At 43.8% G+C, this 57,671-nt stretch carries 53 protein-coding genes and 1 pseudogene (1 of these 54 running past the window's edge); 31 read left to right on the top strand and 23 right to left on the bottom strand.

Going from position 1 to position 57,671, the window contains the following annotated elements; all coding sequences use genetic code 11:
* From ACWI_RS13670 to ACWI_RS13645, 6 genes are all read left to right on the top strand, one after another.
* Window positions 1–168, top strand: the 3' portion of a protein-coding gene (locus ACWI_RS13670; protein ID WP_070371998.1) for a heavy metal translocating P-type ATPase. 2,292 nt of this gene lie to the left of the window's left edge; 168 of the gene's 2,460 nt are visible here — the last part of the coding sequence; its start codon lies beyond the left edge, outside the window; it ends in the stop codon at window positions 166–168.
* A gap of 26 nt (window positions 169–194) precedes the next feature.
* Window positions 195–869, top strand: a complete 675-nt coding sequence (locus tag ACWI_RS13665) for a hypothetical protein (protein ID WP_070371997.1) — start codon at window positions 195–197, stop codon at window positions 867–869.
* Window positions 870–893: 24 nt separating this feature from the next.
* Window positions 894–1,109, top strand: a complete 216-nt coding sequence (locus ACWI_RS13660; protein WP_070371996.1) for a cation transporter — start codon at window positions 894–896, stop codon at window positions 1,107–1,109.
* 35 nt (window positions 1,110–1,144) lie between these two features.
* Window positions 1,145–2,545 (top strand): sensor histidine kinase, encoded by a 1,401-nt coding sequence (locus ACWI_RS13655; protein WP_070371995.1) that lies wholly within the window; start codon window positions 1,145–1,147, stop codon window positions 2,543–2,545.
* 11 nt (window positions 2,546–2,556) lie between these two features.
* Window positions 2,557–2,868, top strand: a complete 312-nt coding sequence (locus tag ACWI_RS13650) for a CC/Se motif family (seleno)protein (RefSeq protein WP_070371994.1) — start codon at window positions 2,557–2,559, stop codon at window positions 2,866–2,868.
* 122 nt (window positions 2,869–2,990) lie between these two features.
* A complete protein-coding gene (locus ACWI_RS13645; protein WP_070371993.1) occupies window positions 2,991–3,704 on the top strand; it encodes a response regulator transcription factor in 714 nt (237 codons plus the stop codon).
* 4 nt (window positions 3,705–3,708) lie between these two features.
* On the opposite strand, the gene ACWI_RS13640 is transcribed toward ACWI_RS13645, so the two are convergent.
* The 3 genes and pseudogenes from ACWI_RS13640 to ACWI_RS13630 form a co-directional block, all read right to left on the bottom strand.
* Window positions 3,709–4,494: a tRNA threonylcarbamoyladenosine dehydratase gene (locus ACWI_RS13640; protein WP_070371992.1), complete on the bottom strand. Its 786-nt coding sequence runs from the start codon at window positions 4,492–4,494 to the stop codon at window positions 3,709–3,711.
* Between the two features lie 57 nt (window positions 4,495–4,551).
* A pseudogene (locus ACWI_RS13635) lies at window positions 4,552–5,370 on the bottom strand (tRNA 2-thiocytidine biosynthesis TtcA family protein); the annotation flags it as partial.
* Between the two features lie 20 nt (window positions 5,371–5,390).
* Window positions 5,391–6,515: a cysteine desulfurase family protein gene (locus ACWI_RS13630; RefSeq protein WP_070371990.1), complete on the bottom strand. Its 1,125-nt coding sequence runs from the start codon at window positions 6,513–6,515 to the stop codon at window positions 5,391–5,393.
* Window positions 6,516–6,790: 275 nt separating this feature from the next.
* Between ACWI_RS13630 and cysK the strand changes: the two genes are divergently transcribed.
* The 13 genes from cysK (at window position 6,791) to ACWI_RS13565 (ending at window position 20,850) form a co-directional block, all read left to right on the top strand.
* Entirely contained in the window at window positions 6,791–7,720 is a 930-nt protein-coding gene (gene cysK / locus ACWI_RS13625) for a cysteine synthase A (protein WP_070371989.1), read from the top strand.
* The gene (locus ACWI_RS13620) at window positions 7,720–8,154 is read left to right on the top strand and encodes an RrF2 family transcriptional regulator (protein ID WP_070371988.1); all 435 of its coding nucleotides are present in this window, start codon (window positions 7,720–7,722) and stop codon (window positions 8,152–8,154) included. The genes cysK and ACWI_RS13620 overlap by 1 nt, the downstream gene beginning before the upstream one ends.
* A gap of 244 nt (window positions 8,155–8,398) precedes the next feature.
* On the top strand, window positions 8,399–9,064 hold the full coding sequence (locus ACWI_RS13615; protein WP_070371987.1) for a corrinoid protein: 666 nt from the start codon (window positions 8,399–8,401) through the stop codon (window positions 9,062–9,064).
* Window positions 9,065–9,112: 48 nt separating this feature from the next.
* The gene (locus tag ACWI_RS13610; RefSeq protein ID WP_070371986.1) at window positions 9,113–10,192 is read left to right on the top strand and encodes a uroporphyrinogen decarboxylase family protein; all 1,080 of its coding nucleotides are present in this window, start codon (window positions 9,113–9,115) and stop codon (window positions 10,190–10,192) included.
* Between the two features lie 154 nt (window positions 10,193–10,346).
* On the top strand, window positions 10,347–11,297 hold the full coding sequence (locus ACWI_RS13605) for a CobW family GTP-binding protein (protein ID WP_070371985.1): 951 nt from the start codon (window positions 10,347–10,349) through the stop codon (window positions 11,295–11,297).
* A gap of 1 nt (window position 11,298) precedes the next feature.
* A complete protein-coding gene (locus ACWI_RS13600) occupies window positions 11,299–11,970 on the top strand; it encodes a DUF1638 domain-containing protein (RefSeq protein WP_070371984.1) in 672 nt (223 codons plus the stop codon).
* A 51-nt stretch (window positions 11,971–12,021) separates the two neighbouring features.
* Window positions 12,022–13,044, top strand: a complete 1,023-nt coding sequence (locus tag ACWI_RS13595; protein WP_070371983.1) for a uroporphyrinogen decarboxylase family protein — start codon at window positions 12,022–12,024, stop codon at window positions 13,042–13,044.
* A 5-nt stretch (window positions 13,045–13,049) separates the two neighbouring features.
* Window positions 13,050–14,735 (top strand): ASKHA domain-containing protein, encoded by a 1,686-nt coding sequence (locus ACWI_RS13590; RefSeq protein WP_070371982.1) that lies wholly within the window; start codon window positions 13,050–13,052, stop codon window positions 14,733–14,735.
* 633 nt (window positions 14,736–15,368) lie between these two features.
* Entirely contained in the window at window positions 15,369–16,676 is a 1,308-nt protein-coding gene (locus ACWI_RS13585; RefSeq protein ID WP_070372009.1) for an O-acetylhomoserine aminocarboxypropyltransferase/cysteine synthase family protein, read from the top strand.
* Between the two features lie 125 nt (window positions 16,677–16,801).
* Window positions 16,802–17,722 carry a homoserine O-succinyltransferase gene (locus ACWI_RS13580; protein ID WP_070371981.1) on the top strand — a complete coding sequence of 307 codons (921 nt, stop codon included), beginning with the start codon at window positions 16,802–16,804 and terminating at the stop codon, window positions 17,720–17,722.
* On the top strand, window positions 17,719–18,756 hold the full coding sequence (locus ACWI_RS13575; protein WP_070371980.1) for a uroporphyrinogen decarboxylase family protein: 1,038 nt from the start codon (window positions 17,719–17,721) through the stop codon (window positions 18,754–18,756). The genes ACWI_RS13580 and ACWI_RS13575 overlap by 4 nt, the downstream gene beginning before the upstream one ends.
* A gap of 20 nt (window positions 18,757–18,776) precedes the next feature.
* On the top strand, window positions 18,777–19,937 hold the full coding sequence (locus ACWI_RS13570) for a trans-sulfuration enzyme family protein (protein ID WP_070371979.1): 1,161 nt from the start codon (window positions 18,777–18,779) through the stop codon (window positions 19,935–19,937).
* 1 nt (window position 19,938) lies between these two features.
* Entirely contained in the window at window positions 19,939–20,850 is a 912-nt protein-coding gene (locus ACWI_RS13565; RefSeq protein ID WP_070371978.1) for a PLP-dependent cysteine synthase family protein, read from the top strand.
* Between the two features lie 93 nt (window positions 20,851–20,943).
* Here the strand turns inward: ACWI_RS13565 and ACWI_RS13560 are convergent, their stop codons facing one another.
* Together ACWI_RS13560 and ACWI_RS13555 are read right to left on the bottom strand one after the other, a co-directional pair.
* Window positions 20,944–21,282, bottom strand: coding sequence for a DUF2325 domain-containing protein (locus ACWI_RS13560; RefSeq protein WP_070371977.1), 339 nt, complete (start codon window positions 21,280–21,282; stop codon window positions 20,944–20,946).
* A gap of 166 nt (window positions 21,283–21,448) precedes the next feature.
* On the bottom strand, window positions 21,449–23,347 hold the full coding sequence (locus tag ACWI_RS13555; protein ID WP_070371976.1) for a ThiF family adenylyltransferase: 1,899 nt from the start codon (window positions 23,345–23,347) through the stop codon (window positions 21,449–21,451).
* Window positions 23,348–23,549: 202 nt separating this feature from the next.
* On the opposite strand from ACWI_RS13555, the gene ACWI_RS13550 reads away from it, so the two are divergent.
* Window positions 23,550–24,695 carry a trans-sulfuration enzyme family protein gene (locus tag ACWI_RS13550; RefSeq protein WP_070371975.1) on the top strand — a complete coding sequence of 382 codons (1,146 nt, stop codon included), beginning with the start codon at window positions 23,550–23,552 and terminating at the stop codon, window positions 24,693–24,695.
* Window positions 24,692–25,870 carry a MalY/PatB family protein gene (locus ACWI_RS13545; RefSeq protein WP_070371974.1) on the top strand — a complete coding sequence of 393 codons (1,179 nt, stop codon included), beginning with the start codon at window positions 24,692–24,694 and terminating at the stop codon, window positions 25,868–25,870. Before ACWI_RS13550 ends, ACWI_RS13545 begins: the two co-directional genes overlap by 4 nt.
* A gap of 36 nt (window positions 25,871–25,906) precedes the next feature.
* Here ACWI_RS13545 and ACWI_RS13540 read toward each other — a convergent pair whose 3' ends face one another.
* From ACWI_RS13540 to ACWI_RS13500, 9 genes are all read right to left on the bottom strand, one after another.
* Window positions 25,907–27,079, bottom strand: coding sequence for a pyridoxal phosphate-dependent aminotransferase (locus tag ACWI_RS13540; RefSeq protein WP_070371973.1), 1,173 nt, complete (start codon window positions 27,077–27,079; stop codon window positions 25,907–25,909).
* A 12-nt stretch (window positions 27,080–27,091) separates the two neighbouring features.
* On the bottom strand, window positions 27,092–28,420 hold the full coding sequence (locus ACWI_RS13535; protein WP_070371972.1) for a phenylacetate--CoA ligase family protein: 1,329 nt from the start codon (window positions 28,418–28,420) through the stop codon (window positions 27,092–27,094).
* Window positions 28,417–29,328 carry a thiamine pyrophosphate-dependent enzyme gene (locus ACWI_RS13530; RefSeq protein WP_070371971.1) on the bottom strand — a complete coding sequence of 304 codons (912 nt, stop codon included), beginning with the start codon at window positions 29,326–29,328 and terminating at the stop codon, window positions 28,417–28,419. Before ACWI_RS13530 ends, ACWI_RS13535 begins: the two co-directional genes overlap by 4 nt.
* Window positions 29,321–30,490 (bottom strand): transketolase C-terminal domain-containing protein, encoded by a 1,170-nt coding sequence (locus ACWI_RS13525; protein WP_070371970.1) that lies wholly within the window; start codon window positions 30,488–30,490, stop codon window positions 29,321–29,323. Before ACWI_RS13525 ends, ACWI_RS13530 begins: the two co-directional genes overlap by 8 nt.
* The gene (locus ACWI_RS13520) at window positions 30,483–30,785 is read right to left on the bottom strand and encodes a 4Fe-4S binding protein (RefSeq protein ID WP_070371969.1); all 303 of its coding nucleotides are present in this window, start codon (window positions 30,783–30,785) and stop codon (window positions 30,483–30,485) included. The genes ACWI_RS13525 and ACWI_RS13520 overlap by 8 nt, the downstream gene beginning before the upstream one ends.
* Window positions 30,786–31,319, bottom strand: a complete 534-nt coding sequence (locus tag ACWI_RS13515) for a 2-oxoacid:acceptor oxidoreductase family protein (RefSeq protein WP_070371968.1) — start codon at window positions 31,317–31,319, stop codon at window positions 30,786–30,788.
* 28 nt (window positions 31,320–31,347) lie between these two features.
* Window positions 31,348–32,007, bottom strand: a complete 660-nt coding sequence (locus tag ACWI_RS13510; RefSeq protein ID WP_070371967.1) for a methionine ABC transporter permease — start codon at window positions 32,005–32,007, stop codon at window positions 31,348–31,350.
* The gene (locus tag ACWI_RS13505; RefSeq protein ID WP_070371966.1) at window positions 31,997–33,010 is read right to left on the bottom strand and encodes a methionine ABC transporter ATP-binding protein; all 1,014 of its coding nucleotides are present in this window, start codon (window positions 33,008–33,010) and stop codon (window positions 31,997–31,999) included. Before ACWI_RS13505 ends, ACWI_RS13510 begins: the two co-directional genes overlap by 11 nt.
* Window positions 33,011–33,083: 73 nt before the next feature.
* A complete protein-coding gene (locus tag ACWI_RS13500; protein WP_070371965.1) occupies window positions 33,084–33,917 on the bottom strand; it encodes a MetQ/NlpA family ABC transporter substrate-binding protein in 834 nt (277 codons plus the stop codon).
* A gap of 322 nt (window positions 33,918–34,239) precedes the next feature.
* Here ACWI_RS13500 and ACWI_RS13495 point away from each other — a divergent pair, with 322 nt between their 5' ends.
* Complete coding sequence (locus tag ACWI_RS13495) at window positions 34,240–34,929, top strand: glutamine amidotransferase (protein ID WP_070371964.1); 690 nt, start codon at window positions 34,240–34,242, stop codon at window positions 34,927–34,929.
* Window positions 34,930–35,003: 74 nt separating this feature from the next.
* Here the strand turns inward: ACWI_RS13495 and larE are convergent, their stop codons facing one another.
* Complete coding sequence (gene larE / locus ACWI_RS13490; protein ID WP_070371963.1) at window positions 35,004–35,810, bottom strand: ATP-dependent sacrificial sulfur transferase LarE; 807 nt, start codon at window positions 35,808–35,810, stop codon at window positions 35,004–35,006.
* Between the two features lie 274 nt (window positions 35,811–36,084).
* Between larE and ACWI_RS13485 the strand changes: the two genes are divergently transcribed.
* The 4 genes from ACWI_RS13485 to ACWI_RS13470 all read left to right on the top strand — a co-directional run bounded on the left by ACWI_RS13485 (window position 36,085) and on the right by ACWI_RS13470 (window position 39,850).
* A complete protein-coding gene (locus ACWI_RS13485; RefSeq protein WP_070371962.1) occupies window positions 36,085–36,417 on the top strand; it encodes an ArsR/SmtB family transcription factor in 333 nt (110 codons plus the stop codon).
* A 37-nt stretch (window positions 36,418–36,454) separates the two neighbouring features.
* Window positions 36,455–37,222: an EFR1 family ferrodoxin gene (locus tag ACWI_RS13480; protein ID WP_070371961.1), complete on the top strand. Its 768-nt coding sequence runs from the start codon at window positions 36,455–36,457 to the stop codon at window positions 37,220–37,222.
* 158 nt (window positions 37,223–37,380) lie between these two features.
* Window positions 37,381–38,103, top strand: coding sequence for a DUF2786 domain-containing protein (locus tag ACWI_RS13475; RefSeq protein WP_070371960.1), 723 nt, complete (start codon window positions 37,381–37,383; stop codon window positions 38,101–38,103).
* A 226-nt stretch (window positions 38,104–38,329) separates the two neighbouring features.
* Window positions 38,330–39,850, top strand: coding sequence for a methyl-accepting chemotaxis protein (locus tag ACWI_RS13470; RefSeq protein WP_070371959.1), 1,521 nt, complete (start codon window positions 38,330–38,332; stop codon window positions 39,848–39,850).
* Between the two features lie 96 nt (window positions 39,851–39,946).
* Here ACWI_RS13470 and larC read toward each other — a convergent pair whose 3' ends face one another.
* From larC to ACWI_RS13430, 8 genes are all read right to left on the bottom strand, one after another.
* On the bottom strand, window positions 39,947–41,098 hold the full coding sequence (larC, locus tag ACWI_RS13465; protein ID WP_070371958.1) for a nickel pincer cofactor biosynthesis protein LarC: 1,152 nt from the start codon (window positions 41,096–41,098) through the stop codon (window positions 39,947–39,949).
* Between the two features lie 49 nt (window positions 41,099–41,147).
* Window positions 41,148–41,897, bottom strand: coding sequence for a nickel pincer cofactor biosynthesis protein LarB (gene larB / locus ACWI_RS13460; protein ID WP_070371957.1), 750 nt, complete (start codon window positions 41,895–41,897; stop codon window positions 41,148–41,150).
* A gap of 48 nt (window positions 41,898–41,945) precedes the next feature.
* Complete coding sequence (locus ACWI_RS13455) at window positions 41,946–43,805, bottom strand: non-ribosomal peptide synthetase (RefSeq protein WP_070371956.1); 1,860 nt, start codon at window positions 43,803–43,805, stop codon at window positions 41,946–41,948.
* 33 nt (window positions 43,806–43,838) lie between these two features.
* Window positions 43,839–44,582, bottom strand: a complete 744-nt coding sequence (locus ACWI_RS13450; RefSeq protein ID WP_070371955.1) for an SDR family NAD(P)-dependent oxidoreductase — start codon at window positions 44,580–44,582, stop codon at window positions 43,839–43,841.
* Between the two features lie 4 nt (window positions 44,583–44,586).
* Complete coding sequence (locus ACWI_RS13445) at window positions 44,587–44,823, bottom strand: biotin/lipoyl-containing protein (protein ID WP_070371954.1); 237 nt, start codon at window positions 44,821–44,823, stop codon at window positions 44,587–44,589.
* Window positions 44,824–44,880: 57 nt separating this feature from the next.
* Window positions 44,881–45,582, bottom strand: a complete 702-nt coding sequence (gene lipB, locus ACWI_RS13440; protein ID WP_070371953.1) for a lipoyl(octanoyl) transferase LipB — start codon at window positions 45,580–45,582, stop codon at window positions 44,881–44,883.
* A 2-nt stretch (window positions 45,583–45,584) separates the two neighbouring features.
* The gene (locus ACWI_RS13435) at window positions 45,585–47,582 is read right to left on the bottom strand and encodes a sigma-54-dependent Fis family transcriptional regulator (protein ID WP_084633702.1); all 1,998 of its coding nucleotides are present in this window, start codon (window positions 47,580–47,582) and stop codon (window positions 45,585–45,587) included.
* 112 nt (window positions 47,583–47,694) lie between these two features.
* Window positions 47,695–48,996, bottom strand: a complete 1,302-nt coding sequence (locus ACWI_RS13430; protein ID WP_070371952.1) for a DUF362 domain-containing protein — start codon at window positions 48,994–48,996, stop codon at window positions 47,695–47,697.
* Between the two features lie 371 nt (window positions 48,997–49,367).
* On the opposite strand from ACWI_RS13430, the gene ACWI_RS13425 reads away from it, so the two are divergent.
* The 5 genes from ACWI_RS13425 to ACWI_RS13405 all read left to right on the top strand — a co-directional run bounded on the left by ACWI_RS13425 (window position 49,368) and on the right by ACWI_RS13405 (window position 57,505).
* Window positions 49,368–51,023: an NAD(P)H-dependent oxidoreductase gene (locus tag ACWI_RS13425; RefSeq protein WP_070371951.1), complete on the top strand. Its 1,656-nt coding sequence runs from the start codon at window positions 49,368–49,370 to the stop codon at window positions 51,021–51,023.
* Between the two features lie 209 nt (window positions 51,024–51,232).
* Entirely contained in the window at window positions 51,233–52,429 is a 1,197-nt protein-coding gene (ilvA, locus tag ACWI_RS13420) for a threonine ammonia-lyase (protein WP_070371950.1), read from the top strand.
* 220 nt (window positions 52,430–52,649) lie between these two features.
* Window positions 52,650–53,045, top strand: a complete 396-nt coding sequence (locus ACWI_RS13415; RefSeq protein WP_070371949.1) for a hypothetical protein — start codon at window positions 52,650–52,652, stop codon at window positions 53,043–53,045.
* Window positions 53,032–54,663, top strand: a complete 1,632-nt coding sequence (locus ACWI_RS13410) for an ABC1 kinase family protein (protein WP_084633701.1) — start codon at window positions 53,032–53,034, stop codon at window positions 54,661–54,663. The genes ACWI_RS13415 and ACWI_RS13410 overlap by 14 nt, the downstream gene beginning before the upstream one ends.
* A gap of 205 nt (window positions 54,664–54,868) precedes the next feature.
* Window positions 54,869–57,505: a methyl-accepting chemotaxis protein gene (locus ACWI_RS13405; RefSeq protein ID WP_070371948.1), complete on the top strand. Its 2,637-nt coding sequence runs from the start codon at window positions 54,869–54,871 to the stop codon at window positions 57,503–57,505.
* Window positions 57,506–57,671 lie beyond the last annotated feature (166 nt).

The following is a 57,671-nucleotide window of genomic DNA, read 5'->3' as shown; positions in this document are numbered from 1 at the left end:
TTGGTCTGGGCATTTGGCTATAACGTCGCCGGAATCCCCATCGCCGCCGGACTGCTCTATCTGTTTGGCGGACCATTGCTGAATCCCATTTTTGCAGCAGCTGCGATGTCACTGAGTTCGGTTTCGGTACTCACCAATGCACTCAGATTAAAAGGTTTCAAACCATAAAAAATATTTAATAAGGAGAAAAGATTATGAAGAAGAAAATTATTTTGGCCGGGGCAGCCCTATTATTGTTAGTTGTCCTATCCGGTTGTCAGCAAACTGATGTTGTCGGCAAGACCTCCATCACATCCTTTGATGCGGTGCTTCAGGTCATTCCCAACCAAATTGCCGAAGATGAGATAAATGGTGGCTGGGCACTATCGGCACCGGATGGAACCGCCCGTTTTATCTGGAGTAAGGATTACAGTAGCGGCACCCCTCACGATGTGATGCTGGAAGTTGATGCTAAACCATTCATCGCAGCTGGACTTGATGTCACCAAGCTTCCCGCCGGAATGCTCGTTGATGATAAGATTATGGTCGGGACAATGTTAGGGGATGAAAAATTAACCTACAGTGGCGAAGTGACCCCGCTGGCATCCTATGAACAGCTTGTCAATCTGAAACGTGATCATATTAAATATCACACCGCCCTTGACCATTATGGGGTTGACATTGGTGATGGGAATATGTTTGAATGGGCTAAAGACCTGAGTACCAATGATAAAGACATTGTCTTTGTTTTAAATCCACAGATTTTTATTGATGCCGGCGTTGATCCGGAAAAAGTTGAAGGCTGGGTTTTCGCCAAGGTCAGTGCCGAAGACGAAGATAAAAAACCAATTGAAGTGGATAAATTTTTAAAACCGTTCAATATTAAATAAACTAGAAAAAAAGAGGTGTACAAAATGGAAAGAATAATTTTAAATGTCGAAGGTATGTCGTGTGCTCACTGTGAAAGAGCTGTAAAAAATGCAGTTGGCGAACTCGACGGAGTTGAGCGTGTTATTGTCGATCTTACTGGAAAAACTGTGGCAATCGAATATGAACCGGGTAAATTAACCTTTGAGAGCTTCAAAACTGTCATTGAAGAAGAAGGATACCATGTGACAGGAAAAATATAACTAATTCATAATTAGTTATGAACGAGGAGATTGCTATGGAACATAGCTTAAGAACAAAACTATCGTTGACGATTGCCCTGATTATGTTACTTACTGTTGCCTCGATCAGCTTTTTATCAAACATTTTAATTGAAAAAGAATTCACTAATTATCTTACCATTCAACAAGAGAAACGAACTCAGGAAATAACAGATAGTTTGAGTCAGCAATATGATATGGACACCAAAACCTGGAACGCAGATTTTGTCCACACCATCGGGATGTATGCCCTTTATGACGGGTATATTGTCAAGGTTTATGATTTACAGAATCAGACGATCTGGGATGCGGAGACCTGTGACATGTCCTTATGTACAGCAGTGATGGATGATATTTCACATCGCATGAATACGAAATATCCGCAAATGAATGGTGAATTTATGTCAAAAACCATCTCAATCACTAAGAATGGTAAAGTCATTGGAACGGCAGATGTCAGCTATTTTGGACCATACTTCTTAAGCGCAGATGATTTTCAGTTTTTGAATGCACTCAATACAGTATTAATCGGAATTGGCGTTTTCTCACTTGTTTTTTCGGTTATTGTCGGGTCAATCCTAGCAAAACGATTAAGTCGCCCAATCTTACATACGGTCACTGTAACAAAACAAATCTCTGAAGGTGATTACGATGTACGAATCACAGAAGTTTCAAAAACCAGGGAATTAAATGACCTCATTGTTGCTGTCAATCATTTAGCTGACTCATTGGGAAAACAGGAGTCACTAAGAAAACAGTTGACCGCTGATGTAGCTCATGAACTGCGAACTCCTCTTACATCGATTGGAACCCATATTGAAGCCATGATTGAAGGGGTATGGGAACCTACAAACGAACGCTTGAAAAGTTGCCATGATGAAATATTGCGCATAGGTAAAATTATACAGGATTTAGAGAATTTGGCAAAAGTTGAAAGTGATAATTTAAAGCTTGATAAAACACAGATCAATCTGAATGCGTTATCAGAAAAAGCAGTGGCGAACTTTGCCGCAGAAATCGATAAAAAGAAGTTGAACGTATCGATTGAGGGGGAAAGTTCAGAAACATATGCTGATCAAAATAGAATCAGCCAGGTGATCATTAATCTAGTTTCAAATGCGGTAAAATATACACCGGAGCATGGTATCATTAAGATTTTTATTTCTGAAGATAAGCAGTTTGTTCGATTAAGTGTCAGTGATAATGGGATTGGGATACCTGAAGACGAACTCCCCTATGTTTTTGAGCGCTTTTATCGCGCTGATAAATCTAGAAATCGTATGACCGGTGGTTCAGGAATTGGACTGGCCATTGTTAAGTCAATCGTTACTGCCCACGGGGGAATGGTTGAGGCCGAAAGTCACTTAAACGAAGACAGTAGTTTTGTTATCAAGCTGCCGAAAAATAAAATGGAATAGGAGTAAAAAAGATGGACAGATCATTTGAGCTTAAAATAGACAATGCAGTTTTAGACTACATGCGAAAAAAAAGAAAGAGTAATTTAACACTTACCATCAGTTCTACAGGTGGCGGTTGCTGTCCAACTTTTGAGGTTTCTGAAGTTTCACTTGTAAAGCCAGATCAATTGGACGCATTTGATATATTTAAACAGAATGATGTTACCCTATATATCAGCAAAAATGCAAGGGTGATAAGGTCGACACTGCATTTTATACTTAAAAAAAATTTGATTGCGGCAACGATCCAAGTCGAAGGTTTAAGCCTAAAAAAGCGGGATTAATGCTACCCAAGCGAGTTACTGTAGTATAATGAGAAAAGTGTCACAAGAAGATTTCATACACGTGATGATAGAATACGTTGATGTTCAATTGAGCAACTGGGAAGTATAGAGGTTTGGCAATAATGAACAATCATTTAAAAAAAGTACTTATTGTTGATGATGAAACCAAAATAATTGAGGTGGTAAAGTCTTTTCTGGAAAGTAAAGGCTTTACCGTCTTTACGGCGGAAAATGGTAAACAAGCCCTCGATATCTTTGACCGGGAAAACATTGCGCTCATCGTATTAGACCTGATGCTTCCGGATATGACGGGCGAAGAAATTTGTATTCAGATCAGAAAAAAATCCCGGGTGCCGATTATTATGCTTACTGCAAAAATTGAAGAATCAGATATGCTAAAAGGCTTGAATATCGGCGCAGATGATTATATTACGAAACCATTTAGTTTAAAAGCCCTAAATGCCAGAATTGAAGCAGTTCTGCGCCGATCAAGTGATGATCTGGTGCCGCTTTATAATAAGGCTTCTTTCAATGGCGGTGATTTGGAGGTTGATTTTGAAAGTCATCTGATCAAAAAGAATCAGGTGGAAATTAATCTTACTCCAAATGAGTATAAACTACTGGCGGCGTTAATAAAATATCCCAGTAAGGTTTTTACCCGGGAGGATCTAATCAGAGTAGCGTTGGGTGATGAGTTTGAAGGATATGATCGGGCCGTGGATAGCCATATCAAGAACCTGCGTCAAAAAATAGAAAAGGATCCCAAAAATCCGGTCTATGTCCTGACTATTTATGGGATTGGTTATAAATTCGGGGGTGAAACCCCCGAAACATAGGCTATCAATAAAGTTTTTCCACGCCCTTGTGGTTAATTTGGAAAGCGAGATCCTTGATCACTTCACCAGCTAAGATCAGACCTGCTACCGACGGAACAAAAGAAATGCTGCCGGGAATGGATCGTCGATCGGTACATTTTCTTTCAGTTCCCGGTGGACAAATACAATTGGATTGACAACTGTTGGCTAGATTTTTTATTTGTTTAATCGGTTCTTCCGTTGAAAACACAACTTTTAAATGCTTGATCCTACGTTTTTTAAGTTCTTTACGCATGATTTTGGCGACCGGACACATGCTGGTTTTGTAGATATCGGCAACCTTAAAAAGCGTCGGGTCTAATTTGTTTCCGGCACCCATACAGCTGATGATGGGTGTTTTTGTGTTTTCTGTTTGGAGCACTAACTCAATTTTGGCCGAAATGGTATCGATGGCATCAACTACATATGAGTAGGAAGAGAAGTCAAATTTATCAGCGTTTTCAGGTAAAAAGAAGCATTGATGAACGTCGACCTGAGCATTGGGATTGATATCCAAAATCCGTTGTTTCATCACCTCAACCTTGTTTTGGCCTACGGTTTTTCGGGTGGCGATCATCTGGCGGTTGAGATTTGTCAAACAGACCTTATCGTCATCAATGAGATCAAATGAGCCAATGCCGCTGCGGGCAAGGGCTTCAGCAGTATAACTACCCACTCCGCCAATGCCAAAGATGGCAACGCGTGCCTGCGCCAGTTTTTCCATGGCATCCCCGCCAAGTAATAATTCAGTTCTTGAAAATTGGTTTAACATTAAAAATTCTCCGTTCAGATATTAATGGTTCATTTTTTTTTACTTTTATTTACAGAGTCAGCTATCATAATCATCTAAAAAATGATGTTTAACCCCTTCTTGCTTATATGAAATAATCGTATTGAGATTGACGTTCTCGACGCTTTTGAAAATATTGCTTTCGATATATGGGCTGGTTTGGCGGAATTTTTTCAGCAGCGTTTTCATTTCCTGACGCTTTGAGGCTCCGCCTTCGTTGTCTGAAATCATACAATTTTCGGTAAATCGGCAGGCACATTGAATAAATTGCAGGTCGTTATGTAATTTCCAGCTGATGATGGCCTCTTCCCGGATCAGATACATCGGTCGGATTAACTCCATATTCTCAAAATTGCTGCTTTTTAGTTTGGGCATCATGGTCTGAATCTGGCCGCCGTAAAGCATGCCCATCAGGATCGTCTCAATGACGTCGTCATAATGATGCCCCAGGGCGATTTTATTGCATCCCAATTCTTTGGCATGATGATACAGATGACCCCGACGCATCCGGGCACAGAGATAACAGGGTGATCTGTCAATATCGGCCACCGAATCAAAAATCTGCGATTCGAAAACAGTGGCTTCAATATTCAGCAGTTTCAGATTCTTTTTGATCATTTCCCGGTTGATCGGGTTATAGCCCGGATCCATCACCAGGAAAACCAGTTCAAATTCGAATTTATTATGTTTCTTCAGTTCCTGGAATAGCTTGGCCATCAGCATCGAGTCTTTTCCACCAGAGATGCACACCGCAATTTTATCGCCTTCCTTGACCAGCTGATATTCATTGATGCCACTGGTAAAGCGGCACCAGATACTGCTGCGATACTTCTTCTTTAAACTTTTTTCTATTTCTTGATAACGTTCCATGATAACTCCTACTTTTTAGTTAAGCTTGTATAACAATAATCAAAGATGTTCATAAACTCCTGCAATTCGCTGTCAGTGGTTAAATGACAGAGACTGATCCGCCAGGAAGATCTGGCCAGATCCCTGCTTCCGGTGACCGTCAGAACAGATCGTGAGGGAGTGTTGTCGGTGGAACAGGCTGATTTGGTCGAAACGCAGACTTCCTGATCACTCAGCGCAGCCTGAAAGACTTGGGCCTTGACACCTTTGATACTGAGATTAAGAATGTGGGGAATCGAATGCTCAGTGCTGTTGAAAGATACCAGCGGATAAGCTGATAACTGTTTTTTTAGCCAGTCGTTTTTTTCAGTTACCTGGGCCAGCCGTTCTTCCAGCTCAGCCAGGCACAGTTCAAGGGCCAGTGCTGTTGCCCCGGCACCAGCGGTAAAAGGCGTGCCACTGCGATAATAACTGGTGCTGGCACCCCCATGGATTTGTGTTTCAAGGATCAGGCTGTCGCTTTTTAGTAGCACGCCCATGCCATTCAGGCCGAAAAACTTGTGGGGTGAAAAGGTAACCAGATCAATTTGATCTAAATGAATTGGTATTTTTCCGACAGCCTGGGTGGCATCCACATGAAAAAAGCAATTGGGATAAGCGGCAACAATCGTTGCAATTGATGGGATCGGTTGACAGATTCCCAACTCGCTATCAACATAATTGATCGAGACCATGATTGTATCCTCTCGAATTAATTCATTTAAATGATCCAGGTCAACAGTACCATCTTTTCTGATCGACACCAGATCAATTTCATAACCAATCGATTGTAGCTGCTTGAGGCTGCCGCTGACTGAAGCATGTTCCAGACAGGTCGAGATGAGGTGTCGACCATTTTCACGATAATTTCTGGCCATACCCTTTAGTGCCAGGTTATTGGCTTCGGTGGCTCCAGAGGTGTAGATAACCTCCGAAGTTGAACAATTCAGCAGATTTTTTATTTTGATAGTTGCTTGTTTAATCAATTGCTTAGCATTTTTCCCGGACAGATGGGTGCCGTTTGCATTACCAAAAGCAACTTGATTGATTTGGCAAAATAAATCAAGCACTTGGACATCAACTGGGGTGTCGGCAGCGTAATCTAAATATATCAAGTCGTAACTCCCTTCTAAAAAACCAAAACGGTTAATAACTTCTAAAATGACTCAAAAAAATACCCAGATGATTAGTATGAAATCACCAGGGAATTATCCAATTATACTACAAGAGACGTACATTAACAATTGAATATTTTTGTTTTAAGATTTATCTTGGTAACATAAAACAAAATACTGGCTCTGAAAAAAAAGTATTGACAAGAAAATAAAAGGGAAATATAATAAAATCATATAGAAATAATATGATATAAATAATGAAAAGAGGTATCACGATGTCAAAAATTGCAAAAAATCTGACCGACCTGATTGGAAATACACCGCTGCTTGAACTATCAAATTATGAAAAGAATTTGGACTTAGAGGCAAAAATCGTAGCCAAACTGGAATACTTTAATCCCCTTTCTTCGGTTAAAGACCGAATTGGCTTTGCGATGATTGATGCAGCTGAAAAAGCAGGTTTGCTCAACAAGGATTCAGTCATTATTGAGCCTACCAGTGGCAATACCGGTGTTGGTCTGGCTTTTGTTGCTGCAGCTAAAGGCTATCGTTTAATTTTAACCATGCCTGAAACAATGAGTATTGAACGACGAAATCTGGTTTCTGCGCTCGGCGCTGAACTGGTTTTGACCCCTGGTTCACTGGGAATGAAGGGTGCTATTGCCAAGGCTCAGGAACTGGCGCAAAGCACCCCCAATGCCTTCGTGCCACAGCAATTCGAGAATCCAGCCAATCCTGAGATTCATCGAAAAACGACGGCGGTTGAGATTTGGGAAGACACCGATGGGGAAGTCGATATTTTTGTTGCCGGAATTGGAACCGGTGGAACCATTACCGGGGTTGGCGAAGTTTTAAAAGAAAAAAAACCAGGGGTGAAAATTGTCGCCGTTGAGCCGGAAGCTTCTCCCGTTTTATCAGGTGGAAATCCTGGGCCACATAAAATTCAGGGAATTGGTGCCGGGTTTGTTCCAGGGGTACTCAATACCGCGGTATATGATGAAGTCATTAAGGTCAGTAATGAAAATGCGTTCCAGACCTCCAAAGAAATTGGTCGACGGGAAGGATTGTTGGTCGGTATTTCTTCTGGGGCTGCCATCTATGCAGCCACCGAATTGGCAAAACGACCCGAAAATAAAGGCAAGACCATTGTGGTTTTATTACCGGACACCGGCGAACGTTATTTATCAACAGGCTTGTTTCAGTAATGAAAATTTCCACTAAGGGCAGGTATGCCTTGCGTTTAATGCTGGACCTGGCGATTAACAACACCGGGGAATACATTCCCATTAAGCGGATTGCTGAACGCCAGGAGATTTCAGAAAAATATTTGGAACAGATTATTACCCAGATATCACGAGCTGGCTTTGTTCGTAGTGTCCGGGGATCTCAGGGGGGGTATCAACTGGCCAACCCCCCGGAAGATTATACTGTTGGCATGATTGTCAGACTTTTGGAAGGTGAATTATCCCCAGTTATTCTGAGCGACGAGGCAGGGAATTATGAGGAAGCAGATCGTCATGTCACCGCTGATGTCTGGCAGGAAATTAAAGATGCCATTGATCAGGTAGTCGATAATATTACCCTGGCAGAACTGGTCAGACGTTACCATGAAAAAGGTAATTGTGAATATTTTATCTGATTTAGTCGACTATAGTTAAGTTTAAAAAAAGAAAAATCGAAGAGATCAGTCGGTTTCAAGCGATTCACCGATGAATTAAAAATGGCAGGATTTGAAGCATAGCACGCTTTCAATCCTGTCTTTTTTTAATACATAAAATCATATCAGAATAGTACAAAAACGTATTGACAAATACAAAAGCATCACATATAATAATCCTACCAAACATATAGGAGATATATGTTAACAGGGAGGAGATTAGTAAATGTCATTAAACAAACAGGAATTATTTGATAAACTGGCAGCTTCAATTGTGGATATGGATGAGGATCTAACCATTGAACTCAGTAACAAGGTGATTGCCGAGGGCGTGGATGCGTACGAAGCGATTGTTAATGGCTTGACCGTTGGCATGAACCAGGCTGGGAAGTTATTTGATGAAGAAGAGTATTTTGTACCGGAATTACTGATGTGCTCAGATGCCATGTATGCCGGGCTAAATTTATTAAAGCCTCATATCAAGGTCAATTCACACGAAACGAAAAGAAAAGCCGTCATAGGCGTGATCGAAGGAGATACCCATGACATTGGTAAAAACCTGGTAAAGATTATGCTGGAAACAGGTGGTTATGATGTGATTGATCTCGGACGTGACATTGCCCCGGATACTTTTGTGGAACGGGCTAAAGAAGAAAATGCCGAGTTTATATTTATCTCAACGCTGATGACAACAACCATGGAAGGAATGAGCGAAGTTGTTGAAATTCTTAAAGAGCAGAAAATAAGAGAAGATTATAAGGTATTAATTGGTGGTGGGCCGGTTTCCCAGTCTTATGCAGATAAAATTGGCGCCGACGGCTACGCAGAAAATGCGGCAGAGGCCGTGAAGTTGGCAAATAACATTGCCGCCGCTTATGGCAATGAGCTCTAAAGCGTACTCAAGTAAATTTGCAAGACAATTAAATGGAGGAAATCATCGATGTCATTAATACAAAGAAATGAAGAATTATCGTCTCTGGAACGGGTCGTGCTGACTCTGCAGCGTAAAGAAGTCGATCGAATCCCGGCGATTCCCCTGGTTTGCGGTGCCTCTTATCGGGTGACCGGTTCCCGCTATGATAAATGGTCTCAAGACGCTGAAATTGCCACCCAAAGTTTACTGGCAGCACAGGAACTGATTGGTCAGGATGCCTTTTTGTTACTGGTTGACCTCTCAGTGGAAGCGGCAGACTTTGGGCAGGAAATTATTTATCCAAAATTCAGCACAGCCTATCCTGATTTTAACAACCAATTTATTAAGACTCCAGGGGAATATGAAAAAATCGAAAAAATAAATCCCCGGGAAACGACTCGGATGAAGCAGGTCATTGATACGGTTAAGGGTCTATCAGCTGCTAAAGGCAATGAAGTCGCTATTTTCGGATTTGTTTATGGTCCACTGGGCGTTTTATCACAGATTAGAGGTCATAAAGAATTGTTTGTTGATTTGATCAAGCATCCTGAGGAGGTTTTGGCGGCAGTTGATGTGATTACAGATGTACTGATCGAATATGCCGAAGCTCAGATTGAAGCCGGGGCCCATTCCATTGTCATTGATCCGCTGTACTCTTCAGGAACAGTTTTAAGAAACACTACCTGGGAGAAATTTGAAGGCCCTTATCTAAAACGACTTGCTGATGCGATTCGGGCGGCCGGTTCGGCAGTGGCCATTCACAATTGCGGTGGTGGTGTTTATTTTGAAGAAGTTATCAAGTGGTCTGATCCGGTGGCGATCTCAGTTGCCTATCCGGCCCATGGTGCCAAAGATTGGGAAGAACATGCAAAAACCTGGGGTGACAAGATTATCACCATCGGATATTCCGATCCCGCCGAAACCGGTCTGGTATTTACTGCTGATGAGGTGCTCGAAGATGTTAAAAGACAACTGGATCTGTTCAAAAAACACAATGCTGGTTTTATCCTTTCTTCTGGCTGTGAGTTCCCGCCCAATGGTAATTTATTAAATGCTGCGGCAATGGTGGAAGCTTCCAGACGATACGGGCGCTGGTCGATAAAGTAATTTTCAAATAAATAAAGTACAGAAGCGGAACAATTCAATATAGCAATAAAAATGAATTAAGTCCAAGTAATCAATGACAACAATTTAATAAGGATTGTTGTCATTGTGTTTATTAATAGCAAGTTCAATGACTAACAGATAGGAAAGTGATCGTATGACAATACAAATTGATATTTTTTCTGGTTTTTTTGGTGCCGGCAAAACCACATTAATAAAGAAGCTGATCGATGAAAATGTGTATTCAAAAAAAATAACACTGATTGAAAATGAGTTTGGCGAAATTCCAATCGATGGGGCATTTCTAAAAAAATACAACATTGAAATAAAGGAAATCAAGGCCGGGTGTATCTGCTGTTCTACCGTAATTGATTTTACCAATACTTTGCGAGAAATCATTAAATCGAAAGAAACAGAAAGAATCATCATTGAACCGTCGGGAGTCGGTAAATTGTCCGAAATCGTCAAGATTGTCAAGAAACTGGAAGAGGATGATGACATTCATCTCAATCTGGTGATTGCCGCCGTCGATGTGACCATGTACGAGGAATTCACCGAGTTGTTCAGTGAGTTTTATGGGGACCAGATCAGTCACGCCAGTACCATTCTCTTAAGTCGAACCCAGAACGTGGATAATGCGGAGTTAGGCAAGGTTGTTTCAAAAATACGGGAAATCAATGAGACCGCATCGATTGTAACCACACCCTGGGATGACATAAGTGGCATTGACCTGCTCGGTCTTTCTGAGGCGGATGGGCAACAAATTTCCCGGGATGAGGATTTAAGTGCGTTTGATCTGGAATTTGATGATCATGATCACGACGATGACGATCATAATCATGATATTTTTACAAGCTGGGGTATCGAAACGCCAAAGATATTTCCGGAAACTCAATTAAGAAGTATCTTTGAAAGTTTGAAGGATGAGGCGGTTTTTGGAAAAGTGGTCCGGTCAAAGGGCAAGGTACAGATTGATACAGTTAATTGGGTGGAGTTTGACTTTGTTCCCAATGCCCTGGAAATCAGAGCGTCCGAACCCGATGAAATCGGGCGGATTACCGTAATTGGCCATGATCTGAATCAGGCTATTCTGGACACCGTTTTCTGATATGCGTATCAAAGTGATTGCCTGCGAGGTCATGCAGGCGGAAATAGAGAATCTGATGCCGATTCCGGATCGGGATTTTGAATTTGTCTCGATGGACTTTCATTTATACCCCCAGAAGCTAAAGGTCGAGCTCCAACGGCTTATTGATGCTTCCCAGAATTATCAAAAAATCATCCTGGCATTTGGTTTGTGTGGTGGGTCTGCTAATGGTTTAATTTCTAAAACAAGTGAACTGATTATTCCCAGAGTACATGACTGTATTTCGATCTTTATGTGCTCAGATACCTGTAGAGCCTTTGATTTTCAAAAAGAAATGGGAACTTTTTATCTCAGCAATGGCTGGATGATTACTGAAAAAAGTATTCTCTCGGATTATCAGCGTATTTATGACCGTTTCGGTGAAAAAAAAGCCAGACGGATGTTGGAAAATATGTATGATGGCTATAAAAAAGTGCTGTTTATTGAAACATCAGCAGAACCCAAGGATATGGTAATTGAGCAATCCCGAGAAATTGCAAAGCTGTTTGAGGCGGAATATCAGACGGTTAAAGGTGAAATCGGCTTTATTGAAAGAATTATAACCGGTCCCTGGGATGAAGATAACTTCATAACGCTGCTCCCCATGCAGGAAATTTCCGATGCGGATTTTTCAAAAAATGCGAGAAGCGCGTAATACTTCAAAACTTATCGAAGCCAGCAAATAATAAGAAATGAGGAATTTTAGATGAATGATTTAACCCCAAAAGAACGGATCCTCCGTTCCTTAAATAAAGAATCCGTTGATCGGGCACCGGTTATCTGTCCCGGTGGGATGATGAATTCAGCCATCGTTGATGTAATGAATAAAACTGGCCACACCTTACCGGATGGCCATCACAATAGTCAATTGATGGCAGAAATTGCCAATGACGTTCAGGAGAACACCGGTTTTGAAAACTTCGGTATTCCCTTTTGCATGACCGTGGAAGCAGAGGTACTGGGCAGTGAAATTAATTATGGCACCCTGGCCTGTGAACCAAAAATACAAAAAGAAGTGTTTCCTTCGGTTAAAGATGTCATTTATCAGGACTTGGGAGCGATGGCCAAAAATAAACGGGTTAATGCGATTATTCAGGCAACCTATCAGTTGTCAAAAGAATATTCAGACATACCGGTATTTGGCAGTATCACTGGGCCGCTCAGTACCGCCGCATCACTGGTTGACCCGATTCCGTTTTTAAAAGAACTCAGAAAGAATCCTACCGAAGCCCATCGGGTGGTTGATTATGCCACCAATCACATTATCGAATTGGCGAGGCTGATGGTGGAGAGCGGCGCCAGTGTGATTACCATTGCTGATCCCACTGCCACCGGAGAAATCTTGGGACCGGCGATGTTTGATGAATATGCGGTGCGTTATCTCAACAAAATTATCGATGCGATTCATGAAACCAATACACCGGTCATTGTCCATATTTGCGGAAAAATGAATGCGGTTAGAAAATTTGTGCCGGCAATTAAGTCCGATGCGATCAGCACCGATTCCTCCATCAGCTTGAAAAAGTTGAAAGAAGACTATCCTGAATTAACGACCATGGGGAACCTCAGTACCTATCTGCTGGAATTTGGTGAAGCCGAAAAGGTTGCCAGACAAACCGAAAAACTTAAATTGGATGGCATTGATATTATTGCGCCAGCTTGTGGACTCAGTACCTCCACACCGCTGATAAACATTACCGCAATGACGAATCGGGTAAAGGGGGCGTAACGATTATGGTAAAAGTAAATTTTATCGGCGAGAACAAAGCTATTCTGGTGGAAAAAGGCACGACGATTTTAGCAGCGGCCCAAGAACTGGGGATTGTAATTGAATCGCCCTGTAATTCCGAAGGGGTTTGCGGAAAATGTAAGGTTAGAATTTCTGAAGCAAGTCTGAAAAATGTCGAAGAATATGGAAAACATCAATTGTCAGAAGAGGAAAAAGAACAGGGATTTGTGCTTTCATGTCAAACTTCTGTGACCGGTCATGTTGATGTTAAGGCCGTTGCGAAAAATCGTAATAAAACCCTGCAAATATTAAACCACGGTCAGAGCTTTGATATCGACGTCAATAGTTTTATTAAAAAAGAATATACCAGCAATGGAAAGACGATTGTAACTGCCGGTGGCAAGGTTTTAGGTGAAGAAGACGGGGACACTACGACCCAGAATTATGGCGTCGTTGTTGACATCGGAACGACCACGCTGGTGGCAACACTGGTTAATATTAACACTGGTGAAGAACTGCACTCCGTCTCAGCCCTAAATCCCCAAAGCCAGCATGCTCAGGATGTTTTGTCGCGGATTAAATTTGCCTCTGATGAAAAAGGGCTGGATGCGATGTACTCAATGATTATAAAGGAATTGAACAAGCTGATTGAAAAAGCAGCCAGACACACTGGTGTTTTACAAAAGCATATTTATGAAGTGATTTTTAGTGGCAATACCTGTATGATACATTTGGCTGCCAACGTGAATCCTTATTCATTGGGTAAATACCCCTATACTCCAGCCATTACCGGGGGAAGCAGCTTAAGCTACAAAGAACATCTCCTGGATATTTCCAGGCTGGGATCAATTTATCTACCGCCGATTATATCTTCCTTTGTGGGGCCAGATATCACATCCGGTGTTTTGGCAACCCGGCTTCAGGATAAAGAACAGGTTACTTTATTTGTTGATATCGGAACCAATGGTGAAATGGTCTTGTCTGATCATGGCGCATTAACGGCGACCTCAACCGCCGCCGGACCGGCATTTGAGGGAATGAATATTTCTTATGGAATGCGGGCTGAAAAAGGCGCAATTGAGTATTTTGAAATTGACGATCATGGCGAGATTGACATCCGAACCATTGAAGATGGCGAAGCTATTGGTATTTGCGGCAGCGGTCTGTTGGACATTGTGGGGGAACTCGTGGTTCATAAGGTGATCGACAAACGGGGCAGACTGGCATCTCCAGAGAATACTGATTTGAAACAGAGCCTCAGAAACAGATTGGTCAAAATCGATGGAAAAATAGCCTTTGAGGTTGCCAGTGGGGTATACCTTACACAAAAAGATATCCGGCAGGTACAGCTGGCTAAGGGCGCAGTGCGAGCAGGTATTGAGTTTTTAATGGATGCAAAGCAACTGCGACCCGAAGATGTTGACGAGATTCAAATTGCTGGTTCGTTTGGCTTTCATCTGCGGGCTAAGAGCCTGATAAATATCGGACTGCTACCAAAAGAATTTGAAGGCAAAATTGACTTTGTCGGCAACACGTCAAAATCCGGAGGACTGGCTTTTTTACTCAATCAGAAATATCGCGATGAGATGGAAAGCCTGGTTACCGAGATTGATGTCATTGAATTGTCCAATGGCGAAAATTTTGATCGGATTTTTGTTGACTGCCTGTCTTTCGACAAGAAGAGTGCCTGAGCTCAAGTAAATTAATGAATACAGAAAAAACTGTTCCAAGGTTCAACTGACAAGTGGATTGTGCATGGAAACAGTTTTTTACTATTAAAACCACAAGGGATTTCAAGTTACTCCTCCGGACGATACGACTGATGGAAGAATTTGGATTATCCGGATATTAAAAAATGAGGTCTGCAGAAGTCGAAGCGCTTTGGTCAGCAGTTACGATCAAATGTTTATCGATTAATCAGATCGGAATTATTTGTTATAAATATAAAAAACCAGTTGACAAATAGCTGAAGATACGTTATATTTGTTTCATATTAAACACATAGGATATATATGCAATATATTTTTTTAAGGAGGCAAAGCAATATGTTGAAAAATGAATTATGCACTTTATCTGGGAGAAATTTTTCCATGTGTTGCAATAGCACCGACTATCGGAACGATTGCTAAGCATGATGAGATATTGCATTTGTCATTCCATTTAATGGCATTTGAATATTTCTTAAGAAAGGAGCTGCATCATTGAGTAAGTCAAAAAAGAGTTTTTTCAAAAGAATATTCAAAAACAATGAAAAAAATGACCAACAAAAGAATTTAACAGATCAAAATAAAGATAATTTAGAAAGAAATGAGAGGTTGACAAACGTGAGCGAAAGAAAATTAGGATTCGATACATTACAGGTCCATGCAGGACAGACCCCAGACCCAGTAACCGGAGCAAGAGCTGTTCCTATTTATCAGACAACTTCATATGTATTTAAAGACACGGCCCAGGCAGAAGGTCGCTTTGCATTAACGGATGCTGGTAATATCTACAGTCGTTTAACTAACCCGACTACTGATGCATTTGAACAACGGGTTGCCGCCTTAGAGGGTGGTTCAGCCGGACTGGCAACAGCTTCTGGGGCCGCGGCGATTACCTATGCCATTCAAAATATTGCCAGTGCTGGAGACGAAATTGTCTCAGCCAGTACTCTTTACGGCGGAACCTTTCATCTTTTTGCTGAAACACTGCCTAAATTTGGTATCAATACAATCTTTGTCGATCCTGATGATCCGGAAAATTTCAGAAAAGCCATCACTGATAAAACAAAAGCATTGTTTATTGAAACCCTTGGAAATCCCGGTATTAACGTTATCGATTTTGATGCAGTTGGCAAGATCGCAGCTGAAAATAAAATTCCTTTAATCGTTGATAATACCTTTGCTACCCCATATTTATTTAAACCACTGGAACACGGTGCCAACGTCGTCGTTCATTCAGCGACCAAATTTATTGGCGGTCATGGAACATCCATCGGTGGAATTATTGTTGATGGCGGCAACTTTGACTGGACCAGTGGAAAATTCCCGGATTTCACAACACCGGACAAAAGCTACAATGGCATCAAATTTGCAGATTTGGGCCCGATTGCCTATGCAGTTAAGATTCGCGCTCAATTGTTGAGAGATACCGGAGCCTCATTATCGCCATTTAATTCCTTCCTGTTTTTACAGGGTCTGGAGTCTTTATCCTTAAGAGTGCAAAAGCATGTTGATAATACCAAAAAAATAGTGGAGTTCCTGGAAAATCATCCCAAGGTCAAAAAAGTAAATTATCCTGGTCTCAAGTCCAATAAGTATTACGAGCTGGGTCAAAAATATCTGCCATTGGGAGCCGGTTCCATCTTTACATTTTCCATTGATGGTACGATTGATCAAGCCAAAAAGTTCATTGACAGTCTGGAAATCTTCTCGCTATTGGCCAATGTTGCCGATGCAAAATCCCTGGTTATTCATCCAGCTTCGACTACCCATCAACAGTTAAGTCCTGAAGAACAGGCAGCCGTTGGGTTTGCTCCGGATGTGATCCGTCTATCTATTGGTGTTGAGGATGTTGATGATTTGATTTACGATATTGAACAGGCTTTGGAAAAAGCACTGCAAAAAATAACTCCCCCTCAAAAAATTTGATTTTAAAACTGTAAGAATGGACATCTGCTGTTATTGCCAAGGCAGCAGATGTTTTCTTTTCGGGCTGATTAAGGTTTCAAATATTTACAAAGAATCCTTAACGATAAATGAATTGAGGTGTCACTATGCCAATTTGTGTAAAAGAAGGTTTACCGGCCATTGAGACCCTTGCCAGGGAAGATATTTTTATCATGACTGATAAACGGGCGACGCATCAGGATATTCGGGTGCTTAATCTATTGATTGTCAACCTCATGCCAACAGTGATTGCAACTGAAACGCAACTGCTTCGTTTGCTCAGCAACACCGCACTCCAGTTGAATGTCGAATTCTTAAAAATTTCTGACCAGCTGACTGGCGATAAAACTGTAGATCATTTTAAACAGTTTTATCACAGTTTTGAAGAAATAAAAAATAACCACTACGACGGTATCATAATTACAGGGGCACCGGTTGAAAAACAAGAGTTCGAAGCAGTTGCTTACTGGCAGGAGTTGTGTGACGTGTTGGAATGGGCTAAAACGCATGTTTTTTCTTCACTCTATATTTGCTGGGGGGCTCAGGCGGCACTCTATTATCATTATGGTATCAAAAAGTCTGTCCCGTCGGCTAAGATTTCCGGAGTTTGTGCGCATGATGTAAATAATCGTCGACATCCCATTGTCAGGGGATTTGATGATTTCTTTTATGCTCCGCATTCCCATTATACTGCGATCGCCCGGGAAGATGTACTGACTATACCACAGCTGGAAATACTGGCTGAATCGTCGGAAGCAGGTGTCTATTTGATTTCCGATATTACGAATCGGCAATTGTTTGTTACCGGTCACTGTGAGTATGATCGGGTAACTTTAAAAAATGAATACATACGGGATTATTTACAGGGTTTAAAACCAGATGTACCTAAAAATTATCAGCTGAAAGGCGAATTGGGGATATCGGATCAGACGACCTGGAGTAGCCATGCTACCCTATTGTTTGCCAATTGGCTGAATTATTACGTTTATCAGCAAACACCCTATCATTTAAAGGAGTTGAGTTTTTGACACATAAAGAGATAATACTTGCAGGGATAGCCCTTAAGAAGACCCCCCGGCTTCCTGTTATGATCCTTTCGAGCGGGGTATGGACAGATTATCGCAATGGTTTGACCCTTCAGGATGTGATGATCGGACAACCGCAAAAAATTGCCCAGACGATTATTGATGACAACAAAAAAGTCGGCTCGGATGTTGTTTGGGTTGCTGCTGATTGTAGCAATGTGATTGTCAAAGCCCTTGGGGGAAAATGCACCTTTAATCTGCTGGGAGAAGCATCTACTATCGATGAGCCCCTGATTACCCGACCCGAAGATGTTGATCAGTTAAGGGTAGAGGATCTGGAAAATTCCCGGGAGATTGCCAACCTGCTGGAAACAGCCAGAATTGTTGTTGGTGAGATTGGTGACGAGTACCTGGTGGCGGTCAGTCAATGGGGTGCATTTACCCTGGCTGGGCTGCTGCTGGGGATGGATAATATGATGAAGACAGTCTTAAAGGATAAACCGGGACTAAACCATATCATGGAATTTACGGAGAGACTCCTGTTAAAATACTGGAATTTGTTCATAGATGCCGGAGTCGAAATGGTCAATCAGGCTGAGCCGCTATCATCAGGCGATGTCATTTCAGCAAAGCTATTCAGAGAAGCATCTTTTCCCCGTATTAAGTCGGCCAATCAGGCTATCAAACGCATCAGCACTCGATCTTTACACATTTGTGGCAACACGACAAAAATTCTAGATTTAATTCCTGAGACCGGAGCCAATTTATTTTCGATGGACTACAAGGTCAATTTAAACGTAGCCAGCGAAAAACTGTCCGGGAAGCTGGCCTTTGGTGGCCAGCTGGATCCGATTCGGGTGCTGCTGGAGGGGACCCCGGAAGAAATTGAAGCAGAGTCACTAAGCTGCATCAGAGATGGCGGAGCAGCAGGATTTGTGTTGATTCCGGGTTGCGATATTGCACCGCAAACCAAACTTGAAAATGTTCAGACAATGATTCAGACGGCGCATCAGTTTGATGTGACAGAAATATATTAAAAAGTTTGAAGGAGACAAACATGAGTAAGTATAGTAATTTAAATTCACAGTTGATCCACGGCGGTATTGATGGAGATGAAAAAACCGGAGCCGTAAATGTGCCTATTTTTCAGACATCAACCTATAAGCAGGATGGACTGGGAAAAGATCGGGGTTACGAATATTCCCGATCGGGTAATCCCACCCGGGAGGCTCTGGAAGCTCTGATTGCCGAATTGGAGGGGGGAATCGCCGGCTTTGCCTTTGCCTCTGGCATGGCAGCCACCACGGCGGTACTCAGTCTTTTTAAAACTGGTGACAAAGTAATCATTTCGAGTAATGTCTATGGTGGTACCTTTCGGGTGCTCGACAAAGTTTTCAAAAACTTTGGACTAACCTATGATATTGTTGAAACAGCGGATCTTAAGCTGCTTGAAGACAGTTTGACCGAAGACGTCAAAGCAATTTTTATCGAAAGTCCGGCCAATCCACTCCTTACCATTACCGATATTGCGGCGGTAGCAGAAATTGCCAGAAAGCGTGGCGTGTTAAGTATTGTCGACAATACTTTTATGACCCCCTATCTTCAAAGACCGATTGCCTTGGGGGTTGATATTGTTGTTCATAGTGCTACAAAATATCTGGGTGGTCATAGTGACTTAATTGCCGGTCTGGCTGTTGTCAATGACAAAGCTCTGGCAGAGCGGCTCTGGTTTATTCAAAATGCCACTGGTGGTGTATTGCAGCCCTTTGATTCGTTTTTGTTGATACGGGGGATTAAAACTTTGGGTGTGCGAATGGATCGTCACATTGAGAATGCCACATTCATTGCCGAGGCTTTGCAAAAAACGCCTGGGGTTAAGGCCATTTACTATCCCGGATTACCGCATGGTCAGGGGTATGCGATCAATAAAAAACAGGCTGACGGACCAGGTGGGATGCTCTCCTTTGAGCTGGATGAAAAGTATAATATCTATAAATTTGTGGAGTCGCTGAAGTTAATAACCTTGGCCGAAAGTCTGGGCGGCGTCGAATCCCTGGTTTGCCATCCTTCCAGTATGACCCATGCATCGATTCCCTATGAAATCCGGCAAAAAGTTGGTATTGTTGAAAATTTGATCCGCATCTCGGTTGGAATTGAGGATAAACAAGATATTTTAGCGGATTTGGAACAGGCATTTGCTAAAAGTTTAGAGGCATAAGATGGCGTATTATAATGATATCAGAGAATTGATTGGCAATACGCCAATGGTGAAGCTTAACCAGTTTCAGGTCAAAAAAGGGGTGAATATTTTTGCCAAACTGGAACTCTGGAATCCTGGCGGCAGCGTCAAAGATCGGATTGGGGTAGCGATGATTGAAGATGCCGAAAAAAAAGGGTTACTTAAACCAGGTGGCACAATCATTGAAGGCACCGCCGGGAACACGGGTCTCGGCGTGGCCCTGGCCGCCATCAATCGCGGTTATCGGGTAATCTTTGTGGTGCCAACTAAATTTTCAGTGGAAAAACAGACACTGATGCGGGCCTATGGCGGAGAAATTGTGAACACACCCCGGGAACTGGGAATGCAAGGAGCTACGAGCAAGGCCCGGGAGTTGCTGAAGTCAATTCCCGATGCTATTTCGCTACAGCAGTTTGAAAATTCATCTAATCCAGGTATTCATTACGACACCACGGGGCCGGAAATTTTTAATGATCTCGACGGAAACATTGATTATCTGGTGGCTGGTGCTGGCAGTGGCGGCACCTATTCCGGGGTGGTGCGTTATTTGAAAGAAAAAAATCCCAACATCAAAGGGATTTTAGCAGATCCCTACGGTTCAATCATGGGCGGCGGGACAGCCGGTTGCTATGATATTGAAGGGATAGGCAACGACTTTATTGCCAACACAATGGATATGACCCTGGTTGACGAGGTTATCAAAGTGGATGATCGAACCGCCTTCGATTTGGTGCGATTACTGGCAAAAAAAGAGGGCATTATTGCCGGAACTTCATCTGGAGCAGCACTCTACGGGGCACTCAAACTGACAGAAAAAATTGAGCAAGGCAATATTGTTGTGATCTTTCCTGATCGTGGCGACCGTTATTTCAGTAAGAATTTGTATGAGTAGGGAATCAAGATAAAAAAAGTGATTTTAGCTTTAATTTATAAAGCTTCGGTTAGATGATTCGAACCGAAGCTTTTTGTACTCCTAAGTTGTTTGTTAATGATGCAACGGCTGTGATTGGGATAAATGGTTAAGGCATCCCTGACAGGTAGTTTTCTGGCAATGGTCGGCAAGAATTTTCTGTAGAGCGCAGGCACTACTGCTGTGGGAACGGACAATTGCAGCCCCGGTTTTTTCGCCGCTTTTGATAGCATTGTGAATCATCTTGTGCGATACCGTATTGGTAAAAAGTACGAGTAGGTCGGGGCTGCCAATGACATTTTTCATATCTGCTGGCATTTGGGTAAAAACCTTAACCTTATATTGATAGCTTTTGCATATTTCTTTATATTTGCATACCATTCGGTCATGCCCTCCAATAATAACAATCCCCATAATTCAAACCTCATCATATTATTCATATAAATATTATATGAATAATATGATATCATAAATCGGACAGCTGTTCAAGGATTTATCGATAATTGTTAAAAATTAGTTAACAACAATTATTAAAAAAACAGCGTCGCAATTTAGCACATCAAGTATTTAAATCAAGTGTTTAGTTGTCAAGGCGATCATCTTCACAGACAAATGAAAAGGAGCCAAGTTCATGGATACTGCGATCTTGACCACATAACGGACAGTTCGTATCTTTTTTAAAACTAAAAAGATCAAATGAGGTTGCCAGGGTGTCAATCATTAAAAGACGTCCGGTTAAATTGGGAGTGAGATCTAGCAATTGTTTTATCGCTTCAACGGCCTCGAGTACCCCAATCACCCCGGGCACCGGGCCTAACACACCGGTTTCAGAGCAACTGCCAGCAGTCTGACCATCAGCTTGAGGAAACAGACAGCGAAAACAAGGGCCGTCATCAGGAATCAAGGCGGTTACCTGGCCGTAATATGACAAGGCACCAGCTTCAATCAGCGGCTTATTTTCCAGATAACAGGCATCGTTGAGCAGGTAACGGGTTGGCAGATTATCCAGACCGTCAATGACCAAATCATGCTGGCCAATTAAGGTCCGGGCATTTTCAGTACTGAGAGCTTCGGGATAAAGCGTTATATTCAGCTCGGGATTAATTGACTTAAGGGCGATCCGGGCCGATTCAACTTTTAACAGACCGATTCGGGAATTGGAATGGAGGATCTGGCGATTCAGATTACTGATTTCAACCTGGTCAAAATCGATCAGGCTCAGGTGAGTAAGTCCAGCCTTGGCGAGAACCAGATTGGCCGGACAGCCCAGACCTCCAGCTCCGACGGTTAATATTCGGGCGGATCTAAGCTTGTTCATATCAATCGCTTGCGATAAATCCATGGGCGGACAAAGGGTCTGACTGGTGGTAAACTGATTATCAAAAATTAGGCTGATCAAGTCAAAATAAAAGCCTGCTGTCTGCTGCTCGCCAATATTCAGACAGGCTTTAGCCAATTCGATTGGCAGCAGGGTGCCTGAAAAGGCGGCACTGAGATCAGATCCAAGTATATTTAATTCATGAGTTATGGCTTGATGATCGGCAAAACCCTTATTTTGCAGGGCGTCTAGAAATAGCTTCATGGCGGCCTGATCGTAACAATAGTTAAAGCATCCCTGCCAGGCGTCATAAACTGAAACTAGGGTCGGTGTAAAGGCTCTGGTGAGAGAATCACTGAGAAGCGATTCTGCCAGCTTGCGGCAAAAGCGGTTGTTTCCCTGGATCAGATTAAAATCAGCAGGCGTCGTGACGGTTTTAACCAACTGGAGGGAGATATCCGGGTTTAGATCCCGCAAGTTTTCACAAATGGGTTCCCAATTGTCCGGGTTACCAAGAAAGCAGTCAATCTGACCAATGCCCATGGCAACCAGGTAACGAAGCAGCAGGTCGGCGATCTTAAGATCTGGAGCACAAACCAGTATTTTTGTCGTCAGCAGTTTTTTTTGGCCAGCACCACCGATTTCTGGCATAATGATCTGACGCAGATAGCGTTTAATCTGGGCAGGGTCGGTTAATCCTTCGGTTGGAGCCTGATTCCCGTTGGGGGCAGCGTCCTGATCAGTCGCTTCGATATTTTTGACTACATCTCCTTGTTGTTGATCTGAAGCCTGTTGCTGGCAGTGCTGCTGATAGTTTTGGATGGCATCATGGAGGGCATCAGCGGCGATGTTTGAGCACAGTAGCTTTTCAGGTGGCAAACCGCCAAGTGCAGTAGCGACATCAGCATTGGTAATTTTAAGGGCTGCGGCAAGGGTTTTTCCACTGGCAATTACGGTAAGCATGCTACTGGCGGCAATGGCAGCACCGCAACCGAAGGTTTTAAAACGCACCCCTGTCAATTGCTGATCTGAAACTTTTATATAAATTGTAATTCTATCACCATCGATCGGATTACCGGCGTGTCCCACGCCATCAGGCGTGGCAAAATCGCCAACATTACGGGGATTGGAAAAATGGTCGAGTACTATCTCGTTGTACATGATATACCTCCTATGCATATATCACAATTATACTATGGAATTAATATGATATACAACTGAATTGAATGATCTTAAGTAAAAGAAAAAATTATTGATGTGATCGAATAGACATGTCGAATCACCTTGACATTAATAGGCGAATCGGTTAGTATTGACTAAACATACTGAATCACTATGAATTGATATAAGAATGGAGAATGATATGGATTTTGGAACATTATGCATCCATGGTAACAATAATAAATATGATAACACCGGAGCCATCAGTGTCCCGATTTTTCAGACGGCTACCTTTGCTCATCCTGGGGTTGGCGAGAGTACTGGTTATGATTATACCAGACAACAAAACCCCACCCGGGAGCATCTCGAAAATATCCTGACCCGGATGGAAGAAGGTGTCGATGCGATGGCTTTTTCATCGGGGATGGCAGCCATCAGCGCGGTGATGGAACTTTTTTCCCCGGGGGATCACATCATCGCCTCGGACGATCTTTACGGTGGTTCTCATCGGCTTTTTCATCACATTTCGATTAAGAATGGAATCAGCTTTGATCTGGTTGATACTGCCGATCTTTCGTTAATCGAGCCGCTGATCAGAACCAATACCAGAGCTTTATTTATTGAAACGCCGACCAACCCGATGATGCAGGTCACCGATCTGGCTGGTGTAGCCGAGATTGCCCGCAAACATCAGTTGCTGTTAATGGTTGACAACACCTTTTTGACCCCGTATTTTCAGAAACCGCTGAAATTAGGTGCCGACATTGTAATCCATAGCGGCACCAAATACTTAGGTGGTCATAATGATACCATTGCCGGTTTTGTAGTCACCCGGGATAAAACCCTGGCTGACAAGCTGCGCTTTATTTTTAAAACGACCGGAGCTGGGTTAGCACCCTTTGACAGCTGGCTATTAATTCGGGGAATCAAGACCTTACCGATTCGGATGGATCGACAACAGCAAAATGCCGGCGTGATTGCCAGGTGGCTATGTCAACAGGAACGCATTAAGGCAGTCCATTATGTAGGTCTTGAAAGCCATCCCGGCTATCAGATTTCCAAACGCCAGTCGACGGGTTTTGGCGGGATGATCTCTTTTGAAGTGGACAGCGAAAAAACGGCTCACCATATTCTGGAAGGAGTAAAACTGATTCAGTATGCTGAAAGTCTGGGCGGAGTGGAGAGCTTAATCACCTATCCAATGCTGCAGACCCATGGCGATATTCCAGAAGAGCAGCGTGAAGCCAAGGGGATTAATAGTCGCCTGCTACGCTTGTCTGTTGGAATTGAAAGTGTTAATGACCTGATCGATGAGCTCGATCGGGTTTTAAAGGAGACGGTCCAATGAAATATAACTTTGACGAAATAATCACCCGGGATAATACCAATTCCATTAAATATGATTTTGCCCATCGGCGTGGGATGCCAGAAGGGCTTTTGCCACTTTGGGTAGCTGATATGGATTTCAAGACCCCGGCCCCGGTTGTCGAGGCCCTGGTTGAAAAGAGCAAGCATGGTATTTTTGGATATTCAGAAAGCGGCCAGGATTATTTCTTTATCTTGAAGGAATGGTTTAAAAGCCGGTTTGGCTGGAATATTCAGCCGGATTGGCTGGTGACCACCCCCGGAGTGGTTTACGCCATTGCTACTGCCATCCGGGCGCTGACTAATGCAGGTGACAGCATCATTATTCAGCAACCTGTTTATTATCCTTTTGCTGAAATGATCACAATCAATGAGCGGAATCTGGTGGTGAACCAGTTAGTTTATGAGGAAGGCCGCTACTGCATTGATTTTGACGACTTTGAAAAGAAGATCTTAGAGAATAAGGTCAAGTTATTTATACTCTGCAATCCCCATAACCCGGTGGGGCGAGTGTGGACCCAGGCAGAGCTGACCCGCCTGGGCGATATCTGTTTAAAACATGGGGTCATCGTCATTGCTGATGAAATTCATCAGGATTTTGTCTACCCGGGCTTTAAACATCTGGTTTTTGCTAGTTTAAAGCCGGAATACTTAAGTAACACGATTACCTGCACCGCCCCCAGCAAGACTTTTAATCTGGCTGGGCTTCAGGTTTCCAATATTTTCATCGAGAACCGGGAGATCCGCAAAAAGTTTAGAAAAGAAATGCATAAAGGCGGTTATAATGAGATCAGTATTATGGGCATTGTCGCCTGTGCGGCCGCCTATTCAAAGGGGCAGAAATGGCTGGAGGAATTAAAGGCTTATTTATTTGATAACTTAAGCTTTGTCAGAACGTACCTGGCAGAGCGGCTGCCCCAGGTAAAGCTGATTGAACCAGAAGGAACCTATCTGATCTGGCTGGATTTTAGTGAACTGGGCCTTAGCAATTCGGAACTGGAAGATTTAATTATCAACCGGGCGGGGCTTTGGCTGGACGCCGGAACGATGTTTGGCGCCGGTGGCGATGGCTTTCAGCGTATCAATATGGCGGCACCCCGGTTGATTCTGGAGCAGGCCCTGAATCAGCTGGAAAAGGCCATCAAAAATGACTTATAAAGCCAAATAAATAGCGAAATAAAAAGGCAGAGACTTCTAAAAAGAATGTCTCTGCCATTTTTGTTTAAGATCGGCCAAACGGTTCAGCGCCTCATAGAGGGTTGCTTCTTTTTTGGCAAAATGCAGGCGGATCAGGTGATTGACATCTTCCCTGAAAAAAGTAGAGCCGGGGACGGCCCCAACGCCGACATGTTCGGCTAACCAGGTGCAAAAAGCCAGATCATCATCGGCTTTATAGGGGGATACATCAATCATCACATAATAGGCACCCTGGGGTGTACTGTAGCCAAGGCCGATATCATCAAGACCGTTTAAAAAGAGCTGCCTTTTGGCAGTATAGTGTTTGCGCAAATCAAGATAATAGTCATCACCAAATTGCAGACCAACGGTGGCAGCTTCCTGGAGTGGTGCCGCCGCACCGACGGTTAAGAAATCATGAACTTTTTTAGCGACATCAATAATCGTTTCCGGAGCGATGATATAGCCTAACCGCCAGCCGGTGATTGAATAGGTCTTCGATAAAGAACTGCAGGAAATCGTGCGTTCAAACATACCAGGTAAAGAAGCCAGATAAATGTGTTCATGGGGTTTATAAACAATATGTTCATAAACTTCATCGGTGATCACATAGGTATCATATTTTTTAGCCAAATCAGCAATAATCGTCAGTTCTTCCCGGTTAAACACCTTGCCGGTGGGGTTGGAAGGGTTGCACAGAATCAGTGCTTTGGGATCCTGTTTAAAGGCGGCTTCCAATTCATCCGTATTGAAGTTAAACTCAGGTGGATGAAGGGGGACATAGATCGGAACAGCACCGGATAAAATGGTATCCGCCCCATAGTTCTCATAGAAAGGTGAGAAAACGATGACCTTATCACCAGGATTGGCGACAGTCATCATCGCGGCCATCATCGCCTCGGTGCTCCCGCAGGTCACTACAATTTCGGTTTCCGGATTAATTGATCGGCCCATTAACCGGGACTGTTTTTGCGCCAGGGCCTCCCGGAAATTTTGCGCTCCGCAGGTAATGGAATATTGATGAGGCCCCTGATGGGAAGCTTTTTCCAGGGCTTCAAGAATTGGTTTTGGTGGATCAAAGTCAGGGAATCCCTGGGACAGGTTGATCGCATTATACTGATTGGAAATACGGGTCATCCGTCGGATTACAGAATCGGTAAAGTCAGCAGTTCGGTTACTCAGTGGTTTCATTATGCACCTTCTTTAAATTTCATAGATTAAGGTTCGCTCATCGATTAAGCGTTTTGCCTTATGTGTCGCCCGCTCCAAATCACCATCGTTTAAGATCGTGACATCACCAGGTTTTACGCCTAAACGGGTTTTAAGCGCAGCGGCCACCCGTTCTTTTAAAAGGTCATCCGGTTCATTGTTATCATCTGATTTTTCGATTTCAAGCCGATATTTAACCGAGTGATTCTGCTCGTATAAACGAATCAGGTATTCGCCGGTAATTCCTTCAGTTCCCCGGATGACAAACTCAATATCACTGGGGAAGATGTTAACTCCGGAGACGATAAACATATCATCGAGGCGACCGTGAATTTTAATGCGGGTGTGGGTCCGGCCGCAACTGCAGGGTTTGCGGTTGACTGAGCCAATATCACCGGTTTTGAAACGGATCAGTGGTCGGGCTTTTTTACGCAGGGTGGTGTAGACGAGTTCACCACGTTCACCATCGGGTAAGGGTGCTCCGGTTTTTACATCCAGGACTTCAACCAGAATGTGATCCTCAGCGATATGGAGGCCATCCTTGGCTTCGCACATCCCGGCGCAGGCCCCGAATATATCTGATAATCCAAAAAAGTCATATAGCTCGGCATTCCAGACTTTTTCGATGGTTTCCCGGGTGGTTCCAATCGAGCCACCGGGCTCGCCGGCTACAATGATAGTACGAATGGCCAAATCCTTGGCAGGGTCAATGCCCATTTTAAGGGCTGTTTCGCCAAGATACAAAGCATAAGATGGAGTTGTCCAGATAATCGTCGGTTGGAATTCTTTTAAAATAAAAAGCAGTCGTTCCGATGGCACAGTTCCGGCCCAGATACAAAGGGCTCCCAAATTCTGGGCCCCGATGACATCCGGTCCACCGACAAATAGTGAAAAATTCAGAGCGTGAACATAACGGTCATGTTTACGCATCCCGGCACCATAAAACAAGCGACTTTCGACATCCTGCCATTCGTCGAAATCCTGTTTGGTAAAGGGGCTGAGGGTTGGCACTCCGGTTGAGCCGCTGGAAGCCGACACAAAAACGACATCATCTTCACTGACGGCAATCATGTCGCCTAAAAGCCCGCCTTTGGCCTGCCGTTCCCGTTGGGTGGCCTTATTGGTAAACGGGAATTTTTGAATATCTTCGAGCTGGTTAAAATCGGCTGGGGTCAGTCCGGCCGCATTAAAGGCTTCTTTATAATAAGCAGAATTGCTGTAGGCAAATGTCAGTATATCTTTTAATTCGCGACGCTGTAATTCTTCCAGATCTGCTCGTGGCAGGGTCTCGATTTTTTCATCCCAATATTTTTTCTCGCTCATAATTCCTCCTTGGTGGTATTCCAATTTTTTTGTATCGCTGCCCACTTTGCATCCCGCTGTACTGCCAGTATTTCAATGTCTGCATCGTCTAAATGTTTAAAGCGACCTTGTGATAGCAGATAATCTTTAATTGATGAAAAGTCGCGGGGGTTTTTATTAAGTGTAAACTGTCCGTTTTCGTATTCGGCCAGATACCACAAACCGCAATCGATCATTTTTCTGGCGATCTCAATGGTTTCATTGACGGGAATGCCCCAACCAATCGGGCAGGGGGCGACCACATGGATGTAGGTTGTGCCCTTTATTTTTGAAGCCTTTTCAATCTTATTGATAAAATCGGGAAGATTCCCGATACTGGCGGTGGCAGCATAGGAAATATTATGGGCTGCCACAATCTCAAAGAGATTTTTTTTGGGGCGTAGATTACCGTGAATATTTTCACCGCTGGGGGTCGTGGTTGTTTTGGCGCCAAACGGGGTTAAACCGCTCTTTTGGATACCGGTATTCATATAGGCTTCATTATCGTAGCAGATATAGAGAATATCATCGTTGCGGTCAATCGCCCCGGATAAGGCCTGAATGCCGATATCGGCAGTTCCGCCATCGCCGGCCAACCCGACCGCTTTGAAATTCTTAATCCCAACCGCCCGGGCACCAGCTTCAACACCGGTCAGCATCGAAGCGGTTCCGGCAAAGGTGGAAATGATCGAATTATTGCTAAAACACAAATGCGGATAATTAAATCCAACCGCCGACATACAGCCGGCTGGCAGTACCGAAATAGCCCTCTCGCCCAGAACTTTAAGAGCGATCCGCACGGCCAGACTGCCACCGCAACCGGCGCAGGCCTTATGGCCATAAAAAAATTCACTATCCGTGATCGTTTTTGCAGTTATTTTATTAGTCATCAATGGTCATCCCCAGTCCGATAAAATTAACATGTTGCCCACCTGTTTGCAGATGGCGAAAGATTGCGGTGATGTTTTCCCGGCTGATATCACGGCCGCCGAGACCGGCAATGAAATTATAAGTTTCCAGACGTAAGCCATTCTTTGCAATAACCGAGTTAACATTGGTATAGACGGTGCCTTCATAACCAAAGGAAATATCTTTTTCCAACACCCCAACAGCTTTTGCTGATCCCAGTGCCGCAACCAGATCATCACTGGGAAAGGGCCTTAAAAAACGGAGCTTGAGCAGGCCGACCTTTTCGCCACGCTCACGCAACTCATCAACCACCTCGCGGCAAAGGCCGGTGATACTGCCCAGGGTAATCAGGATATAATCGGCATCGTCAAGACGGTAACCCTGGGTCAGTCCACCATAACTGCGGCCAAAAATTTCGGCAAATTTCGCATCGGTTTCTTCGATAATCCGTTTGCTGCCCAATATGGCTTTGTGCTGGAGATATTTAAATTCCATATTATTGTCGGGACCAACGCTAAAAGCCAGGTTTTTCGGGTTATCCAGACTCATTTTGTTCTCAGTTTGAAAGGGTGGCAAAAAGCGGTCAGCATCGGTCTGACTGGGGATTTCCACGGTTTCGTAGGTATGGGTCAGCACGAAGCCATCCAAATTGACCATAACCGGGGTTGATACCAAGGGGTTTTCGGCAATATGGTAGCTTTGCAGGGCCATGTCCAGGCTTTCCTGGGCATCTTCAACATACACCTGGATCCAGCCACAGTCAAGCTGTGAGAGGGAATCCCGCTGGTCGCCATAAATATTCCAGGGTAAGGCAGTGGAGCGGTTGGCATTCATCATCACGATCGGAAAGCGACCGCCGCTGGCATAGTGCAAACATTCCGCCATGTACAGCAGACCCTGTGAAGAGGTCGCCGTAAAGGTGCGGGCGCCCATGGCACTGGCACCAATGGCACAGGATAGAGCGGAGTGTTCCGATTCAACGTGGATCAGTTCGCTTTTTAAACTGCTGTCTTCCACCATTTCAGAAATTCGCTCGACCACTGTTGTCTGCGGGGTGATCGGGTAAATCGAAATAACCTGGGGGCGGGCCAACCGAACCCCTTCGGCAAAGGCATCATTGCCTGATAAAAATGCTTTAGTCATTTGTTTCTACCTCCATTTTAATGGCTTGCTTGGGACAGACTTTTTCACAGATGCCGCAACCCTTGCAAAAGTCGTAGTCAATATCCAACCCATCAGCTGTTTTAAAAATAACACCGTCGGGACAGTAAAGATAACATTGCAGGCAGTTGATGCATTCACTCGTAACGATAATCGGACGTTCATTTCGCCAGCCGCAATTTTTTGTAACCAGATAGCCGGCTTCACTGGCAGTGCCTAAGGGGTAATCTGACAATTTTTGGGGTTTCTGATAATGTCGTAAATAAGGCTTGCTCATTTAGTAAACCTCCTTAAAATGATCATAGGATTCTTGTAGAATCAACTGGTTTTTGGCCGCGTGGGTTGCCGACAAATACTGATTACTGGCCTGCTGCAATGATGATAGCGAAACATCGTCAGAGATACTTGCCAGGGCTCCGAGCATTGCTGTGTTACTGAGGGGCTTTTTGATTATGTTAAGGGCAATCAGATTTGCATCAATTGTCTGGATCTGTGAAAAATCACGAAATTTTTCTGGGGTTGCGGTGTTAATCAGGGCGATGCCATCGTCTTTCAGATCGTTTAAATAATCAAAAGAGAACAAACTGTCATCCAGAAAGATTAAATAATCACAGGCTTTAATTTCACTCCGATTGATAATTGCCTGCGTATCAATTTTATTAAAGGCCTGAATTGGCGCACCGCGGCGTTCGGGGCCAAAAGAAGGAAAAGCCAGCGAAAATTTATTGTCGATTAATGAAGCGGCCCCCAAAATTTTAGCAGCGGTAAAGGCCCCTTGCCCGCCGCGTCCATGCCATCGTATTTCAATCATATTGTTTCCTCGATTCTTAAGTAGTGTTTTATTTGCTGGTTTTATCCAGTTTTTTTGCGGATGAATCCCCAATAACCTGAAAGATCTGTACCAGCAGCACCAGAACGATCACACAGATAAACATCACTTCGGGTTCATAGCGCTGATAGCCGTATCGGATGGCCAGATCGCCAATACCACCGCCGCCAACGGTTCCGGCCATAGCCGAAAAACCGATTAATGACACCGCAGTGACGGTAATGTTTTTAATCAGCGATGGTAAGGCTTCCGGCAGCAGAATCTTCAGTACAATCGACAATTTACTGGCCCCAGAAGCAATGGCGGCTTCCAACACGCCATTATCAACATCGGAAAAGGAGGCTTCAGACAGTCGGCCCAAAAAGGCAATGGCCGCTACTGCCAGAGGAATGACCACAGCATTGGGACCGATCGATGTATGCACGATCGCCTTTGATACGGGAATCATCAATACCAGCAAGATCAGAAAGGGGATTGAACGGGTGATATTAATAATGACACCGACAATTTGATTGATGGCCCGATTTTTGAGAAAAAGTGTGTTCGATGTTAAAAACAATAGCAGGCCAATACTGCCACCAATGATAATGGCGGCCAACAGGGACGAAATGACCATTTGCATGGTTTGACCAAAGGTTAGAAACAGAGCTGCTTTTAAATCAAAGTCCATGATTGATTACCTCCAAATCGGCCGTATTTGCGGCAAGAAATTCGATTGCCAGTTTTAGTGGCTCAGTTTCGCCAATTAGCTGAACATATAGTATCCCAAGCGGTAAATCGTTGATGTATTCAACCTTTCCCAATAAAATATTAAAACCAATCTGAAAGGTATTGGCAGCGTAATAAAGAATCGGGTTGTTGGCATTGTCCCCCTTAAACGTCAGGCGGATAATTGGCCCTTGCATCTTGTCAATAATTTGCTCAGGCAAATTGAAATGACTGGTATGACTTAATAACTGTCGGGTGAAGTCTTCCCGTGGTTTGGTGAAAATATCATAGACATCGCCAATTTCGACGACCGAGCCCTTGTTCATTACCGCACATCGGGTACAGATACTTTTGATGACATCCAGTTCATGGGTGATGATGACAATGGTGATACCAAATTTTTTATTCAGGTCTTTTAATAAGCTTAAAATGGATGAGGTGGTTTCCAGATCAAGAGCGGATGTGGGCTCATCACAGAGCAGAATTTTGGCATCATTGGCCAGTGCCCGGGCAATTGCAACCCGCTGTTTTTCACCACCTGAAAGGTTGGCGGGGTAGGAATTGGACTTCTCCGATAAATTGACCAGATCCAGTAATTCTTTGACCCGGGTTTCAGTTTCCGCTTTTGATTTCCCTGCTGCCTTTAAAACAAAGGCAATATTCTGATAGACGGTTAGATTTCGGGCCAGATTAAAGTGTTGAAAAATCATCCCGATATTGCGACGGAGTATTCGCAACTGTGTTCTCCGATAATTGGTGACATTTTCGCCGTCTACCAATATTTCACCGGAGGAAACAGTCTGTAATAAATTGATGGTACGAAGCAGGGTGCTTTTGCCAGCACCACTTGAACCGGCGATACCAAAGATCTCACCCTTTTCAATTTTAAAATGGGCATCATTAACAGCCTCAAAAATTTGTTTGTGCTGTTTAAAGCTGACAGAGACATGCTTGAATTCAATCATAATCGTTACCTTTTTCTATAGGATTTAAGGCAAAAGCTCAGTTCTTTAAATTAACTGAGCTTTTGTTAAAATTTTAATAGTCAGATGGTCTTTGGAAAGAAACATATTGTTTGGTCGGATCCTCGATTACTTTTTTAAAGTCATCGGATTCGATTGCGGCAATGACATCTTTCGCAAAATCGGAATCTTTATCTTCAATTCGGACAGCGACACCATTGATGTAGCCCTCAGACAGTTTTTCATTATAAAGGGCATCAGAAAGGTTGAGTCCTGAACTGAGTGCATAATTACCGTTAATCACGGCAATGCCGACACTGTCAAGACTTCTTGGTAATTGAGGCGCTTCGATTTCGACAAACTGTAAATTTTTAGGATTGCTGGAAAGGGTGTTTTGAGTGGCTGTTTTAGGATCGACAGCTGGGTCGATGGTGATAATATTGGTTTGCGCCAAGACTCGAATAGCCCGGGATAAGTTAGTCGCATCATTTGGAATCGCTACGGTAGCGCCGTCTTCGATATCATTAATGGTTTTATATTTTTCGGAAAAAATTCCCATCGCAGCAGTGGGAACTTCTTTGATGAAGGTTAGGTCTAAGTTGTTCTCTTTGGCAAAGTTGGTCAAGTAAGTAGAATGCTGAAACAGGTTGAGATCAATTTCACCGGCGGCTAATGCTTTGTTTGGTTGAACATAGTCTGAGAATTCGACGATTTCAACGGTGTAGCCTTTTTCTTCCAAGGAAGGTTGAATTGCTTCTGTGAACATATCGCCATATGGTCCGGCACACACGCCCACTTTCAAAACCTTTGCTGGTTCGGTTGTGGCAGCACTTGATGAAGAACAACCAGTGAGGGCGATCAGCAAAATGCTTATAATTGCAATAAATCCGATAATTCGTTTAGTTTTCATTTGAGATCCTCTCTTTTCTAATCATAAAATTTTTATTTTTTTGGTTTATCTACTACATGTAATTACTACATCAGACAACACATGGATTTAGTCATGAGGTCACCACCTTTCATATCATAGTAATTTTATATGTTTAATGCGATTTATTATAACAGGAACCATTTGTTTTTGCAAGAATAAAACACACAAAACATATAAAAATAATATGAATAATGTTATTTATTTCATCAGCCATTTCTATTGACAATTAGCACGTTATTATATATAATTTATTACATATAGGAAAAGTATGAAAAGAGCGTTGTTTGAAGGAGGAACTATTATGAAAAAACTACTCATTATAAAGACCGGATCATCGGATCAACATGTGATCAACAAATGTGGCGACTGTGATGTCCGCATTGCCCAATGTATCGGAATACCATATGATGATGTCCGGGTAATTTCAGTCTATGAAAATGCCGTACCAATTCTGCCGGACGATATTGCTGGCATTATTATTACTGGTTCCCCTTCAATGGTAACGGATTTGGAACCCTGGGGGGTAGCAACCGCGCAATGGTTAAAACAGGTTGTTAAAAAGAACATTCCTGTTTTGGGTATCTGTTTTGGACATCAATTGCTTGCCCATACCTTTGGTGGTTCGGTTGACTATCATGAACAGGGTGAAGAAAAAGGCGAGGTTGAGATTCATCTTACTGAAGATGGCAAGAAAGATCCATTGCTGGGGGTATTACCAGCCCGTTTTAGTGCATATTCGTCCCACTTTCAGACCGTTACCAAAATACCACCTGATACCGTGATATTGGCAGAAAATGATTTTGAGACGACTCATGCACTTCGATATAAGGAAAACGTCTGGGGCGTTCAATTTCATCCAGAATGTGTAGGCGATGTATTTTGTAATACTATTGAACATAGAACATATGGTAAAGCCTTATTAAGGCGCTTTTATGATTTAGCTGTGACAGCACAAAATGATGAAAAAACAATGCGTTGGCACAATAGCTAGTTAGATTAGAATATGATAAAAGAGACGACAAAAAACAGGATTACTAAATCAAAGAGTCTAGCAATCCTGTTTTTTTATAGCGTCTCGTTCATGCTGCCGGTTCGATAGCCTTTTAAATCAAGGCTGATATAAGTGAAGCCAATGGTTTTAAAACGATCATGAATTTTACTGCGAATACCTTCATTAACTAAGGTTTCGAAACCGGCTTCATCGGTTTCGATCCGGGCCAGGTCACCGTGATAGCGGACGCGCACCTGATGGAAGCCGAGATCAAGAAGGTATTGTTCAGCCTGGTCGATCATCTGCAGGCGATCTGGGGTAATATTCTCGCCATAAGGGAATCGGGAAGACAGACAGGCAAAGGATTGTTTGTTCCAGGTGGGAAGATTCAATTCCTTCGACAGCTGACGGATTTCATCCTTGGAAAGCTTGGCAAATCGTAACGGGCTTTTGACACCTAACTCGGTTACCGCTAATAGTCCCGGTCGGTAATCACCATCATCGTCAGTGTTGGAGCCTTCAATAACGTAATTTAATTTCTGAAGAGTCACAATTTCTTTGATCTTGGTAAAAAGCTCGGACTTGCATAAATAACAGCGGTTCTTGGGATTATGGGAAAAACCTTCAATATCCAGCTCTTCCGAATCAATTATAAAGTGATCGACACCCAATTCTTCAGCATAGGCGGTGGCTTCCTGTAATTCGCGCTTGGGAAAGCTCTCGGACCGGGCGGTCACTGCAACCGCTTTTTTTCCTAAGACATCGTAAGCAACCTTTAGCAAAAACGTCGAATCAACACCACCAGAAAAGGCTACAGCGACACTTTCCAGTTCGTTCAGGTAATCTTTTAACGCTTGATATTTATTGGTCAGGTTATCCATAATACACTCCTTCACATTAATCATAGTAACTATATATGATTAATATTTTATTGTATTTTTAACCCGTTGTCAAGTGTGATTGTGGGGAATAAATGGCCTGAAGGAGGGAATTGCTTTACAGTCGTTGAATACGGATCGGATGAAAAAAACGCAGATAATCAACTTGAATGGTCTCGAATTTCTTTCCCGATGTTGATAAAAATATTTATTCATGTATACTGTTAGCAATGGTTTAATGAATTAAACCATTAAACGGAGGAAGGGAGTACCAGAAATGAGTAACGAGCAAAAAGCGCTGATTGAAATGTTCAAAGATTGTCAACCACTACTCACCGCCATCGGGGATGAAACCCGACAGTTAATCATGGTGGCAATTATGGAAAATGGGTGCTATCCTGGCATTCGGGTAGGGGAAATTACCAAAAAAGTCAATCTGTCCCGACCAGCAGTATCCCATCATATCAAAATCCTGATGGATGCTAAGATTGTTAATGTGAGTAAGCAAGGAACCATGAATTTTTATTATCTGGATCCGGAAAAAAGCAGGTTGCTGCATTTAAAAACATTGGTGGAGCATATTGAACTGTTAATGAAACAATGCAAGTAGCGTATCAAATTACATACTCAAAATAAAGGAGAAGAAGATGATATTTTATTTTACCGGAACCGGTAATTCGTTGTATGTGGCAAAAAGAATTGGTGATGAACTGGGAGAACGACTTGTCGATATAACCACGGCTATGAAAGAGAAATCTTTTGTTTATTCGCTTTCAGGCGATGAAAAAATAGGCTTTATTTTCCCGGTTTACTTTTATGGCGTACCTTCAATTGTAGCTGATTTTATCGCTGAGCTTATAATTGAACAAAATCTGGAAGCCCGCATGCAACCTTATGTATTTAGTGTGATGACTTGTGGTGGCGGAATGGGCGGAACGCCGAAAATGCTGGAAGATCTCCTGAAAAAGCAAAAGGTGTCGCTCGATGCTGCGTTTGAACTTAAGATGGCCAGCAATTACATTATGATGTACCAACCAACAGGGCCAGCGCTACAAAAGAAAATACAGATTGCAACAGATAAAAAGCTAACTGACATTATCGCAGCGATATCTAAGAAAAAGAAAGATGATGGCAGCAAACGAAAAAAATCGTTTTTGACCAAGGTGGCCTATCCGCTATACGTCCATGGCCGAAAAACCAGGCTCTTTTATGCTGATAACAAGTGTAACGGTTGTAGAAAATGCGAGAAAATTTGTCCTGTTTCGGCGATTCAAATGGTTAATAACAAGCCGGTTTGGACGGCAAAACAATGTACGCACTGCACCGCCTGTATCAACCGCTGTCCCCAGAAAGCGATTCAGTATGGAAAGAAAACCCTTAAGTGGCGACGGTTTGAAAATCCCATCCTAAAATAATTAAGAATCCATAAATTTTTCCGTCTTCGTTCTTGACAGTTGGAGCCATACCAAATAAAATAAGAGATGTATAGTAAAATGATATTTAATTAAGATGGATTCTATATTGAAGTGTTTGTTTTTGGCAAAAAGCAGAAAGTTCAAAACGAGGAAGAAAAATGGAAGCCAATATCAAAGATCGAATAAAAAAACTGTTAGCCCTTGGTAGAAGTCCCAATCCCAATGAAGCAAATTACGCAATATTAAAAGCAAAAAAGCTGATGGTTGAATACAAGCTGACTGAACGGGAATTATTGCGCCATGATGAAAATCCGATTAAAGTGGATAGTGATATTTATTATACAACCCGCAGTGAGCATTGGATGACTGGCCTGGCGGATGTGATTTCGGAGAACAACTGCTGTGTCTTTTATATGGTCACGCCGTCCGGATCGCAACGCCATTATATTATTTTTCATGGTTACGAGGAAGATGCGCTGATTTGCAACAGCATTTTTGCCTATGCTGTTGATTGTGTGCGAACCCAGATCAAAGCGATAAAAAAAGTGATGAAGTTAAATGAGCAGCCAGCTAATATCATTAATGAAGCGTGTGAAACTTATGGTAAGGGTTTTTATGAAGGTTTGGATGACGCTTACACGACCCAGGAGTATGTGCATCAGGAGTGGGGGCTGGTGATGGTGGTCCCACCGGAAGTTAAAGCAATTCTTGAACCGATGGAACGTGCGCACATTAAAGAGAAGAATCATGATGATCATTATTCGTTTTATGCTCAGGGCTACCGTGAAGGCAAGGTCTTTACGACCCAAAATAAATTGGCAGATACAAAAGAAAAAACGACAGCAGAAGATAATCCAACGACAAATCAAGAAGCTGTCTGAAAATCAAAGGTAAGCAAAAAAACACCGGCACCTTGTTTTTAACAAGTTATCGGTGTTTTGTTGCGTGATACGGAGGATTATTATGTTAAAATAAAGAAAATAGACGGATCTTATAGCTCAGGTTATGGTAATTGAAAACAGGAAGCTGGCATTTTTTGTTTATCGGCGCGCAAATTGGATAAAAATATAAATAAGCCAATATACTTACCGATAAGGAGAATGATTGATGAAATTCAAGTATAAAATCGTAGCCCTGTTTGTGTCGGCCATTGTTTTAATCAACCTTGGAATCGGTATTTATGCGGTAAACAGCATGCAGAATAAAGTGCTTGATGCTGCCCGCTCCAAGCTCCTGAGTGATGCTGCTTTGGGCGAGGCTTTCCTGGATCAGCAGATTCCCGGGGACTGGATTATTAAAGAGGGCGATTTGTACAAAGGCTCGGTGAAAATGAATGATAATTTCGGAATTGTTGATCGAATCGGGGAGTTAACAGGGGATACGGTAACGGTCTTTCAAGATGATACCCGGGTTGCCACAAACGTAAAAGATGCAGAAGGTAATCGGGCGGTTAATACGGAGGCAACCGACGTGGTTAAAAAAACTGTTTTGGATCAGGGCGAAACATACATCGGTAAGGCCAATGTAGTGGGTGTCTGGAACCAAACAGTCTATAAACCGATCACCAATGCCAAGGGCGAGGTGATCGGCATCTGGTACGTGGGAATTCCCAATACCATCTATGACAAATTGGCTATGGATTTCAGAAATATGCTGATTTTATTTTCCATCGTGGCCGTTACGCTGGCGGGTATTGTCATTTGGATCATTACTGACCGGATGACCCGACCATTAGTGATGCTGGAAAAAGTCACCAATCGGGTAGCGCAAGGCGATCTGACGCAACAAGTTGAAACGGTCAAAAGTAAAGACGAAATCGGCGTATTAGCCGTGGCGATTGAGCGGATGATCGTTAATATGCGAACAGCTTTAAAAAAAATAGCGGATTCTTCGGAAGAGGTTGCCATGGGTGCCCAGAATATTTCCACGGCCAGCACATCCCTGTCGATTGGCGGCACGGAACAGGCCAGTTCCATTGAGGAACTGACTGCCTCCATCAACGAAATTGATGAGCAGACTACCATCAACGGCGAAAGTGTCAGTCAAGCTGTTGCATTGGTCCGTGATGCCCAGGCTAAGGTTAACAGCGGTGACCGGGAAATGCATAATATGCTGGCCTGTATGGATGACATTAATGATTCATCGCAGAATATCGGAAACATCATCAAAGTAATCGATGAGATTGCCTTTCAAACCAATGTACTGGCATTAAATGCCAGTGTGGAGGCCGCTCGGGCCGGGGAACATGGCAAAGGGTTTGCAGTGGTCGCCAGCGAGGTAAGAAACCTCTCCATCCGCACGACTGACGCAGTAAAACAAACCTCCAGTTTGATTGAAGCATCGGGAAAGAATGTCAAAATCGGTATCGAAGTGGCAAATCGGGTGTCGGAAGCACTGGACGAAATCAAAGCGAGTATGAAAGCCGTTGAAACCCGGGTTGAAGCAGTTGGCAAAGCATCAGAGCAGCAAACCCAAAACATTCACGAAATCAATTCAGGGATCAGTATTATTGCCAACGTGGTTCATACTAATTCAGCAACATCGGAAGAAACTGCCGCCGCCAGTCAAGAACTCTTTAACCAGGCTGAGATATTAAAAAGACAGACCAATCAATTTAAGCTTCAGTAAATCAGGGTAATTTTAAAAGGAATATCAGTGGATACAACAAAACAAAAGACTCAGAAAGCTAAGCATCTGAGTCTTTTGTTTTACTGGTTTGCAACGCTACTTTAGTTTTTCAACCATTTCTAATACTTCCCACAGCGATTTGCCCGATTCCTGGGCGATTTTTTTGACATCCTCATATTCCGGGGTAGCCCGGGTAATATCGCCCTGTTGGGATATTTTAATGGTTACTTCACCCAGTGGAGTTGCTATTTTTTTAAAATGCCGGTGCATGCAGGTTCGCTCAACCGGGTATTTGCGAATGCCGATGGTGGAGGTTTCCTTTAGAATAATTTCTTCAATCAGCGGCAGCCGGGCTTCGCTGCAGAGAACCGTCAGGTGGATGCCTGGGCGGTTTTTCTTCATATAGACCGGCGTGTAAAAGGCATCCAGGGCACCGTTTTGCAATAAAACTTCGAGGACATAGCCAGCCATTTCGCCAGTCATGTCATCAACATTGGTTTCTACCACCATAATGGTGTTGGCTTCAGATTTACGCCCCTGAATAATCCGCAGAGCATTTAAAACCCCAAAATCCTTGCCGCCAAAACCATAGCCGGTTTTTTCCGGAATAAAACTGGGGGTGGTCGGGGAATAGGTAGCCAATTCAGCGAGAATGGCCACCCCGGTGGGCGTGGCTGATTCACCGTCTATGGCCTTGGAATACATTTCGAAATTGGAATTACAGAGGATCTCTGCGGTGGCTGGAGCTGGTACCGGTAAGAGACCATGGGCACAGCGAACCCAGCCGCTGCCGACATTTATTTTGGAACCATAAACCAGATCCGGTTTTAAGGCATGATAACAGATGGCCGCCCCGACGATATCAACAATTGAATCGAGAGCGCCAACCTCATGAAAATGAACCCGTTCAACCGAAACATTATGAACCTTGCCTTCGGCGACTGCCACCCGCATAAAAATAGCCAGAGCAGTTTTTTTAACCTCGTCTGAGAGGGTTGAATTTTCGATGATTTCTTTTATATCATTAAAGTGCCGATGATGGTGTCGGTCAGCTTCCAGGATAACATGACAGCGAGTGCCGGAAATTCCCTTTTTCATGGTTTGCTCGGCTTCGATACGAAACCCGCTGAGATTCAGCTTTTTCAGTTCAGCGTCAAGGTATGCTGGATCAATACCCAAATCAATAAAGGCACCCAAAACCATATCCCCACTAATACCGGAAAAACAATCGAAAAATAAAACCTTCATGGACAATTCTCCTTCTTTGGGCCACGCCCTGATGAAATTTCGCTTATGTTTATAGTTTGTTAATTTTTGATGCCATACAGGCAGCCCCAAAACCATTATCAATATTGACAACACCAATCCCGCTGGCGCAGGAGGTCAGCATCCCCAGTAAAGCCGAGATTCCACCAAAGCTGGCGCCGTAACCGATACTGGTGGGAACGGCAACGATGGGTTTATCGGTGAGTCCACCGACGACTGAGGCCAGAGCACCTTCCATACCAGCCACCACAATAATGACTTTGGCGTGATTGATAATTGGGACGTTGCCAAGTAGCCGATGAATCCCGGCGACTCCCACATCATAGAGTCGTTTGACCTGATTGCCCATCACCATGGCAGTTACAGCGGCTTCTTCAGCAACCGGAATGTCTGAGGTTCCGGCCGTGACGACAAGAATATAATCTTCGGTGGTTTTATATTCTTCCCGTTTGACGACCACGGAGCGGGCTTCTTCGTAATAAATAGCATCAGGGGTAATGGATTTGATGGTGTCGAAGACGTCCCGTTCAGCCCGGGAAGCAAGGATGTTGCCAGTGGATCGGGTCAGCATGTTTTCGACAATCCCCTTAATCTGGTTCAGCGACTTTCCGGGACTGTAAATCACCTCCGGATAACCGTTTCGTAGCTCCCGGTGATGATCCACTTTGGCATAGGAAAGGTCTTCATAGGGCAAGGTTTTTAGCAACTCCAGAGCGGTATTGACCTCGCATTCGTGGTTTTTGACGTCTTCCAATAATTTTGTTAATTGATCTACATTCATAATTGTCTCCATTACTGCTGATGAGTCAGCAAAATATTAAAAAATTTGTTAAAGTGACAAAATATAATTGGTCATTTCAGTTAAGGTCAGGTAGTTGCGGAACTGATTGGTGTTTATTTTAATCCCATTGGTCTGCTCCAGTTGGTTAATCAGATCAATCAGACCCAGCGAATCGCCGCCGAGATCAAAAATAAAATGACTGTCAAGCCCAATCATCGCTGGCGAAATTTTCAGAATATCGGCCCAGCAATTTGCCATCTCATTATATGGTCCATCCAGGGTTGATTCAGAAACGTTGCTTAAGGGAATGGCCAGATCATAATGATCATAGTCGCCGTTTTCCCAGGCAACAGCCAAAGCTAACCGGTTGATTTTTCCAGAGGTGGTTCTGGGTATTTCGTCAATCATCACACCCCATTTTATCGGAAGCTGCCAGGTGGCAGAAATAGACTGGCCAGCCAGGGTTAAAGTTTCCGGATTTTTGGAATCACTAAAGAGAATCAGACAGTTGTCCTGAGTGTTCCGGTTTTTGCCCTGAACAACAATCAGGTTGGTATTCTCAGGCAAGGCCTGCTTGCCGGTTTTTTCCAGATCGGAGACCAGATAATTTTCACCGTTGACGATAATAATATCTTTATAGCGGCCAAATATATTCAACCAGCCATTTCGAAAAAAGCCCAGATCGCCGGTGTTAAAATAACCGTCTTCATCCACCCCGGTAGGGGTGTTTTTAGTTTTGGAATAATATCCCTGCATGACATTGGTGCCACGAATATGGATCAGACCCAGATATTCCGGATCCAAAACATTTCCGTTCAGATCTTTAATGACGACCTCATTACATTCGTCCAAAACACCTACTGACATCCGGCCGATGGTATCATCATCAGGATCACAGAAGAACAGTTTTTCGCCAATGGCAATGCCGCTGCCCAAAAAATAATCCATCCGGAAGGGTGAACCGTAGGGGGTGTAAGCCACACCCATGGTGGTTTCACTAAGACCGTAGGCTGGTTTTAAGGTATCCCGGGTCCAACCCATTGGGGCTGTTTGATCTTCGAAAGCGGTTAAGGAAAGGGGATTGACATCTTCGCCACCGCAAAAGCAGATATAAAGAGTGTCAAGATTTACTGCCCGATTCTGTTTAATGCCGACTTTCAGCAATAGTTCGATGCCAAAAAGGGCCGCTCCGGTGACAGTGGCGGAAAACTGCGAGAGCTTTTCCAGCCAGCGGTTGGGGTTTTTTACAAACTGCAGCGGGCTCATTAAATACTGAGGAAAGTTGTTGACAATCGGAACCAGATGATAGCCGACAAAACCAAAGCAATGGGATAGCGGCAGCCAGCTTAGATAGCGTTCCTGCACATTGTCGCGGACGATGATACTGCTGGCAACACCGCCTTCTTGGAGGTTGCGGGTAGTCAGAACAGCGCCTTTCGGATCCGAAGAGGTACCGGAGGTAAACTGAATCATTCCAGGATCTGTGTCACACACTGAAACAATGGTTCCCGGGGACGATTCGGTCAAGGCCCGAAACATCAGCTGGTTGTTTTCAAACAGGGTTGTTACCCCTTCCAGATCACTGACAATGATGGGGTCTTCCAGTGTGTTAAGGACACTTTGCAGATAAGCCCGTGATTTTTCATCCTGGGCCAGGGGTAGGATGGCGGGAACCATGCCGCCCAGGATGCCCGCCCAGAAACAGGTGATTTGGGCCTGGATACTTTTTAGCTGAAACACCAGCAGGGATCCTTTTTTTAGACCGGCTGACTGGTAACCGCCGAGGACTTTCATGGCATTTTCAAAAAGCGTGGCGTAGGTCTGAGTAAATTCCTGGCCATCGGCCTCCAGATACGTGATGGTGACATCACTGGTTTTTAGCTTGATAAACGAGTCTTGTATATTCATGGAAGTCTCCTCAACAATTTGGTCAGATCCACATTAGATCATGGTATAACCACCATCGATGGCAATGGTCTGCCCGATGATGTAATCGCTGCCTGATGAGCAAAGAAAGGAGATAATCCCCAATAAGTCTTCTTCTGTTCCCAGTCGACCGGCCGGGGTATTTTTGGTGTGCTCAGTCAGGGCATATTTGGGGAAGTTTGAATTGGCCATGTCGGTTTCAATAACTCCTGGAGCGATGGCATTAACCTGAATGTTGAGACGAGCAGCTTCCCGGGCCAGGGCTTTGGTAAAGGCGATGACACCACCTTTAGCGGCGGAATAATGGGTAAACCCGAGTCCACCAACCCGACCGGCGATGGAAGCCACATTAATAATCTTACCCCGTTTTTGCTTTTCCAGCACTTTGTAAACCGCATGAGTGGCGATAAAGGTGCCGGTTAAATCAATGTCAATCACCGCTTTCCAGTCGTCCAAGGTCATGGCGCTGAAGGTTTTAACGGGGAAGATTCCAGCGTTGTTAATCAGCACATCAATTTTCCCGTAGGTTTCCATAACTATGTCGACCATTCTGATGGCGTCTACTTCGGACGAGATATCGCATTGTACAGCAATACATTTGGTCGGCAGCTTTTCGGCAGCAGCCTTGGCAGTTTCAATATTTCGACCAATAATAACAATATTGGCCCCTTCATTACTGAGATATTCAGCAAACGAATAACCAATTCCCCGGGACGACCCGGTGATGATAATAACCTTATCCTGATGTATACCGGCCATGTTCTTAACCCTCAATTTCGCCAATAATCTGGCCAACTAAAACGCGATCATCTTCTTGCGCCAGGATCGCAGAAAGAACCCCGTCGGCTGGGGATTCGATGTAGATAGAAATTTTATCGGTGGCTGCTTCAGCAATGTTATCACCTTTTTTAACCGTGTCGCCAACAGCCACAAGCCATTGTCTTAAATTGATTTCTTCAGCGCCTTCAGCGAATTCGGGGATTGCTATTTCGTATTTCATTTGGTTCTCCTTTAAATTTTTTCTTCAAGATTAACAACTATTTGTTTAAGACACAGTTTAACGTTTATGACTGACAATTTCGTCAATGGTTCTTTTAGTAGTGTTGCTGCCAAACATCTCATCGAAGGCCAAAATGAACTGGTCACGCAGATCAGGCAGGTTGATCGGGGGACATCCACAGGCTTCCATGGAGGTGACACCTTTGTCTGCAATGCCGCAGGGAATGATGGCCTTAAAATGTTCGAGGTTGGGGTTGACATTAATCGATATGCCATGGAGGGTAACCCCATGGGATACCGCAATGCCCAGAGCGGAGACTTTCTTTTCTTCGCCGGTTTCGGGTTCTACAACCCAGACGCCGCTGCGGCCTTTGATCCGTTTGCCTTTTAGCTGATAATGAGCCAGCAGATTAATAACCACCTGTTCCAGACAGCGAACATATTGATGTGCCCCCTTGACATACTGATCAAAGTGCAGAATTGGTGAAACAATGAATTGACCATTGCCATGATAGGAAATATCACCGCCACGGCTAACCGCTGTCAGAGCAATACCTTGATCCAAAAGTTCAGCTGGGGTCATGAGCAGGTTCTGCTCATGAGTGCCCCGACCCAGGGTGATAACCGGATAGTTTTCCTGAAAAAGCAGGGTGTCCGGGCATGTTTTGGTGACACATTTTTCATGGAGTTGTTCCTGAATGACAAAGGCATCTTCATAGGAAATCAGTCCCAGGTCAATCCAAATGAGGTCTTTTTTCATGCTTAGTCCTCCAGGTGATACAGTTTCATTTTGCGGTACAGGGTACTCCGGGAAATACCCAGGTACTCAGCTGCTTTCTTGCGTTCAGAAAAAAGAGCTAGGGCTTTTTTAATGGTGGTGAGTTCGATATTTTTTAAGTCCACATTGGGTTGCTCTGTTAGTGTTTCAATAATCTTTTGTTGTACAGGAAGATTTTCTTTCGGGGTCAGCTCAGCGTTAATATTGGGTAAGTAACTGGCAATAAAATAGTTGTCAATGCGATTGGTTTCGGTAAAATTGACGGCCTGTTCAATGGCATTTTTAAATTGTCTCACATTGCCCGGCCACTCATATTCCTGCATCGTTGCGATAGTGGAAGGGTGGAGGGGCTCGATGTATTTACCGCAGGTCTGGGTAATGTCACGCAGAAAAAACTCAGCCAGAATGGGAATGTCTTTTTTTCGTTTGCGTAGCGGTGGAATATTGATTTGCAATACATTCAGTCGATAGTAAAGATCTTGTCGAAACCGCCCCTTTTTAACTTCTTCGGCAAGATTTTTATTTGTAGCGGCAATAACCCGCACATCAATGGGAATATCCTTGTTTCCACCGATGCGTTGGATGTACCGCTCCTGTAAAACCCGTAGCAGGATGGTCTGGGTGTTTAAGGGCATTTCACCAATTTCATCGAGAAAAATGGTGCCGCCCCTGGCCAGTTCAAATTTTCCGATTTTTCCGTGTTTGCTGGCTCCCGTAAAAGATCCTTCTTCATAGCCAAAAAGCACACTTTCAATCAGGCTTTCGGGAATTCCGGCACAATTAATGGCAATAAAGGGCTGGTCTGATTGATGGGCATTATGAATGGCCTGGGCAAACATTTCTTTTCCGGTTCCACTTTCGCCTTCTAAAAGAACCGTCGCACTACCTTTGGCGGCAATTTGTGAAAGATGGACAGAGCGTAGCAGTTCAGAGCTTTCTCCGATGATGTCATCAAAGGTAAATCGGGTGCCTTTGCGTTTGGCTTTTTCTGAAACCTGAATAGTTTTATCCAGATCTTTCAAGGTGGCAACAGCTCCAGCAACAGTGCCATTGTCATGAAGAATCAGTTTGCTGTTAATCAGGCAGTTGATTTTTTTACTCTTTGTAATAATGTGTTTATCTTTTTCTTCAAATGATGGCGGAACATCACCGTTATGATCGAGAATCGTTTCGCCGTCCATAATTTCCAGAATATTTTTCCCGTAGGATTCAAAGGTAGTGGTTTTTAAAATCTTGGCACCTTGAGAATTGATGCCAATGATTTTGCCTTTGAGATCGACGGCCACCACCCCATCGGTCATTGAGTCGATCAGGGTTCGCAGGTAGTGATTGGTTAAATCAACCTGGCGATGGGATTCGGCAATACAGAGCTGTCGGGAGATTGCTTTTGTGGCAGCAACAACCATGCCCAAGGTATGGGGATAGGCCATTTCTTTAGGCCCGGCCATATCCATGACGCCAAGCAGTTTGCCGTTGGCATCAAGAATCGGTGCGGCGGAACAGGTTAGTTCGTGATAGCATTCATAGTAGTGCTCGGCGCCGATTACCTGAATCGGCTGGAGCAGATCAATGGCTAAACCAGTGGCGTTGGTGCCAGCCATGTGCTCATTCCAGATGCTGCCCCGAACCAGATTTTTGGTGAAGGCTTCTTTTAAAATAGCTTGGTCACAAATCAGTTCAAGAATGACGCCATTAGGATCGGTAAGGGTGGTGGAAAAACCAGACGTGTTGACAAATTCCTGTAATTCAACCATAAAGGGAATACTGACATCCAGAAGCAACTGATTCTGTTCGAGGCGTTTTCTAAAATTTTCTTCGCTGACTGTTGGAGTGCGATTTAAAGCCCGGGGATCAAGTCCTGCTTGTTGACAGCGTAGCCAGGAATCAATGATCGGTTTACGGACATGATGTCCGACGTTCCCGGATACGACAAAGTCTTCCCAGGTTTTTTTAATCATCTCAAAATCAGCAGAAATTTTCAACGCGTTCACACTCCTCTATTTTGTTGGTTTGTTTCTTGCGAAGGCGATTGCTTTTGCAATTGATTAACAAAGGGTATCAGGGGGGGATCCCCTGATACCGAGAGTCGAAAATCTATTTGCCAGCAGCCAGTTTCTGAAGATCACCGTTGAGTTGTGCAAAAATGTATACGGGTGCACAACCGGGATAATAGGTTACTGATTTAGCCAGTGAGGCTGCTTCCCGAACTTTGTCTGCTGAGGGGAATAGTTCCCAGCAATCGCCGCAAATAAAGACGTTTTTACCGGCACAGAATTGCGGATCAATGTCTGGCACACCACCGGCGATGACCACGACTTCACCGGATTTAGCCAGGAAGGTTTTCATGTCGATGCCGGAGTTTTTAAATGAGTCCAGAGCTCCTCGAACATTGACAAAGCAACCAGGACAGGTTTGCTGCATGATGCAGGTTAATCCGGCATACATCCCAATGGGATCACCTCCGGGACGTTTAAAATGTTTCATGACTGATTCGATGGAGTTCCCCAGAACGTCGATTTTAGCTAAATCGATTTCGCCTTGACCTTCGGTTCCGGCACAGCGGATCGCAGGTATTTCCATCGGTTCAAAGCCCATAATCGAACAGGCGACCGAGTCGACAGCGACGGTGTCGGTGCCGGCGACAATCAGGTTCATTTCAATCGGGGTTCCGGCGTGCGGTCCCTGACCTTCCATTCCAATAACGGAATCAACAATCGTCAAATCGGCATGGCGAATTCGATACATGTCAGCCATTTTCTGGCCCAACTCGATCCGGTGGGCACCTTGCTGTTGATCATTGGGGTGACAGTTAGGGATGATCCCATTCCAGTTTTTAAGGCCTAAGGTAACGGTACCGGCCAAATGAACCTTCATTTTTGGCAGGTTGATGACTACATCGGCATCCATAAACGGTTTAAACACGGTGGCATGTTTGAATAATTTGGCCCCTTCAATTTCTACGGGAACGACATCATGTTCGTCGAAATAAATGACTTCGTCAGCACCGCCAAGTTTAGCAGCTTCTTCCATTTTGGAATCTTTAAAAGCAGGTTTAGCCCGGCCAACATGCATGCCTAAGGAAGGGTTATCGCCGACGACGACTTTTCCGGCTTTGGAGTTTTTCTTAACATAAGAAACAACAGCTTCGATGGTTCGGGGATCGACAACGGCGTGGCTTTCAGGCGGGGCCTGGAAAGCAAGGTTCGGTTTAATTAAGACCGTATCGCCTTCCTTGATGATGGTATCAAGGGAACCAATAGCGAGTTCAACTGCTTCGGCAACAGCGGCTTCAATTTTTCTGACATCCTCTTCAATCCGGACATATTTTCCGTTCATGAAAGAGGCATTGCCTTCAGGTTGTGCAACCTTTACAACAGATACTTTTGTTTTACTCATGATAATCTCCTTTTGGTATAGTCACCATATATTTGCCCATAAACATGGACGTGTAATTATATACCCGCAATAATCATGCCAAAACAAAGTACGCTTAAAAAAGCCGGAAACTGGTTTTTTTGATGGTGAATCTGTGTCTCGTGTGTCAAAATGAGACGCTTTTGTGTATCATTATAACACGTGACACACGAAGGATGCCTTAATCCCAGAACTGATAAAACATAAGTTTCAAATTAGGTGTATTCGTCGGCGATGTTTTTTGTTATAATTTTGGGAGATGAGGTATTATATATTAGGAAAAACGATGCCACCAACAGGATCGTTTGTTTGATGACCTTTTTCAGTTAGTTAAATAAGAAAGTGAGGATACCATGCGTAAAGTTCTATTGTTAAACGGCAGTCATAAATCAACCAAAAGCTATACAATGATCATTGCCGAACAATTTGCATCGGGGTTAATTGAGTATGATCCGGAAACAGTCGTCGAGACCATCAATTTAATCCAGAAGAATATTAGTGCCTGTACCGGCTGCCATAGCTGCTGGACGACCACCCCGGGAGAATGTGTTTTTCAGGATGATATGACGGAACTTTTCCATCAATATGAAGAGGCCGACATTGTGATCTGGGCCACGCCGCTGTACCATTATGGGATCTCCAGCGCCATGAAAAAATTTATGGAACGAACCCAACCGGCTTTGCTCCCATTTATTGACAATGAAGGGCGGGGAACCTACGGACATCCCTTCAGGAACCCAGAAAAAATGCAAAATAAAAAACATGTGCTGATCAGCACATGTGGTTTTCCATCGAAAAAGAACAATTATGAAGGAGTCGAAGAACAGTTTAATAATCTTTTTGGCAAGGATAAGTGGGAAAAAATTATTTGCGTTGAAGGTGAACTGCTGGGGATCCACCAGCTGGACAATCTGACCGGCCCGTATCTGGATCTGGTTAAAATAGCCGGAAAAGAATACGGTGAAAACTTGAGCATTTCACCAAAAATACGGGAAGGTCTGGCAAAACCCTTTGTGGAAACGCCAACCTATCTTCAGACAACAAACCTGAGTTGGGGAGTGGATGATACCCGGATGAAGGATTCTGATGGTGGTCTGATCGCCTGGAATTATATGAAAGAGGTTCAGGCTGCCTTTAATCCCAAGATCCGGCCTAAAATGAATGCGGTGCTCCAGATTGATTTTACCGACATAAAAGAACGCTATCAGCTGGTGATCAAGGATGAAACCTGTACCTTACTCCGAAATGATTTTGCCCGGGAGACAACGGCGATCAGCATCACGCTGACCACTCTGGAGCGTATCCTGGAAGGTAAAATTGATGCCGCCCAATCGCTATTAGAAAAAAAATACGCCGTTGTTGGCGATATGCGGGTTTTCAATGCCTTTCTCGATGGCTTGTTTGGACCGGTCAATTTAAATCCCGATAAGAAAAAACGGCTGGTGCCGATCAGTTTTAAAAACACCCCCTACTGGTTCTTTGTGGCCATGTGCCCATGGATTTTCTGTTTTCTCTTTGCAGATTACAATCCCTTGATTGGAGTAGTGATTCCGATGATGATCAGTGGTATCCTTTGCGGTATCAAGCGCGGCACCGATCTGGTTTATTTTGAAAGGGCGACTTTATTAACTTTTTCTCTGCTCAGTTTAATGGTGGTAACCGTTGGATCGGATTATCAGGGAAACACTTTTGCAATCATCGGGTATTTTGCCCTGGCACTGATTTGGGTCATTTCGACCTTAAAGACGGTTCCATTAACAGCAGACTACACCCACTATTTCAATGGCCGCAACGCCCTTAAAAACGTGTTGTTTCTAAGAACCAATCGGTTGTTATGTTATATCTGGTCACTGGTATTTCTGGCCCAGGCAGGCCTGGCCCTATGGCTTAATACCACGCTGCTGATCAATTTTGCTGCGATCATTCCGATCCTTTTGAGCATCCCAACCTTTGCATTTTCACTGTGGTTTCTAAAATGGTACCCCAGTGAGATGGCCAAACCCAAATAAAAACAGTAAAATATAGGTAATTGCGAAATGAAAAAGCACCGAACAATGGTTGCTTTGAGTGCAGTTTCCACAAACAATTGTGTAACGTGTAGGCGAACAGTTCAGCGAACTGTCCGCCGTACAGTGTAACAATTGTTTCGTGCGAAACTGGGCACAAAGCTCACGGCAGTTTCGCAATTACCTAACAGTAAAATATTATAGGAGAGCTAATGCTAACACTGGATAAAATATACCACGCATCATTTACATTAAAAAAATACATCCGTCCCACCGATCTGATTCATGCGCCCAAAATCTGTCCAGACAGTGATATTTATTTAAAAACCGAAAACCTGCAGATCACCGGATCATTTAAGGTTCGGGGGGCCTGCTATAAAATATCCCAGCTTAGTGACGAAGAAAAAGCCAAAGGCGTCATTGCCTGTTCAGCTGGCAATCATGCCCAGGGAGTGGCGATGGCGGCGGCGATTAATCAGATCAAAGCTCTGATCTGCCTGCCGGACGGTGCGCCGATTTCTAAGGTGGAGGCCACCAAAGCGTATGGCGCCGAGGTTTGTCTGGTTGAAGGCGGCTATGATGAGGCCTATGCCAAAGCCTTGGAGCTTCAGGCTGAGAAGGGTTATACCTTTATCCATCCCTTTGACGATGAGTTTGTCATCGCCGGCCAGGGCACCATCGGACTTGAATTATTGGAAAGTCTGCCGGATCTGGAGGCAGTGATCGTCCCAATTGGCGGCGGAGGTCTGATTTCCGGGATTGCCTATGTCCTTAAATCCTTAAAGCCGGATGTTAAAGTTTATGGGGTGCAGGCCTGTGGCGCACCCAGTATGGAGCTGTCGATTAAAAACAATAAAATCTGTCGGTTACCTCAGGTATCCACCATTGCAGATGGGATTGCGGTGAAAGAACCGGGTGAGTTGACTTTCAGCCTCTGCAGTGATTTTGTCGATGAAATTGTCACGGTGACTGAAGACGAAATCTCGACTGCTATTCTGACTCTGATTGAACAACAAAAGCTCATTGCTGAAGGGGCCGGGGCAGTGGCGGTGGCAGCAGCGATGTTTGGCAAACTACCGATTCAAGGGAAAAAGACGGTCTGCATTGTCTCCGGCGGGAATATTGATGTCACGATCTTATCCCGAATCATTAAACGGGGATTGCTTACTTCCGGTCGAACCTGTTCCTTTAACATTGAGCTGCTGGATAAGCCCGGTCAGCTGAAGAAGGTTTCCCAGATTATTGCCGATCTCGGTGGCAATGTCATCTCCATTCACCATGAGCGGAGCAATGAAGGATCAGATATCAATGGCTGTTTTTTGCGGATCGAGCTGGAAACCCGGAATTACGAACACATTCGCCAGATTCGGGAAGGTCTGATTCAAGGTGGTTTTAAATTGCAGAATTAAAATGAAAATAATGCCGTTTGGTGATTGATTTAAAAAGAACGGGGTATATTTTTTGCGATAGGTCTTTTAACATCTGTTTATCGGCGGTGTGCTTTTTTATCAGAACGGGGCGACTCTCAAAAAGAGCACACTGAGATAAATAAAAATTATAACTTCTAAAATCGTTCGATTATTCCAAAGGAAAAAAGAAATAAATTTGATGAAAAACAGGAGGAGAAAAATGTTAACCAATATCAGCGAAGATCTAAAAAAGGTGTTTTTATTTGGTGTCGGAGCGGTGGCGATTACCGCTGAAAAATCAAAGGTTCTCATCGATGAACTGGTGGAAAAGGGTGATCTGACGGTTCAGCAGGGCAAAATTCTCAATGAAGAACTAAAACATAATATCAAAGAAACCATCAGAGATACAGTGACGGTTAATGTAGTCAAAGAAGAAACAGCTCCGAGTGCGAAAGTCGTTATCGATAGTCTTGATCAGATGAGCCCCGAAGAACTTCAGAAGATTAAAGACAAACTGGAGGCGATGACGGCGGCAGCCCCAGTTGAGAAGGAAATCATTGAGGTTTCTGATTTAGAAGAAAATGTCAGTGAAAAGGAAATTGATGAACTTAAGTGATGCCGGTGTAACAGTAAAAGATCTAACCAAAAATTCAATGGAAACCAATGGAAGACGGCTTAAAATAATTATTTCCATTCTGGTAAAACATGAGATTACCAAAGGGTTGACTCCGGAAAAACTTCGATTGATCATTGAAGACCTGGGGCCAACCTTTATTAAAATTGGCCAGATTATGTCGATGCGTCGGGATATTTTTCCCAGCGAGTATTGTATCGAGCTTGAAAAACTGCGTTCGCAGGTTACCCCGATGCCCTTTGATGAATTTATCCGTATTATTGAAGAAGAGTATGATTGCCCGGTCGATGAGGTGTTTCGTACAATCAACCGGGTTCCGCTGGGATCGGCTTCAATTGCCCAGGTTCATGCTGCCGAATTGGTTGATGGTGCCAAGGTGGTGATCAAGGTGCAGCGCCCGGGGATCTATAAGGTGATGGCTCAGGATGTGGTCCTTTTAAACCGGGCCACCGGAATTCTCAATCTTGCCAGCAACATCGGCGATGTGGTCGATTTTAAGATGATCGTCGATGAAATGTGGAGTACTGCCCAGCAGGAAATGGATTTTTTGTTTGAAGCCAAGAATGCCCAATTATTCAACGAGCTCAATGCCGAAATCAAATACATCGGTTGTCCGCGAATTTACAATCAGTTTACGACCTCAAAGGTTCTGGTTATGGAGGACATTGTTGGGATCGAAATCAATGAAAAAAAACGACTGCAGGATGCCGGTTATGATCTTCAGGAAATTGGAGTTAAACTGGCCGAAAATTATGTCAAACAGATCATCGATGATGGTTTTTTTCATGCTGATCCCCATCCGGGCAATATCTTTATCAGAAATGGTCAGATTGTCTGGATTGATCTGGGGATGATGGGGAAACTGTCCAAGCGTGAAATGGGACTACTACGGCGAAGTGTCAAGGCCGTGGCCAGTCGTGATGTCGAAAGCCTGGAAGGGGCCATTCTATCGTTGGGGGTTCACAAGAGTCGACGGATCAATCATTCACTGTTATATGAATCGATTGACCGGATGCTTGATGTCTACGGCACCGAAGAACTCAGCAATATCAATATGGGCCGATTTTTAGAAGAGATTTTGCGGATCGCTGCTGAAAATCATATCGGCATGCCCCGGGGGATCAGCATGCTGAGCCGCGGGATGATCACCATCGAAGGGGTCATTGCCGAAATCTCTCCGGACGCTAATTTTGTCCGGATCATGGCCAATCACATGGCCGGACAGCAGGTTGCCAATTTTGACTTGAATAATTTTATGGAAACAAATCGCAGAAAAATCCTGATCTCCGGCGAAAAGGCCATCAGCGTTCCCGGCCAAATTTCCGATTTTTTGAGTCTGGCCAATAAAGGGCAGCTGAAAGTCAATCTGGAGGTGATGGGTTCGGATGAGCCCCTGGCTGAAATTGATAAGATGGTTAATAAGATCGTGATCTGCATTATTCTGGCAGCGCTTTTAATTGGTTCGAGCTTTATTGCCACCACTGACATGACCCCTCAATTTATGGGGATTCCAGCGCTGGGAGCGCTGGGCTATTTTACGGCAATCATTCTCAGCCTGGCGCTGACAATCTCGATTCATCGCAAGAAACGGAAGCGCTAAAAAAAGATGCTATAATAATATTTGCAAAATGAATTAACAGACTCTTAATTTAAACTTTTCAAAATCTTAACATATGCACTTTCAGCACATGTTAGACTTTTAACAGCGATAAAGATAAACAGGAAACTGAGGATCTTTATCGCTGTTATTTAGTTTCTTAACTATTACATTGATATAAATTAGCAGAAGATGGAGAGAAGTATAAATGAAATGGTTTTATGATTTAAAAATTGGTCGAAAAATAATTTTGGGATATCTGATTATCGCCATGATTGCTGGGGGAATTGGTGCCATGGGACTGATTGGAATTCAAAAAATAAGCCAGCAGGATGTGTATCTTTATGAGAAAATGGCCAAACCACTGGGGGAACTGGTTTATATTGTCGACTCCTTTCAGGGAATTATCGGCAAAGTTGATGATTTAACCCGGGCCACAACGCCGGAAGACATTGATGCCATTGAAAAAGAAATTTTAAAAAGAAACGCTCGATTCGACTCAAATCTTAAAACGTTTCAAACGACCTTGATGGATTCGAAAGCCATTGAAATCGCCGATGAAACCTATCTGCTTAAAGATCAATTTGATGCCATGGTCACCGAAATGATCAATCTGACACGTGCGGGGAGATCAGCCGAAGCAGGAGTTCTAGCAAAGAGCAGTGAGTTTGAAACAATCTATACGCAAATTGAAGCCAATTATCGTGAAATGATGGAGCTGAAACTGGTGATTGTAAAAGATACCGCTAAAAGTAACCAGGCTATTGCGGCATCATCAACTTTGTTAACGATCATCTTGTTGGTTGTTGGAGTAATCCTCTCGTTACTGCTGGGCTTTCTGATTACGTCAACCATCACGAAACCGATGGCTCGAATTAATGTGATGATCAAAGAAATGAGTATGGGTCATTTGGGGATGCGACTGAAGATGGAGCGTCAGGATGAGGTGGGAGAAATGGCGGAGGCCATGGACCATTTTGCGGATGATCTGCAGCACGTTGTCATTGAAACCATGCATCAGATTTCAAACGGGAATCTGTCGGCTAACATTGAGGCCAAGGATGATCAGGATGAAATAACCCCGGCGTTAAAGCAGACCATAAAAACCATTCGGGGACTGATTGCCGAGTCTACTTTGCTAGCTCAAGCAGCTGTTGCCGGGCAGTTGGAGATCCGTAGCAATGCCGATGCCTTTAATGGCGGGTTCAAAGAAATTCTGATTGGCTTTAATCGCACACTGGATGCCCTGGTTGTACCAATAAACGTTGCCGCTGAATATGTCAGTCAGATTGGATGTGGGATCATCCCCGAAAAAATAGAAGACACCTACTATGGTGATTTCGAAACCTTTAAGAATAGCATCAACGCCTGCATTGATGGCTTAGCGGCGCTGGAAGATGGTAATCGGGTGCTGGGTCTGATGAATCAGAATGATTTTTCTCAGTCAATTCAGGGTGATTACCTGGGGATTTATGCCGAAATTGCCGAGTCCATCAATGGGATTCGTCGGCTGCTGCTGACCATCACACGAATAGCAGGGAATATTCGGGAAGGCAATCTCAGTGATTTGGCCGATTTAAAGCAGAATGGCAAGCGCAGCGAAAATGATAAATTGATGCCGACCCTGGTGGGGATGATAGAAAATATTTATCAATTGGTGGCTGAAACTGAAACCATGGCTCAGATTGCGGTGGAAGGTGATTTAAGCCATCGCGGTGATAGCAGTAAGTTTTGTGGTGAGTATGCCATGGTCATTGAGGGATTTAATCAGACGCTTGATGCGATTATCGAACCGGTCAAAGAAGCATCCAGCGTGCTTCAGGACTTGGCCCAAGGAAATCTTCAAACGGTGGTTAAGGGTGCATACAAGGGCGATCATGCCAGAATTAAAGAGGATCTTAATCAGACGATCACTTCATTGGCGGCCTATGTGGGTGAAATAACAGGTACGTTGGCGGCAATGGGACAGGGTAATTTAAATCAGGAAATTACCACCGAATTCAGAGGCGATTTTTCAGCCATCAAACGATCACTTAACGACATCAATCGGCAACTGAGTACCACCCTTGCCGATATTGATGGGGTTTCAGCCCAGGTGGAGGGAGGTGCCATCCAAATTTCTGACAGTAGCCAGGCATTGGCACAGGGGACGACCGAACAAGCCAGTTCAATTCAGGAATTGTCGGCATCGATTGAGGAAGTGGCCGTTGAAACCAAAGATAATGCTAGTCGCGCCAATGAAGCCAATGAGCGGGCGCTGGCAGTGAGAACAAATGCCATCGATGGCAATTCCCAAATGCAGAAAATGGTGGCCGCTATGACAGCGATTAATGAATCGTCACAAAATATTTCCAAAATTATCAAGGTTATTGATGATATAGCATTCCAGACCAATATTTTAGCCTTGAATGCCGCAGTGGAAGCGGCCCGGGCCGGACAGCACGGCAAAGGTTTTGCAGTCGTTGCCCAGGAAGTCAGAAATCTTGCAGTACGCAGTCGATCCGCCGTCAAAGAAACCACCAGTCTGATTGAAGGCTCCATTGATGCGGTAAAAGTTGGTAGCCGAATCGCCGATGATACAGCGCTCAGCATAAAAGAAATTCTGGCAGAGATTGAAATTGTTACCGATCTGGTAAAAAATATTGCCGAGGCGTCTCATGATCAGGCTTGCGCGATCGAACAGATTAATCAGGGAATTGAAATGGTATCGACGGTAGTTCAAACCCATTCCGCCACTGCCGAACAAAGTTCTGCCGCCAGTGAAGAGCTGTCCGCACAGGCACAGCTGCTTAAACAGATGGTTAGTGCTTTTGAAATCAAAGAAGTCGAAGCCGTGATATATTAAAGCGGTATGCTGAGTTAACTTCAAACAGAGCTCTCGGAGCAATGTCATTAAGTTAACGACAATATATACGCCACAGATTATTAAACCGCCAAATGCAATTGACATTTGGCGGTTTTCATTATCCGAACCAATAAATCCGGGCATGCCAAATAAGCCGACGATGTCC

The sequence above is a fragment of the Acetobacterium wieringae genome, from assembly GCF_001766835.1.
GTDB classification, from domain to species: domain Bacteria; phylum Bacillota; class Clostridia; order Eubacteriales; family Eubacteriaceae; genus Acetobacterium; species Acetobacterium wieringae.
Note: the sequence above shows the minus strand (reverse complement) of the source record. Positions and strands in the feature narration are given on the sequence as shown.

Coding starts and splice junctions, on each gene's coding strand:
- ACWI_RS13665 (WP_070371997.1), top strand. CDS start 195: ATGAAGAAGAAAATTATTTTGGCCGGGGCAGCCCTATTATTGTTAGTT.
- ACWI_RS13660 (WP_070371996.1), top strand. CDS start 894: ATGGAAAGAATAATTTTAAATGTCGAAGGTATGTCGTGTGCTCACTGT.
- ACWI_RS13655 (WP_070371995.1), top strand. CDS start 1,145: ATGGAACATAGCTTAAGAACAAAACTATCGTTGACGATTGCCCTGATT.
- ACWI_RS13650 (WP_070371994.1), top strand. CDS start 2,557: ATGGACAGATCATTTGAGCTTAAAATAGACAATGCAGTTTTAGACTAC.
- ACWI_RS13645 (WP_070371993.1), top strand. CDS start 2,991: ATGAACAATCATTTAAAAAAAGTACTTATTGTTGATGATGAAACCAAA.
- ACWI_RS13640 (WP_070371992.1), bottom strand. CDS start 4,494: ATGTTAAACCAATTTTCAAGAACTGAATTATTACTTGGCGGGGATGCC.
- cysK (WP_070371989.1), top strand. CDS start 6,791: ATGTCAAAAATTGCAAAAAATCTGACCGACCTGATTGGAAATACACCG.
- ACWI_RS13620 (WP_070371988.1), top strand. CDS start 7,720: ATGAAAATTTCCACTAAGGGCAGGTATGCCTTGCGTTTAATGCTGGAC.
- ACWI_RS13615 (WP_070371987.1), top strand. CDS start 8,399: ATGTCATTAAACAAACAGGAATTATTTGATAAACTGGCAGCTTCAATT.
- ACWI_RS13610 (WP_070371986.1), top strand. CDS start 9,113: ATGTCATTAATACAAAGAAATGAAGAATTATCGTCTCTGGAACGGGTC.
- ACWI_RS13605 (WP_070371985.1), top strand. CDS start 10,347: ATGACAATACAAATTGATATTTTTTCTGGTTTTTTTGGTGCCGGCAAA.
- ACWI_RS13600 (WP_070371984.1), top strand. CDS start 11,299: ATGCGTATCAAAGTGATTGCCTGCGAGGTCATGCAGGCGGAAATAGAG.
- ACWI_RS13595 (WP_070371983.1), top strand. CDS start 12,022: ATGAATGATTTAACCCCAAAAGAACGGATCCTCCGTTCCTTAAATAAA.
- ACWI_RS13590 (WP_070371982.1), top strand. CDS start 13,050: ATGGTAAAAGTAAATTTTATCGGCGAGAACAAAGCTATTCTGGTGGAA.
- ACWI_RS13580 (WP_070371981.1), top strand. CDS start 16,802: ATGCCAATTTGTGTAAAAGAAGGTTTACCGGCCATTGAGACCCTTGCC.
- ACWI_RS13570 (WP_070371979.1), top strand. CDS start 18,777: ATGAGTAAGTATAGTAATTTAAATTCACAGTTGATCCACGGCGGTATT.
- ACWI_RS13565 (WP_070371978.1), top strand. CDS start 19,939: ATGGCGTATTATAATGATATCAGAGAATTGATTGGCAATACGCCAATG.
- ACWI_RS13560 (WP_070371977.1), bottom strand. CDS start 21,282: ATGGGGATTGTTATTATTGGAGGGCATGACCGAATGGTATGCAAATAT.
- ACWI_RS13555 (WP_070371976.1), bottom strand. CDS start 23,347: ATGTACAACGAGATAGTACTCGACCATTTTTCCAATCCCCGTAATGTT.
- ACWI_RS13550 (WP_070371975.1), top strand. CDS start 23,550: ATGGATTTTGGAACATTATGCATCCATGGTAACAATAATAAATATGAT.
- ACWI_RS13545 (WP_070371974.1), top strand. CDS start 24,692: ATGAAATATAACTTTGACGAAATAATCACCCGGGATAATACCAATTCC.
- ACWI_RS13540 (WP_070371973.1), bottom strand. CDS start 27,079: ATGAAACCACTGAGTAACCGAACTGCTGACTTTACCGATTCTGTAATC.
- ACWI_RS13535 (WP_070371972.1), bottom strand. CDS start 28,420: ATGAGCGAGAAAAAATATTGGGATGAAAAAATCGAGACCCTGCCACGA.
- ACWI_RS13530 (WP_070371971.1), bottom strand. CDS start 29,328: ATGACTAATAAAATAACTGCAAAAACGATCACGGATAGTGAATTTTTT.
- ACWI_RS13525 (WP_070371970.1), bottom strand. CDS start 30,490: ATGACTAAAGCATTTTTATCAGGCAATGATGCCTTTGCCGAAGGGGTT.
- ACWI_RS13520 (WP_070371969.1), bottom strand. CDS start 30,785: ATGAGCAAGCCTTATTTACGACATTATCAGAAACCCCAAAAATTGTCA.
- ACWI_RS13515 (WP_070371968.1), bottom strand. CDS start 31,319: ATGATTGAAATACGATGGCATGGACGCGGCGGGCAAGGGGCCTTTACC.
- ACWI_RS13510 (WP_070371967.1), bottom strand. CDS start 32,007: ATGGACTTTGATTTAAAAGCAGCTCTGTTTCTAACCTTTGGTCAAACC.
- ACWI_RS13505 (WP_070371966.1), bottom strand. CDS start 33,010: ATGATTGAATTCAAGCATGTCTCTGTCAGCTTTAAACAGCACAAACAA.
- ACWI_RS13500 (WP_070371965.1), bottom strand. CDS start 33,917: ATGAAAACTAAACGAATTATCGGATTTATTGCAATTATAAGCATTTTG.
- ACWI_RS13495 (WP_070371964.1), top strand. CDS start 34,240: ATGAAAAAACTACTCATTATAAAGACCGGATCATCGGATCAACATGTG.
- larE (WP_070371963.1), bottom strand. CDS start 35,810: ATGGATAACCTGACCAATAAATATCAAGCGTTAAAAGATTACCTGAAC.
- ACWI_RS13485 (WP_070371962.1), top strand. CDS start 36,085: ATGAGTAACGAGCAAAAAGCGCTGATTGAAATGTTCAAAGATTGTCAA.
- ACWI_RS13480 (WP_070371961.1), top strand. CDS start 36,455: ATGATATTTTATTTTACCGGAACCGGTAATTCGTTGTATGTGGCAAAA.
- ACWI_RS13475 (WP_070371960.1), top strand. CDS start 37,381: ATGGAAGCCAATATCAAAGATCGAATAAAAAAACTGTTAGCCCTTGGT.
- ACWI_RS13470 (WP_070371959.1), top strand. CDS start 38,330: ATGAAATTCAAGTATAAAATCGTAGCCCTGTTTGTGTCGGCCATTGTT.
- larC (WP_070371958.1), bottom strand. CDS start 41,098: ATGAAGGTTTTATTTTTCGATTGTTTTTCCGGTATTAGTGGGGATATG.
- larB (WP_070371957.1), bottom strand. CDS start 41,897: ATGAATGTAGATCAATTAACAAAATTATTGGAAGACGTCAAAAACCAC.
- ACWI_RS13455 (WP_070371956.1), bottom strand. CDS start 43,805: ATGAATATACAAGACTCGTTTATCAAGCTAAAAACCAGTGATGTCACC.
- ACWI_RS13450 (WP_070371955.1), bottom strand. CDS start 44,582: ATGGCCGGTATACATCAGGATAAGGTTATTATCATCACCGGGTCGTCC.
- ACWI_RS13445 (WP_070371954.1), bottom strand. CDS start 44,823: ATGAAATACGAAATAGCAATCCCCGAATTCGCTGAAGGCGCTGAAGAA.
- lipB (WP_070371953.1), bottom strand. CDS start 45,582: ATGAAAAAAGACCTCATTTGGATTGACCTGGGACTGATTTCCTATGAA.
- ACWI_RS13430 (WP_070371952.1), bottom strand. CDS start 48,996: ATGAGTAAAACAAAAGTATCTGTTGTAAAGGTTGCACAACCTGAAGGC.
- ACWI_RS13425 (WP_070371951.1), top strand. CDS start 49,368: ATGCGTAAAGTTCTATTGTTAAACGGCAGTCATAAATCAACCAAAAGC.
- ilvA (WP_070371950.1), top strand. CDS start 51,233: ATGCTAACACTGGATAAAATATACCACGCATCATTTACATTAAAAAAA.
- ACWI_RS13415 (WP_070371949.1), top strand. CDS start 52,650: ATGTTAACCAATATCAGCGAAGATCTAAAAAAGGTGTTTTTATTTGGT.
- ACWI_RS13410 (WP_084633701.1), top strand. CDS start 53,032: ATGAACTTAAGTGATGCCGGTGTAACAGTAAAAGATCTAACCAAAAAT.
- ACWI_RS13405 (WP_070371948.1), top strand. CDS start 54,869: ATGAAATGGTTTTATGATTTAAAAATTGGTCGAAAAATAATTTTGGGA.